The following is a 57,671-nucleotide window of genomic DNA, read 5'->3' as shown; positions in this document are numbered from 1 at the left end:
GAATCAAAGCAGTTTCGGTTGGGTCACCCAAAAGGTTACCACCGTTTTCAATTTGAGTATCGTTAGCTAAAACCATAGACAAAAGCGCAGGATTAGTTTCGCTAATCTCGTCGCTGTCGTCGTGAACTGCGCCGTCATGGAAAACCTTTTCAACGGTCATTCTGTTTTGAGTCAAAGTACCAGTCTTATCTGAACAAATAATGTCGGTAGCACCCAAAGTTTCAACGGCAGGCAACTTTCTAACGATTGCCTTATGTTTAGCCATCGTTTGGGTTCCTAATGCCAAAATAATCGTAACAATAGCTGGAAGTCCTTCTGGAATTGCAGCTACGGCAAGTGATACGGCAACTAAGAACATGTTAATCATCAAAGTAGAATTACGGTCGGCTGGATTTGCTTTTAACACACCAACGGCAAAGACAATCACACAGATTGCCAGAATCATAATGGTTAAAGTCTTACCAAGCTGATTCAAGTTCTGCTTCAAAGGAGTATCAGTTTCATCGGCGTTGTTAAGCATTGTAGCGATCTTACCAACTTCGGTGTGCATACCCGTGCTAACTACAATACCTTCACCACGTCCGTAAGTAACGTTAGTGTTGGAATATGCCATGTTCACACGGTCACCCAAAGCAATGTCATCACCAGATAAAGTCTCAACCTTCTTTTCAACTGGAACAGATTCACCAGTCAAAGCTGATTCTTCAATCTTCAAACTACTTGCCAAACTTAAACGCAAGTCAGCTGGAACAACGTCACCGGCTTCAAGCAAAACGATGTCGCCTGGTACCAATTCGGTACTTGGAATCGTAATGATTGCGTCGTTACGCCGGACATGCGCTTCCGGCGTGGCCATATCCTTTAGGGCTTCAATCGCAGCTTCACTTCTTGCCTCTTGAAAGACACCTAAAATGGCGTTCAAGATAACAACGATCATGATGATTGCTGCATCGGTCCACTCTTGAGCAACTACACCGGATAAAATGGCAGCGATGATCAAAACAATGATCATGAAATCCTTGAATTGATCGATGAAGCGCATAAACATGCTCTCCTTCTTTTTAGCAGCTAAAGCATTGGGGCCATACTTTTCAAGTCTGGCTTTGGCTTCGCTATCGCTTAATCCGGCATCGAGGGATGTTTTTAGCTCTTTTTCCACATCGGGTACTGACTCGGTGTAATATTTCTTAGCCAATTATTTTCCTCCTTTATATAAACAAAAAAAGACTTATATGCTTGTAGCACATAAGTCTCACAAATTAAGATAAACCCAGAAGTATTAATTCGCTTCGGCTGTTGTATTTATCGCAAGCAAATTGCCGTTACTCCCTTATGACAATTTCATTATAAGAAAATTTTTAAACTTTCACAAGTTTTAGCGAATAATTTTATTTCTTATAAAAGTCATCAAAAACAGTTACTGGCAAATGACGCTTGTGTTTACTCTTGTTCCATAACTTTTCAATTTGGTCGGCAGCCTTGTCAGAAACTTCCTTACCTTCAAGGTAATCGTCGATTTCCTTATAAGTTACACCAAGTGCAACTTCATCTGGTAAATCTGGCTTTTCTTCTTCAAGGTCAGCAGTAGGTGCCTTTTCGTAAAGGTGTTCTGGACAGCCCAATTCCTTTAAAAGCATCTTGCCTTGACGCTTGTCCAAACGGAACAATGGAGTCAAATCGGCAGCACCATCACCGTACTTAGTGTAGAAACCACTGAAGTTTTCGGCAGCGTGGTCAGTACCTACAACGGCACCCTTGTTAGCACCAGCAATAGCGTATTGAACGACCATTCTTTCACGGGCCTTAATGTTACCCTTGTTAAAGTCAGTAATCTTTTGGCCGGTTGCTTCAACTACCTTAACCATTGCGTCAACTGGTTCCTTAATATTAACGATCAAATCTTGATCTGGGTGTTGGAACTTAACAGCATCAGCCGCATCATCTGCGTCAGCTTGAACGCCGTATGGCAAACGAACAGCGATAAATTGATATGAATCATCGCCAGTTTCCTTACGCATTTCTTCCATTGCCATTTGACATAACTTACCAGTCAAAGTTGAGTCTTGACCACCAGAAATACCTAAAACGTATGACTTAAGAAATGGGTTAGCCTTCAAGTAATCCTTTAAGAAATCGATTGAACGTCTGATTTCCTTCTTAGGATCAATTTCAGGTTGAACATGTTCATAAGCAATAATTTCTTTTTGTAATTCTCTCATCGACCAATGCTTCTTTCTCTAATCTTACGACGAATGTCTTGAATAAGATTCATTCTACTTTCGTACAAGTTTTGTGACAAGTCTACTGGATATTCTTGTGGGTTCAAGCTACGCTTGTATTCATCCCATAAGCCATCAAGGTTTTCGGCACAGAACTTCTTAATTTCATCAAGGCTAGGTTGCTTGTAAACGAGCTTACCTTCCTTAAAGATGTCGTGTAAAAGCGGAATAGCAGTGTAATCAGTAACCACCTTGTTGATGTAAGTATATTGAGGGTGGAACATGAACAATGCGTCAAACTTACGTGGGTCTTCGTCATAGCGAGATACCCAGTCACCTTCATTTTTCTTAGCAGTGTTGGCACTGATACGCCATACTTGCTTCTTGCTTGGAGTAGATACCTTGATTGCATTTGAAGAAATCTTCAAGGTGTCACGCATTGCGTGCATTTCGTCTTCCATGGCAACTAACTTGTAAACTGCACCAAGGGCTGGTTGGTCATAAGCGGTAATGAACTTAGTACCGATACCCCAAACATCGATCTTGGCACCTTGCATCTTCAAGTTAGTGATGGTGTTTTCGTCCAAATCGTTTGAGGCAAAAATCTTAGCATTAGGATAACCGGCATCGTCCAATTCCTTACGAACTTGCTTAGAAATGTAGGCCATGTCGCCGGAGTCGATACGAACACCTAAGAAATTGATTTTGTCGCCCATTTCGTTAGCAACCTTGATTGCGTTAGGCACACCACTTCTAACAGTGTCGTAAGTATCTACCAAGAAGACACAATCCTTGTGAGTTTCAGCGTATGCCTTGAAGCTTCGTATTCACTGCCGAATGCTTCAACTAAAGCGTGAGCATGAGTACCGGTGATTGGAATACCGAATAATTTACCGGCACGAACGTTACTGGTTGAGTCAAAACCACCGATGTAAGCGGCACGTGCACCCCAGATAGCTGCGTCAGTTTCTTGGGCACGACGTGAACCGAATTCCATCAAACTATCATCTTTAACTGCCAATCTAATTCTTGCAGCCTTGGTAGCAAGCAAAGTTTGGAAGTTGATGATGTTCAAAATAGCAGTTTCAACTAATTGACATTGAGCAAGAGGACCTTCAACTTGAAGAATTGGTTCGTTCGCAAATACCAATTCCCCTTCCTTCATTGAACGGATGGTGAGCTTGAGCTTTAAATTGCGCAAGTAGTCGATAAAGTCATCATCGTAACCTTCTTGTTCTTTCAAATATTGAAGGTCGCTTTCTTTGAATTTCAAATTCTTCAAATAATCGATGACGTGTTCAAGACCCGCGTAAACGGCATAACCATTGCCGAATGGCTCTTTACGATAGAAGACTTCAAAAACAGCGTTGCGGTCTGCGATGCCCTTTTTGAAGTAGGTGTCCATCATATTAATTTCATACAAATCAGTGTGTAAAGCCAAAGAATCGTCTTTGTCTAATTCTGGGTAAAACATTGTTTCCCTTTCTGTTAATTAAAAAATTATGATTTTCGTTTTTTATTATACAACCATTAAGAACGTATGACTATTCTCTGACTTACATTACAAAGTCTGATATACAGCTAAAATTGAATCCAATTGATTTTTAATTGAAAAATGCTCTTCGGCATAGCGCTTTTCGGCATGAGCCATTTGGCGCAATTCTTTATTTGATTTATTTACTGCCAAATTAATTTGCTTGGCAATGGAATCAATGTCGCCGACTTTAGTGATAAAACCATATTCAGGTCCAGGAATCATCTTATGAATATCGCCAACATCTGTGGATAAAATGGGAATTAAATTATCAGTTGCCTCTAAAAGCACAAGTGGAAAACTTTCGGAATATGAGGTCAAAACGGCAAGGTCGATTCTCTTGTACAAGCCGCTTAATTGGTGATGAGTCATAAAACCATGGAAAGTCACTTGTGGGGCCATGTTTAATTGTCTAGTTAAAGCCTTGAGCGGTTCAAGCTGACTACCGTCACCTGCAATGTGCAAACGAATATGTTGGTCATTAAGCTTTTTAACTGCCTTAAGCAATAATTCTTGGCCCTTTACCTTTTCGGTACGTGCAACGTTAATAATATTGAAGTATGTGTGTTCATATTTAGCAGGGATTTCGCTGTCGTTGTGGAAAACAATGCCGTTATAGATGACGTGCACCTTGTTTTTATCCACCTGTGCTTTATTAATGAGCAATCTGGCAAAACGCTCAGTCACCGCAAAAACGCAGTCAGCCTTTCTTAAGGCACGGATATTCAAACTGGTGAAAATCTTGCCTAAAAGGCCGCGACCAGCAAAGTCCAAATAAGGATCAGAGTGCACCGTAATACACCAAGTTGCCTTAATCTTCTTATGAATCAGTGAGAGAAATAGGTTGGCCCTAGCTCCGTGAGTATGCACGATGTCGTAGTCACCATCATTGATAAAGCGGGTTAATTTCTTCAAACTGGCTAAATCATAACGGCTATTTGCGCCCAAAACATGAGTCTCAATCCCGTGTTCACGTGCTGCCTGCGCAACAGGACCTTCTGATAAAGTTAATAATTCGAAGTCCTTGCCTTCCTGTTTGGCCTCAGTTAATAAATTTACAATATGCGATAGGCCGCCTCCATTTTCAAGACCAGCATTTACATGCAAAACCTTCATTCTGTGATTATTTTCCTCTCTTCGATTGCTCCACTCGTGCTACGAACTGCGGCAAAACCAGCATTCGCTTGAAACGAGTTGGATTAGTAATTAAACGATAAAACCATTCTAAGTGCGTCTTTTGGAACGCTTCTGGCGCTCTTTTAACCATACCGGAAAAGACGTCAAAACTTCCGCCAACTCCCATCATTAGAGCAGGAAGTTCATTTCTGCGCAAAATTGCGAGTAGCTTTTCTTGCTTAGGGAAACCTAAAGCTGCAAAGACCATGTCTGGTTGCGTCTTGGCGATTCTGCGGGCTACGAGCTCTAAATCGTCGGTGAAGTAACCATCTTCTGCACCAACCAGATTGATATTAGGATATTCCTTAGCCACCTTAGCTTGGACTGCGTGGATTACTTGAGGCTTAGCACCGATTAAGTAAACACGGCTGCCGCGGTCATTTGCCACGCTCATTAGCCAAGTAAAAAGATCATAGCCAGTTACTCGCTCAGGCAAAGGCTGCTTAAGCATCTTAGCTGCTTTAACAATGCCGATCCCATCAGCAGTAATGTAATCCGTGTCGTTTTTTAAGATTTTCATAAACTCGGGATTTTCATTAGCTGCCATCACGATTTCGGGATTGGCCGTTACTACAAAAGTAGATAAGTGATTATTCAATCGCTCAATAAATTCATTTTGAAATTGATTAAAAGTCTTATTATCAAAATCAACGCCTAAAACATTAACTTTGTCCATTTTTGTACACCTCGCGCGTATTCTCATCTATTTTCTATTTTACCATTTGATCAGACAGTAAGTGAATGAAGTCCAAGTTTCATATTTTCTTTAAACATGATAAGATTGTTTTAATCAAAGGAGACAATATGAAAAGAGTAATTACTTATGGCACATTCGACCTGCTTCATTATGGTCATGTGCGCCTGCTTAAACGTGCAAAAGAATTAGGCGATTATCTAATCGTGGGGCTTTCAACTGATGAATTCAACGAATTCAAGAAGCACAAGGAAGCCTACAACACTTACCCAGAAAGAAAATACATCTTGGAAGCTATCCGCTACGTTGATAAGGTCATCCCTGAAAAAGACTGGGATCAGAAGATCGACGACGTGAAGAAATACAATATCGACACCTTCGTGATGGGTGACGACTGGAAAGGTAAATTCGACTTTTTGAAGCCATACTGCGACGTCGTTTACTTGCCAAGAACGCCAGGTATTTCAACTACCAAGATTAAAGAAGATTTGAAATAAAGAAAAAAGCTCCAATCCCACTCAAATTTTGAATGAGATTGGAGCTTTATTTTATCTATTCTAAACCAGCTACAAGTTTCTTAATTTCATCACGCACCTGACGAAAGACCACCATCTTTTGTTCAGGCGTTCCTTGTGCTTGCGCCGGATCAATCAAAGGCCAATGAAGACTTTTCGTTTGAGGCGGCAAAGCCGGGCAGCGATCCCGTGCATCCCCGCATAAGGTAACCACAAGATCAGCTGACTTCAAATAATCTGGATCGATTATCTTAGACATTTGCTTACTAATATCTACGCCATCTTCAGCCATAACTTTAACCGCATATGGATTCATGCCATGCTTTTCAATCCCTGCACTTCTAACTTCGTATTTATCCTTTAACAGGATCTTGCCATAGCCTTCTGCCATCTGGCTTCTACAAGAATTACCAGTGCATAAAAAGTATATTTTCTTCATTATCTGCTACTTAGAAAAAGTAAATTCAAATCTTTCAGCGACATAACGCGCACGCGTATATTCAAATGGTTGACCCGATGCAAGTTCAGTAACCTGACGTCTAGTAATCAAGGCCTCACCCTTCTTAGCCTTGAGCAAACGAGCATCTTGTTCATTGGCAACTGAGGCAGAAATATGTTCAGTTACTCGACCCACTTCAAAACCGCCGCGCTTTTCAAGCGTTTCATACAAGTGGCTGGAAATATCTTCCTTCGAGAAGTCCTTAACCAAATAGTAAGGCACAGTAACGACTTCGTGACAAATTGGAGTATCGTCGGCATAACGAATTCTTTCCATGCGCAAAACCTTCTCGTCTTTCTTAAGAGACAGACGCTCTTTTTCTGATAAAGAAGGCTTGCCCACTTGGTAAGAAATCAACTTGCTGGAAGGAACCTGGCCATTTGCCTTAGTAATTTCGGTAAATGACATGATCCCTGACATCTTTTCTTGCACCTTTTGACTAGCTACATAAGTACCGCTGCCCAAGCGTCTTTCAAGGATTCCTTCTTCTTCTAGCGTCTTAATAGCTTGACGCAAAGTCATTCTTGAAACGCCAAACTTCACTGATAATTGACGTTCAGCCGGAATTCTGTCTCCCACTTTGTACACATGATTTTCAATATCGCGCTTGATCTGATTATGGATCTTGATATACATAGGTTCTTCCATAATGTCGCCTCCAAAGTCTAAATACTACCTGTTATTATAAAGCAAATTGGTCTAGATTGCATTTAATACGGTAGATTAATTTTACCATGCTATTTTTTCTTAGCGGTCCATTGGATACCTAAAATATAAACATTGGGGCGTTTGTTGCATTCCACGCTTAACTTTTCATCCTTGTCAGCGATGACGTTGGTGTGCAATTTTGCTTCGTCTTGAATAGCCAAATCAGCGCCATTGGGATGCAAAAGCAAATCATGTCCACGCAAGTGAGCGTTGCCACTTAATGCCAAAAAGTATTCGTAATTCATGTTCCCCATGAAGCTGACGCGCGTAGCTTCACAAGTTGCTTCATCTTGAAAATCACTGTGAGCAGTTACCATAGAATTGCTCATTGTGACTTTAGCTTCATTGATAACAACCATCCGGTTAATAGTACAGTTTTGAATAATTGTCCGCGTCTTTTTATCGATGTAAACACCACCATTAAACTTACTGTTCATGATATTGCTCCAGCAGTCATCACTGAGGTATAAACAAGAATCGTCCTTAGCGCGCACCGTACTGTTAAGCATGTTCATCCAAGTTTGACCGTGCAGTAAAATATAATCGGCTTCGGAATTGTTGATATCAAGTTCCGCATTAGTTTTGGCAAAAGTATTGATACTGCCGTGAATGTTGGAGTTATTAATAATTGCAGTACCCTGCCCTTCTATGGCCAAAGCACAGTATTTATCAGACTTGTAGTCGATCAACGAATCATTCATTTCCAAACGGAAACTGGCATTGGCGTACATAGAAACTGAGCCATTGATGACCTTGGTTGAATAAAGTTCAACAGTGATTTTTCCGTTAACGGCAATAGCAGCAGTGTCGGTGCCGTTACCCTTGACAAAGCAATTACGCAAAGTCAAATAACCGTCGGCTTCTGCCGGAACAAAAAGGCTATTGTTGTCGGTAGTGGTATTAATACATAAATTTTCTAAAGTAACATAACGACTATCTTCTGAAACGCTGATGTAGCCTTCGATAGTCGTGTCTTCTGGGATAGAACCCGTCCCTTTAATTGTGATATCTGTTAGTGTTAAGCCTTGTGGCAAATAGTAAAAGCCAGGCCCCAGCATTAAAACGTCATCAGCACGCAAATCTTTTAATGCCTTGTGCCAACTGGTTTCGCTACTTGAGCCTCCAACTCTGATTATTCTAGCCATTCAAATTTCCCCTTACTAAAAAAGACAGCTCTTATATTGTACTTGTTTTCCACTAATAATGGTTAATTTTTGCCTATTAAAAATAGAACCTGATCGAAATGATCAAGTTCTATCTACGCAAATATTGATGATATTTAATTTTAGGTAAAAAGAGAAACGTCATAAGACGTTTCTTTGATTAGGGTTGGGTGTTCTTTTAGAACTATTGGGTTAGCTGGATTCGAACCAGCGCATGATGGTACCAAAAACCATTGCCTTACCACTTGGCTATAACCCAATACCAGCTGAGCTTTTTACTTGTTGCTCAACAATGGAGGAGGGTGGATTCGAACCGCCGAACTCAGAGAGAGCGGTTTTACAGACCGCCGCGTTTAGCCACTTCGCTACTCCTCCGTTAGCTGACTTAATTATAATAACGAATATCTAGGAAAAATGCAAGGGAAAATTGAAAAAAGTTTTCATTTTTTCTCCATTACGAAATTGATCAATTCTATTCCATCCCTTACACCTTTTTGTTTCCTAACTACAATGTATCCCCTAGCCTTAAAAAATGGTCTAGCAGTAATAGATGCATGTGTCACAATTTTACCATCTTTTATACTACTTTCCAGTTCATCACAAATAGCACTTGCAATACCTTGTCCTTGATAATCTTTATGAACAAAAAGTCTATCTAAATATCCTGATTTATCAATATCACCAAAACCTACAATTTTTTATCAATTGCAACAATCGTCTTGTGCGCTCTAAAAGATGCATCCAATTTTGGTAAATCAATCTCTTTATGTGCCCACGCATCCACTTGATCTGGAGAGTAATCTAAAATGTTGATAGTATGTACAGTTTCATAAAACAATTGGGCTAGTTGTGCACAGTCAGCAGATTTATATTCACGTAAAATCATTTATATTTACTCGTTTGAAAAACAAAAGCCATTACTCTTATTGTGGTTTCTAGAGTAATGACTTCTGTGCCTTTGCATTGAATCAAAATGCAATTATGGCAAATTGTCCTTCGCTTTTAATATATCAAAATTTATGATAATTAACAACGCCACTCAACAGCGCCCATCTTAACGTTCTTGTTAGCCTTGATTAATGCAGCACCATTACCGATTTCTACACCGCCGTCAAGAATTCCTTCATCAGAACGAAGATTCAAACTACCGGCATCATAGTCCATCACCATGTTTGGCCCCATCATTGTCATATCGTATTTTGAAGTGTAAATCTTCAAGCCTTGATCGTTCTCAAGCTCTACAGGATAATCGGGATCAACTTGATCAACCCAGATAATTGAAAAGTGGGAACCAATGCTGCAGCCGCCACCCTTGATAGAATACTTGCCACCACCATCATCGGTGATCAAAATCAAAGTCTTGTCTGCGATTTCTCTTCTCTTTAAGTAATCAAGTGCTTTATCAGTAAATGTAATTTTCAACATAAGTCCACTCTCCTTTTCGCTTTGTTAATTAAATTATAGCGAAAATTATTACCAAAGAAATAGATCTACATCAAGAAATACCAAATTATTGTAAAAGAAAAAGTCATTACTCTTTAGGAGACCGTGGGTAGTGACTTTTTTCCAAAACATAATGTGTATTTAAAAGTGTATTGTAATTATGAAGAAGACCTACAATACACTTTTAATATAACACCTTTCATAAATCTTAGCTTATAAAACGACTTAGAATTTTGTATACCCCCTAAAATCTCAACTAAATATTGATAATGCAAACATATTTTCGTATAATAACATTATCAAGCAAGTGAACGTATATTCGTTTAACATAGTAAGGTGGGGATGCACATGTATGACTATAGATATGAACCGCATCGGCTAATCTTCATGATCGATAACAAGAGCTTCTTTGCAAGTTGCGAATCAATCAGATTGGGCTTGAATCCAATGAAGTCGGTGCTGGCCGTAATCTCTCGTCAGCCCGATTCCAGCTGGGGTTCTGGGCTAATTATGGCTGCATCTCCTTTAGCTAAGAAAAAATACGGCTTGCACAACGTTATGCGCGCAAGGAATTTGCCATCTAAAAAAGACGCACCCGACTTAATGCTGGTGGACCCACATATGAATCTTTACATCAAGCGTAGCATGCAGGTGCTAGATATTTTCCATAAATATGCGGCGGACGAGGACATTCACATGTACTCCATCGATGAAGGGATGATCGACATGACCGATTCGTGGAAGCTCTTCGGCGATGACCCCTATTATGTCGCAAGGAAAATTCAAAAAGACATCCACGATACGCTGGGCCTGTACACGACCTGCGGCATTGGTGAAAATCCCTTGCTAGCCAAACTTGCTATGGATATTTCGGCTAAGCATCGCGAATCAATGATCGACTTCTGGCATTATATCGACGTCCCTGATACGATCTGGCGCATCCCTAAGCTCGAAGACGTCTGGGGCATCAACACTAGAACGGCCAACCACTTGCGCCGTCTAGGCATCAACAACATGTACGACCTCGCCCACTCTAATCCAGAAATCATGAAAAGAGAATTCGGTGTGATTGGCGAACAGCTCTATGCAATGAGCTGGGGCGTCGACCGCAGTGTCATCAGGAATAAATACATCCCTAAAGCTAAAAGCTATAGCAATTCGCAGGTATTGAATCGCGACTACTATGATCAAAGACAAATTGAGATCGTCATTCGTGAGATTGGTGAACAAGTAGCAGCGAGAATCAGGGCGCATGACCTACAAACTGGTAAGATCGGCCTGTTCATTGGCTACTCTTTTGATTCGATTGATCCGGACCATCCGCGTGGTGGCTTTAACGTGCAAAAGAAAATCACCCCGACCAATGATAATCATGATTTAACTACGCAGCTGATTGCTCTATTTAGAAGCAAATGGCAAGGCGAAGGCGTGCGCAATATCGGCGTCGATTATGGTGACTTGTCGCCGGACACCAGTCAGCAATTCGACTTATTTGTTAAACCTGATCTGCAGATAAAGCGGAAGGCCTTGGATAAGACAGTCGATGATTTGCGCAAAAAATACGGCTTCTCTAGTGTGGTGAAGGCCTCTAGCCTGCTGCCAGGGGCGACAGCGATCAGACGTAGCAAACTCGTAGGCGGCCACAATGGAGGCAACGCTTATGAGTAGCGAGTTTGATAAAAGAGTTGAGGAATTCTTTAGGACCTATCAGGATCGAGGGATGAAAAAATGGGCTGGGTTCTACTTGAGTGACCACACAGCAAAGATTAATCAGGAGCAGCGCAGAAGAGATACGGTCTACGTCAAAAAGAAGACGATGAGTCAAACAGATATCAGGGCTATGCTGATGCGGTCTTTTGGTGAACATAGAAAAGTGTCGGTGCAGTTGAAGGAACTTTCTGTTGATAACAACTTGCAGGCTGATATTGTTGGCTTTGTCGAGGGCTATCGGAAGATACGGCGATCATTTCGCGGAATCTGGTTCTGATTGAGGATATTAATCATATTGAATTTATTGAATAAAAAAAGCCATTACTCTTCTATTGGAATTAGAGTAATGCCTTTTTTGTTTTACAAAAAACCACGCTGATTGGAGCGTGGTTTCTATTGTTATTAAAATTTTATTCAGTTTTTATATCAAACCGGACTTCTTTTTAATAGAAGTTTACAGCCTTGATGTAACGCTTGTTGTTGTTTCTGCAGCCTTCAATTCTGTAGTACTTCTTACCGTTCTTAAATCTCATTTGTGGACCGTAAGTAGTTACAGTTTGGCCTTTGTACATCTTACCAGTACCTGGGGTACGACGGTATGATGACCAGTAAATGTAAGCGTTGTGACGTAAAGTACGCTTGTTACCAGTAATGTTGGTTACACGAACGTATTCGTCCTTGTTAGCAACCTTGTAGTAAGTCTTGCCGTTAATAGTTACAACAGTTGGAACGATTTCAATGTTGTCATATGCGTAGTACATGTGGCCTAAGTAGTTACCGTTCTTGTCGTAAGCACGTGAGTCAACCATTACTGGGTGAGTTTCAGTGTTAGTGTCAGTACCAGTTGATGGTGAGTTAGTAGTCAAAGCTGAGGTTGGAATCCAAAGGTTACCTGAGTTAGCATCAGCCTTTGAGGTAGTTGAAACCTTTGAGTATGAAACCTTGTTGATTTCACGAGTTTCGTTACCAACGTAAACAGTTTGACCAGCCTTAAATGAGGTTGAAGCCTTTTCTACGTTATTACCGTAAATGTGGTATGCAGGAGTATCTGCCTTAATGGTTTGTGAACCATTACCTACAATAACTACGTAGTAACTAAGAGTTGAGGTCTTACCATTCATACCAGTTGCAGTCAAAGTTACAGTGTAGAAACGACCTGATTCTGAAGTACTTACTGGGTTAGAAGTTGCAGTTACAGTTGCAACAGTTGGGTTGTTACTGCTTTGTTGTGCAGTAAATTGGTGACGAACACCGTTACTGTCAACGAAATTCAATGGATCAAAAGCAGCACCTTGAGCTACTTGGTAGTATTGACCATTAGTAGTGTTAGCACTGTTAACCTTAATTACAGGTGCACCGGCAGTAGAAGTTGATGCACCAGTACCTTTCATTGGAACAGTTACAGTAGTGGTCTTACCATTAGTATTATTTCTACCAGTCAAAGTAACGTTAAAGCTTCCTGATGGAAGAGTTACATTATCACCTTTTACCGTGATATTTTGTGCCTTTAATTGAGTTGCAATATCGGAAGTAGTGGTAATAATTGAACCAGAACCACCATTTGAGTCAGGATAGAAGTTGACTGCACCTTCAGCTGCTTTTAAAATATCGCTTAATGTAGGATTCTTAGGATCCTTAGGGTTTACAGCGATACCATTTGCGCTAGGAACGATACTAATTGGGTTATTGTTTTTGTCAGTAAAGTATGGATTACCTGCAGCATTTTGATCAAATACAGTTAATTTGAATGAGACATTTACACTACCGGCAGTACCGTTAGGACCAGCTTGGAATGTTTTATCACCCATCTTATAGTATTTATAACCAGTTAATCCAGCTAAAGCAACATTTGCAGTTACTGTGTAACTCTTGCCGCCTTCTAAAGTAGATGGCTTATCTTGGATTGTAACATCACTAGCACCACTTACTCTACCTTCATTTAATTTAAGGTTACTTTCTACCCATGCAGGATTTACATCTGTTGGCTTTAAAGTATTGTTTACATAAACATCTTCAGTGCTGAGTGAGATAGGATCTGATGATTTATCACCAGCGGCTGCTTGAACAACATTAGCACCAACAGTTGGAACAACAGAAGTTGCAACCGGAGCGACTGCCAACAATGCGGCAGCTGCAACACTAACTAATCTTAAATTCTTCTTCATTATGTGGTCTCCTTTTCAGAAAAATTCACTACGCAAGCGATCGATAAGAGATATTCTCGTTATCTTTATCTCTTACTCGCTTGTGAATCTATTATACCATTTTTCCTATTATTGTATAAAAACAACGCTTAGATCAGGTACGCGATTCTCAGGGCTACCCTCCCCTCGGACCGCTACAGATATGCTACAACTAAAACGTTAAACTGTAATTACCACACTATTACAATTTTAATTCATAAATTTACAGTTTTGTGAATTCCGTCTCAAACTATTGACTTTTAACCCACCAATGAGTTATTTTTATTCATTTTTAACTAAAAGATCTTCTTCCTTAACGAAAGCCAACTTTTGAATAAAAATGTAACGCATGAGGTAGCCAAGCAGCAGTGGCATCCCCGCAAAAATCACTACCAAGAACACAATCGTAATTGGACCACTCGCCATATTTTGGTAAGCCGCAAGCGAACCAATCAATTCTGCTGAACCTAAACCAGCAGAGTTAGCCGTACCTGTGATGTTGAAGATCGCACCAACCAAGCCGGCAATCCCAGCGGACACAACCACTGGCATGAACAACTTAGGATTTCTCAAAATATTAGCCATCTGAATCTTAGGCGTACCCAAGAAGTGCGCAATCGTTGTCCCGAAGACGTTCACTCTACTACTAATAATAGCCAAAGTAAACGCGCCGGCAGTGATTCCCAAGTTGGCACTACCTGACGCAATACCTTCGATTCCGATCGCCATCGCAATCCCCACAGAGGAAATCGGAGAAACGATCAATGCCGCAAAGATCGCACCCATAAACATACCCATCACAAGTGGTCGGAAGTCAGTCAAAACAGAAACGACGCTACCGATCATGCCTGTGATCATCTTGGTGTAAGGCAGTGCAAATTGGCCAAGCCCTCCAGCAAACACAGCCACTGACAATGGCAAGAAGAGCACCGTGTAGCTGCCCAATTTTGGCGTTAAGTACTTCACTAGCGTTGCTGCAATAAAGATCGTGAGCGCAATGTTGATGACATCCCCCGATCCGCTCAACATAATGTGGCCGTTTTTCATTTCAAACGCACCACTGGCAATCATCGCAGCTGCCGCAACCGAACCCGACTGAATCAAGTTGAACTTGAGCAGGTATGACACACACAGACAGGCAAACACAGCCAGCAAGTTTTGCATCAATGTCGTCATCATCAATATTTCTTGCGCACCTGGCCAGAAGCTGGACATCTCTTTCATCAGCTCATTAATCAGCGCACCCGGCACCAGCGCGATCACAACGCCGGAACTAACGCCGTTTAATATGTTCAAAAGTTTTTCCTTAAAATCTCTTCGCATATTTCTCCTTATTTCATTCAAAAATAAAAAGCCCCAGAACATTTTCTGAAACTTTCTTCATAGCTATATTTAATTAATCCATATTTTCCTTAACGTACTTCTCCAGCCGCTTCAAACCTTCCTTGATATTGTCCATCGAAGTTGCGTAAGACAAACGAATGTAGCCTTCGCCGCCCTTGGCAAAGAACGAACCAGCCACCACAGCCACGCGTCCTTTTTCAGCCAAATCATAAATGAACTTAGTATCATCCTGTTCAAGTCCAGCCGGAATCTTCGCAAAAATGTAGAAGGCACCCTTCGGCTTAACGCATTCAAAGCCCAACTTGGTCAAGCCATCATACAACACGTCGCGGCGCTTCTGGAATTCTTTCTTCATTGGCAAAGCATCGTCCTTGCCGTTAGTAAAGGCTTCTTCAGCCGCATCTTGCATCGGCGTTGGCTCCGTCGTGGTAATCGCCTGGTGAACTTTGGCAAGTTGATCCAAAATCGGCTTAGGTGCAGCAACCACACCGATCCGGTAACCCGTCATCGCCCATGCTTTGGACACGCCATTCATGAGCACGACCTGATCATGCAAAGTCTTTTCCATCGAAGCATGTGGCTGGTCATAATTCAATTCGCTGTAAATTTCATCGGCAAGAACAAAGATTGGTTTGTCGCGCACCACATCAGCTAGCGCATCGAGCTCAGCCTGCGAGTACATAACGCCTGTTGGGTTAGTCGGATAGTTCATCACCAATACCTTAACTCGATCGCCATATTTATCCAAAGCTGCTTGCAACTTAGCCGGCGTTAACTTGAAGCCATCATCAGACGTGTCGATTTGTTCAACCGTTGCGCCCATTGATAGTGCATTCCCGATATAAAGCGGAAAAATCGGTGTCGGCACCAAAACAGCGTCGCCCGGATTAAGCACCGCGGTCAAAAAGTCGTAGATTGATTCCGTTACCCCATTGGTGATCAGAATTTCGCTTGGATCATACTTTTGCCCATATTTTTCAGCTAAAAAGTCGGCTGCTGCCTTACGCAAACCTGGAGTCCCGTTAGATGGCGCATAGTGTGAATGGTTATTAGCAATGCTGGCTTCAGCCGCTTTTTTAATATGCTCTGGCGTGTTAAAGTCAGGCTCACCAATCGTGAATTTGACGATGTCCGAAATCTTGTTGGTGTAAGCTGCAAAGGCCAAAATCTGCCCTGGCTTTTGTTCAGCCAAGCCTTTTTTCATATGTTTTGTTAAGTCGACCATGATTTTTCCTCCTTATATCTGAACTAAATTAATTCAAATATAGGAGTCTTTTTAATCTTTGTCAAAGAAAATATTAATTTTGATATCTAAAGTGCACATTAAATCCAATAATTAACAAAGCATAAATATTATAAATAACCGTAACAGTCGGATACATTGCCTGATGCTTAATCAGCAAAAGAATAATTAAAACTATTCCAAAACAATCGTTAATATTCTAAAATGTTGAAAATATGACAAAATCGGTAAAGCCACTGTCAAAGCTATATCAGCTATTAAGATAGTAAAAGCCACCGGATATGATTTGATATAAAAAAACCGAAATATTGGCAATGCTTCTAACAGTAAGAAGATATAACTAATAATCCCACATATTAAAAGCAACTGATTAAGTATCTTTTTATAGTCTTTCATTAAATCAAGAACTTCTCTTTCTTCATGTACCAGTGCTTTACCACCGTAGTCAATGCAATGTACAAAGTCAAAAGTACAAGAACTACCAGAACATAATTTTCTGGGATCGGACCGAATTTCATTACCTTAGCCAAGCTTGGAATATAAGGCATCGCGGTGCCGATCAAACCTGCACCGATCGTAGCGAGCATTACTACGCCTGAAGAGTGCTGTCGCAAGAATGGAATTGCTGGATCACGCAATGCTTGGATAACCATTTCCTGTGTCCAGAGTGATTCGATGAACCAGCCACTCCAGAAGATGGCCATAAAGACAGCCTTTTGCCCTGGAGTAGCAGCCACATAACTTGTGCCCACAGTACTTGGACAAATCCAGAAGTAAAGCAAGGCAAACGTAATGACATCAAAGATTGAAGATGTCGGACCAAAGAAGAACATGAACTTAGGCAACTTCTTTGTCTTCCACTTACGTGGTACTTCCAAGTATTTTTCACCAACTCTATCAAATGGAAGTGACAAACAAGATGTCCCGTAGATCAAGTCTAGAATCAACAATTGCATTGGAAGCATTGGCAAAAATGGTAGGAATGATGAAGCAACCAAGATCGATAAAATATTACCAAAGTTAGATGACAACGTAATCTTGATGTATTTCATCGTGTTGGCAAAGATCTGACGGCCGATTATGACACCGTGCTCCAAGATGAGCAGACTCTTGTGCAGCAAGATAATGTCCGCACTCTTTTTTGCAATATCAACAGCCGTATCAACTGAGATTGCTACATCGGCCTTCTTCATGGCTGGCGTATCGTTGATACCGTCTCCCATGTAAGCAACCGTGTGACCATTTTCCTTCAAAATCTGAATAATTCTAGCCTTTGACTCTGGTGAAAGCTTTACAAAGAGGCTACATTCTTCAACCATCTTTTTAACTTCATCGTCGCTCTTACCAGCAAAGTCTTTTTCACTATAAATGTACTTAGTGTTCAAGCCCACTCTTGAAGCAACGCTCTTAGTTACAGCAGCGTTATCACCAGTCAAAATCTTAACGGTAATACCGTCTTGCTTTAACTTCTTAAGCACGTCCTTAACGTCATCCTTAGGTGGATCAAGGAAGGCCAAGAATCCGGTTAGGATCAAATCTTTTTCATCGCTAACATTGAATTCACCGGCTTGAGCAGGATTGTTCTTGTAAGCTAACAAAACAACTCTCAAACCATCTTTGTTCAAATCTTCAATGTGCTTTAAAACTTTTTCTTTGTAATCATCAGTTAAATCGTTGATGTGACTGCCAACTTGCACACGATTGCAGCAAGCAAGCATTTCTTCGGCAGCACCCTTAGTTACCAAGATACGACCATCGCCGTGGCGCTTGACCACGACACTCATGCGACGGCGCTTGAAGTCGAATGGAATTTCATCAACCTTAGTGTAGTCGTGTTTAATTTCACTAACATCTAGCTCATCGCTAGCGGCATCGATGATGGCTTGGTCCATCAAATCGTGCATCCCCGTTTGGAAGTACGAGTTCAAGTAAGCCAAGCGCAAAACCTGTGGATTTTCCTTCATATCCAAGTTGTAGTGCCGTTCCAATACAACCTTGTTTTGGGTCAAAGTACCGGTTTTATCAGTACAAAGCACGTCGGCGGCACCGAAGTTTTGGATGGAGTTCATCTTTTTAACGATGGTGCCGTGCTTGGACATTTCTAGCGAACCCTTAACCAAATTACTAGTAACAATAACTGGCAACATTTCTGGAGTAAGTCCAACGGCTGTGGCAATCGCAAACAGCAAAGCGTTGAGCCAGTTACCTTTAGTTAAACCGTTGATGACCAAAACTAAAGGTGCAATGATCGCGGTCATTGTTAACAATAATTTAGAAATATTCTTGATACCAACATCGAAGTTAGTTTCCTTAACGTCGTTGTTTGAAATATCCTTAGCCAAACGACCAAAGACAGTTTGTTCACCAGTGGCCAAAACAACGCCAACACCTGAACCTGACATAATAGTTGTTCCTTGATAGATTACATCAGGATAGTCCAAATATTGATCCATGTCTTTTTGATCAGGCTTCTTAGTCGCAATCTTTTCCACAGGCGTTGATTCACCGTTCAAAGAACTTGATGAACAGAACAAGTCTTTAGTTTTGAGCAATCTAATATCTGCTGGCACCATGTCCCCAGCGTGGATATTAATAATATCGCCGACAACTACTTGCTTGGTAGAAATTTCTTCGTCCTTTTGATTGCGACGAATATTGGTAGTTACAGACACCATGTTTAAGAGGTCTTCAACTGCGTCATTAGTTTTCACATTCTGGATAAAGGATGTTAATCCAGAAATGATGATCATCGTAATCATAATGATCACAGTACTCAGGTCCTTTTGATCTGCCGGCACGAAGACGTAGTCGGTAAACAGCGACACCGTTGCTAGCAGCAACAGGACCATTGTGAAAGGAGTGAAGAATGATTCAATGAAGAAATGCAATTTCGTGTTGTGCTTCTTGGTCGCAACTTCGTTAAGACCATTCTTCTCCAAACGCTCTTTAGCTTCCGCCGAAGACAGACCGTCTAGCGAACTATGTAGCGTCTTTAACGCTTCTTCGGGAGTTTGCCTAGCGATCTGCTTAACAAACTCTGTATCGGCTGTCTTCTTATTAATCAGCAACTTGTTTTTTGCCATGTTAATCACACTTTCTGATTAAACACGCAAACAAACTAAAAAGGAGCCAATACCAATTAGTATTAACTCCTTATCTAAGCGATGTTTCCTCGTCGTTCAGTTTTGACACTACGTGACGTAAGCACAGGCTAGCTATCTGGATCTCGCCTTATCTCGACAAGAACTATTTTACTCGTTGGCATCTCTGGATGTTTCCGGGCGATAGCTTGTGTTCACGTAGGAGCCTCACCTAACAGTTTATTTGCTTTTTCAATTTTCATGTTTATTATATGCATATTATTTGACAATGCAATTATCTTTACTAAATCGTTAGAATTTGTAAAAGAATTTAAGAAAGATAAAAAACTCGCGTTTGCAATGAACACGTGTTTTTTATAATTTAATTTTGATATACTATTTTATAGACATGGATATGTTGCAACTATTTGTGTTTAGTAGTTTTAGCATAACTAACCACCCCTCACACATTTTGAAATTACGGAGGTGAGAGTTATGCATAAACGGATAGTTTGGAGGTTTAGTGCTCCGTGGTAACTTAGGCTATTGCAATCAGCATCGTTCTAGGTGCTTTAGGCAAATTAGCTATCAATTTGGCTATAGCCTATGCGATAACAAAAAAGCTAATCACAAGGATTAGCTAAACCAACAGTTATCTAAAACTACGATCGAAGTCAACGGATTGCGGCCGTTGGCTTCTTTTCATATAAAGATTATAACATGAAATATCCGAAACGAATAAAAAAGATCAGGCTCACTGCCTGACCTCACCTATTGGGTTAGCTGGATTCGAACCAGCGCATGATGGTACCAAAAACCATTGCCTTACCACTTGGCTATAACCCAATCTTCAAACCTTTTACTTGAATTGGTTCTATTTGAACGATCCCTCAATCGCTCAACAGTTAATAGTATAGGGGAATGACAAATAAAATGCAAGTAAAAATTTAAATTTTTTTGAATTAATTTTATTCGCCTAGTTTTCGACTATAAATAATCGTAATTAGTCTAATCATAATTAGTATAATCGTAATTATTTATCAACCTTCTCTTTTCACCTTATTCATCAACTCAAAATTATTAGTAAAAATCCCAGCTACACCCAACTTGAAATATCGTTTTGCCAATCTTGGATTATCTACCGTCCAAATCCGCTGCGTTACCTTGCTTGGCAAATAGAAATGCGGGTGAATTGCCGCAAAGTGATTCTTCTTTACAAAATGTTCTGGCAAAGCCACTGGCACCTTCGTTAAAAAGCAGTACTGCTGGTGCAGATCAATTCGCTGACAATTTTTCAAAGTCTGGTAATTGAATGAAGAAAAAATGATGGGATGGACAAAATGATATTTTTTCACCAATGCTAAAACGATTCCTTCAATCCCAACATCATGAACCTTGTTAGTCTTGAATTCCAAGTTAATATAGACATCTTTATTCTGCAAAATCTCAAACAATTCGCTGAGCATTGGTACCGGCTCACCATTAGCCAAATGAAACTTCCTAATCTCACTTATCGTGTAATCCTTAATATAGCCTGTTCCATCAGTCGTGCGATCGATTTCTTCATCGTGCATGACCACTGGCACCTTGTCCTTAGTCAAATGCACATCAAACTCCACACCTTCTACACCATGTGTTACTGCATAGCGAAAACCTTCAAGCGAATTCTCCGCAAATTTCACCGGCAAGCCGCGGTGAGCAAAAATAATCGTATTAGTCATGATTTTTAACCTCAAAAAAATACCGCCTTGCGGCGGCATCTTTTCTTTATTTTATTAATCCAAAACAATAGCACCTTGAGTTGCTAAGGCATCTCTTACAAGATTCTTAACGTCTCTTCTTTCAACCATGCCGTCAGTTTCTTCAATGTATTCCTTGTAATGTGGTGTTTGAACGTGAGTGTCGTATGCTTGATCATTTGCATAAACTTCAAAGAAGTACCATTCATTAGGGTTGGCCTTGTTGGTACCGGACATCATGATTTCCATGCCTGGTTCAGAAGCAATACTAGTAGTCATTTCCTTCTTGACTGAATGAGCATATGCTTCTTCGTTACCCTTCTTAACTTCAACCTTGATCAAACGCATTACAAAGTTATCTGCGTAACTGTTCAAAGCCTTTTGTGCATGAGTGGTAATTACTTCCGGCTTCAAATCAATAACTTCCTTGCTGGTAGCAATCTTGTTAATTACTTCAGCGAAGTCATCGGCATGAGATTCTGCGATGTGCAAATCTTCCGCACCCTTGTTACGGAACAATTCAACTTCGTAGTTGTCTTCACCTTGTGCGTCATCGTGGCCGCTACCAATAAGCAAAGTACCTTCTTCTGCAGGAATTGAATCGTGCATGTTATTTTCTGCTTCACGAATATATTCACTACGATCTTTTTCTGCAATATTTAACTTAGTAATTTTAAAAATTGGTGTTTCATCCATTTTTCTTCTAGCCTCGTATCATAATTTTTACACACTTATTATAAGCTAATGTACCAAATTCGAACGATTAATTACCAGTTATTTGATCGATTCGCACATCTTTTGCAGGCCAAACATTTTCTTCATATTCAACTTCGTTGCCATCGCTTTGGAGCAAGGCAAATTCCGCATTATGAAAGCCAGGGAATTTATTACCACCGGCACGCTCACGGATGTAGTGTCCCATGCTGTCGCCATGACCCACGACCAGAATATTTTCACCATCCTGAGCATCCCTCAAGATCAAATTCATGCCGCGCTCCATCCGCTCCGTCACTTCACGGTCGTCCTCGATCGTACTACTCCCCACTAAACGTCTAAATGGCCAAAGCAGAATATTTCTACCCTCATAAATACCATAATCTTTTTCTTTTAGTTCCTTCAAACGGTCATATTTCATCTCAGGACCAGCGATAATCTCAAGCGTATCGCTAGCACGCTCCTGCGTAGAACAATACGCCCGATCGAAGGCAATGCCATTTTGCGCAAAATAATCGCGAGTTGCTTCAATTTGTTTAACGCCTAATGGAGTTAAAGCAGAATCACAGCTGCCTTGCATCCGATGTTCTTTATTGAATAAAGTCTGTCCATGTCTAACTAAATACAAATTTATTGTCATTTAAAGTTATCCCAAATCTTCTGCGGGCCACACATACTCATCAAAATGAACTTTATCGCCATCAACTGTCAACTTAACAATTGAGGCATTGGCAAAGCAGGAAAGTTAGGATTATCAGTTGCATCCCTAACATATCTAGCCAAAATATCGCCGTGGCCGCAAACAAGTGCGGCTTCACCATCGTCAATGCCATCCATAATTTCCACAACGGCGCGGCGCATGCGAGCTACCACGTCTTCATTTTTTTCCATAGTTGGATCAACATTAGAATTACCGTAGTTCCATGGCAACAAGAATTCATCGCGGCCTTCAAAGATACCGTAGCACTTTTCCCGCAAGTCTTTCAAACGCGTATATGGCATCTTGTGGTCCGTAATAATTTCAAGCGTATCACATGCTCTTTCTTGAGTTGAAGAAAATGCTTTATCAAAGTGAATGTGCTTGTTTTGGAAGTAATCGCGCGCCATTTCTACTTGGCGGATACCCTTCTCGTTAAGTGGTGAATCACAACGCCCTTGCACCTTATGGTAGTAATTAAAATAAGTCTGTCCATGACGAACTAGATATAAAGTTTTTGTCACAAAAATTTCCCCCGTATTTTCACGTTTTCTATATCTTATCAAAAAAGCACGCTTAATGCGTGCTCTTTGGCTATTTTAATTCTAAGGTCTGAAGCTGTTGTTGAATTCTTTACTATCCACAATAAATGATGGCACACTGATGAAGTGCATTGAATATATATTACCGGTTCTTGAAATACTGAAGCCATAGTAATTGTAGTCGCCATCATGACGAGAACCTTGGGTGTTGAAGATGTCACCAGCGTGTTCCCATTCACGGTAAAGATTTCTGTCGTCGCGTTGAGCTTCACCAGCACCGGCAAAGCCGAAGATCATTTGCTTCAAACCGAAGTAAACGTCACGCTTCATTTCACCCATTGGCATTGTCTTTTTATTAATGGTGAAACCAGCCATGTCTTCAACGTAGTTATCGTCTAAGTTAAGACCGTTCTTCTTGCAGGCTCTAACAATTCCGGCAACATAGTGACCGTTGTCTCTAATACTGTGGCCAGTTCTTTGATATTCGCTAGCAATATCATCAGCCAACTTTTGTGTACCTTCACTGTAAACCCATGGACGCAAACCAAGTTGTTCACGTGCACTATTAATCATACGCAAAGAAAATTCAGCTAACTCTTGTTGATCACTGGCTGAAAGATGGTCAGGATCTATTATCTTTTCGTCTTCCTTGCTTTCACCGGCTACGATACGAGAGAAGTTGTTGATCTCCATGCCTTCCATCGAAGCCTTAACGAATTCAGGACTTGGACTTCCCTTATATGCTTCAAGCAATGCACTAAGAGTGTAGCCACTTGGCATTTTGATTGCCGCTTGAGCATAAAGGTTAGTTGATGGAGTTGTATCCTTTACAGTTTTGACATTTTTAGCCAAAATCCAGTAAGAATTAGCGCTAAGTTTATATGCGGAATATTTTTTCTTACCAATCTTTATATAACCTTTTTTAGAGTAAGAATATTTTCTACCTGCATAGGCGTAGTAATTGGTCTTTTTGCCCTTCGAAGTATAAAGTCGGACTTTCTTATTGCCTTTTACTTGAACTTTACCTTTGGTAGCAGCTTGCACAGTTTGTGGTGTAACATTTTCCGTGACTGCGGCAGCGGAAGTCAGCAAGCAAACACTGGCAAGTAAAGTCATCATTACCTTTCTGGACATATGGTTTACCTCCGTTGTTCCCTGTACACTAATAGTATTCCTTATACTTATATAGATATTATAGCAAAAAAGGCACACAACTTTAATGTAAGCGTGTACCTTTTAGGTGTTATTAAATTGTCATTTTCGAGGTTGCTTATTAGTACCAGCCGTTTGCTTGCCAAAATGACTTAGCAGCTGACCATGAACCGTAACGACTCTTTACGTAATTGTCAGCAACTCTTTCTTGGTTGGCAGCTGAGTAGTCACCGTTCAAGTATGAAGCTGAAAGTTGGTATTTACCTACGTATTGACCGTTAGAAGCACTGTATGAGCCACCTGATTCACGGCTAGCAATCCAAGCCTTAGCACTAGCTTCTGAACCAGTTGCACTTGAAGTGTATGATGAAGCGCTAGTGTTTGAAGTGGTTTGAGTTTGCGTTTGTTGTGATTGTACTGAAGTTTGAGCAGCAGTGTTAGTAGTAGTTTGTGCTTGAGTTTGAGCAGCAGCTGCGTGGTAACCAATAGTTACGTACTTAGCACGAACCCATTGGTTCTTACCTAAGTCGTACCACTTGTGGCCCTTTGAGTCGTAAGCAGTCTTGATTACTTTCCATGAAGTGTTGCTTGCTAAAGTTTGACCAGTTGCTACTGGGTTTTCGTAATTGTTGTATACGTTGATTGCGTTATTTGATACGTAGTTTACAGTTACTACGCTTGCATCGTTTTGTACGATAGCAGCTTGAGCAGTGTTTGAAGTTACATTGTTTGCTGCTACTAAACCTGTAACTGACATAGCAGCTACTGCAATTGACTTAACTAAGATAGATTTGATTTTCAAAAAAATTCTCTCCTTAAAGTTTAAAAAATAAATAATAAGTAACGAATTTTCACTTATTCGTCTGTCTCATTCAATTGACAAGTTATATACTACAGTGCTTTCGTTGCAGAACCATAACAGGAATATCACTCGCTTATTAAGAAAGTATTACTGAATGTGTCGCTTTTGTAACACTTGTAATATTTATGTAACTTATTTTTGATCATGCAAAATGCTGTTATATCAAAGTTTAGGGTTATTTTTTACCTTTTATTTGCTATGTGCAAAAGCATGTTCGCTCTTAACACTCTGAAACATTTCTGCAAAAACTATTACAAAGAAAAAGGTCCAATATTATTCATTGAACCTTTTTCTACCTATTAATAATGTAATTACTACCTATTTATAGAACGTGCCATTCTAGAAATAGTGTGATTCAAGCCGCGGATCGTCTTACTTAATTCAAAGATAGTCTCTGTTGGTGGCAAAACACCCCAAGCGGCATCCCCAATATGTTGGATATCAACACCGCAAGTTTTGTTTTTAAGTGCAATCTCACGAATCACGTCTCTACCTGAACTCTCTTGGCTAGTACCAATCGTGCTCATTACCAAGCCGTCATGTTGATGAACGATCTTAACAATCTTAATCAACTCATCACTGGTAAAGCCTGGCACAGTGCCCACTGCAGGTACCAAAATCACATCAGCTCCTGCATCAATCATGGCCTTAACCGACTCTTCGTCAGCAACCGGCTCATCAACACCTGCACCATGCATCTTACCCGCAATAATCATGCCGGAGAAGTTCTCCTTGGCAGTCTTTACAGCTTGCACAATCATTTTATTTGTAACGCCGCTACCTGGATTACCAGTAAAGCAGACGAAGTTGAAGCCTAATTCTTCTGCGCGACGCATTGATTCAGCGGTCGCAATTCTACCTTTAGGCAGTTCAAACTTAGTCGACTCCATCTTGGCATCTGGGTCAACCGGCTCTAAGTTAACGCCGATTGGTCGGCCAGTAAGTTCTTTTAATCTTTTGACAGTGTCTTGGGCGTACTTTACATCCAGGCCGCTAACTTTTGGCTCAAACACATCAAATAAGTTAAGCAAAATCAGGTCTGCACCAAAGGCAGCCGCAATTTCAGACATCGTCAAGCCATCAATGGCAGGTTGAATTACAACATTTTCACTTAAAACGGTCCGGCCTTCACTCGCTTAATGCTTTGCTTCAGCTCGTCGCCGTTCATTTTTAACAATTCACTAGAATTTGCACTAATTAATCTTGTTACCATTATTTAGCCTTATTTTCTTCCATTAATTGACGTTTGTTCAATGCTGACATGAATGGTAAGTAAATCAATACATCCAATACAATGTTAATCAGCTGCAAAATTGATCCTGCGATACTACCAGTTGCCAAGAATCCTGAAATAAGTGGTGGCATAGTCCAAGTAATAACAGTACCGTTACATAATGGAACCAAGCCCAAGTTCATGGCAATGTAAGTAGTGATTGCGTTAACCATTGGTGCAAGAATAAATGGAATGATTAACATCAAGTTCATAACAACTGGCAAACCAAACATTGTTGGTTCGTTAATGTTGAATAAACCAGGAACGATAGTCAATGGTGCTAAAACTTCACTTTGCTTACTTGCACGCTTACGCCATACTAAGTAACCGATGCAAAGTACCAAACCGATAGTGGCACCACCACCACCCATGTAAACGAAGTTGTCGATGAATGGTTGAGTAATAATGTGACCGCCGTGTGCTAAGTCCAAGTGACCTGCTTGGTTCAAGACACGGTTTGCGTCAGTTTGCATAAGCCAGATTGGTGACATAGCAGTGTTAACAACGTTACCACCGTGGATACCAACGAACCAGAACAAACTTACCAATAAGATAGAAACTAAAGTACCGATTAAGGTATCACCTAAAGCACCTAATGGCTTAGCAAGGATGTTCATAATTACGTCGTGGATGTTGCCCCAACCAGCCCAAGTGAAGAGCCAGTAAACACAACCTGCGATTGCAATTACTACAGCACCTGGAATCAATGCTGAGAAACTCTTGGCAACTGCAGGTGGAACAGTTTCAGGCATCTTAATTTGGATGTTGTGGTTAATGAACCATTGGAAAATCCATCCAGTAATAAGTCCAAAGATAATTGCAACGAACAAGCCTTTACTACCTAAGTAGGTGTAAGGGAAACCTTCTACAGGAACCTTGTCGCCGCTCATAATACTTGGAGTCAAGATGAAGAAGACTGATGTGGAAATAATACCAGCTGAAACACCATCAGTCTTATGTTGGTTGGCATAGCTCCATGCAATACCAAAGGCTGCAACTAAACCCATGATACCGAAGGAACCGTTGGTGATTTTAGCTAAAACTTGTGACAAGCTTACGCCATGTACAGCTGTCTTAGCTAGCCAATCGGACCATCCTGGCACTGGGAATGAATTGATGATCATGAATAATGATCCTGTGATGATTAACGGCATTGCCATTGCGATACCGTCACGAATAGCGATTAACGGTTTAAAGCCACCTATTTTGGCAGCTACAGGCATAATGTGTTCATTAACGAACGCTGTTAAGCCCCCAGATTTTTTATCAGCCATAATAAATCCTCTTCCATATACTACAAAAAACAGAGCTCTTACATTCTCTTTTGGTATATACCTTTATGGCACTATAATACAATGAAAACGCTTAATTTGCCAGTATTTTTAGAAAATATTTTTGAGAATATTTTCATCTTTGCAGTAATTGGCTTAAGTGCTATAGTTAAAGTGTATTTTCAAATAAAAGCGAGGAATAAAAATTATGAGTAAATATGTTGTTACATTGAGCGAAGAAGATTTACAAATGATCAAGGATTGCCACTCAAAGAATCCTTCAATCATGAAAGCTATGAACGAAGCTAAGAAAGTCGAAGACTAATTATATTTTTTTAGATCTCTAAATCAAAAAAGACCGAAATTCTAATGGAATTTCGGTCTTTTTATTTTTTCTACTATTATTTATTCTTCTACTTCTGTTCCTTGCGGATTGTTGTAGTTATAAACTTTAACGATATCGCCTTTACCATTTAAAACGACGACATTACCATCGTTATGCGGATAAATTAAAGGATCAGAGTGCGAGCCACCATCCGTAAAGATTCTAGCGGGTTCACCAGGATATTGCATCTTTCTCACAATACAATGATCTGGTGACAAGCAATTCATCAAGCGACCATCGTCAAACACGCCTTCTAGTCCACAAGTTGGCGTATGACCCACGACGATTGTCTTCTTGGTCTTATTATGAGCGATCTTTTTATTTAACGTGTCGGAATACCAAAACTTTTCCCTAACCCAAATACGATAAAAGTCATAATCGATCTTAAAGCCATGATCAACACTATTATATGTAGCTGGATCATCATACTTTTCATCTGGTCTAACGCCGCCATGAACAAAAATGATATTAGGCGTGTCATACATAATTGGGCATCCCATCAAGAAACGGTAATATTTACTCATTCTCAATTCTTCAGGTGTAGCCACTCCGCCAAACAATTGCCTTAACGTATCGCGACCACTATTAAAGAACCAAATGCCATCTGGGTGTTCACGTTCATTGGCGTAATTAAGCATCATTTGTTCATGATTTCCGAGTAAAACAACGGCGCCTTCACTTTTTTGTTCAATTAAATAATCCAAGACTTCCTTTACGCTGCCACGGCCATCGATGTAGTCACCACCGGTAACGAGTTGAGCGTATGGGTAGTCTTTTTTAGCTTGTTCAATCAAGTCAAGTGTCTCATGATTGCCATGAATATCAGAAATAAAAATATAATTTTCCTTCACTCGATCGTCTGCCAACGTGTTGTTAAAAATCTTTTTGGTCATTTTGCCCGCTCTTCTTTATTTCTTCTCTTTAATAATATAAATTGGTCTTCGCTTAACTTGCAAATAGATTCGGCCAATGTAGCGACCAACCAGTCCTATGCATAATAATTGTAAACCACCGATCAAAAGGATGATACAAACAAGCGATGACCAACCATTAATAGCATATTGTGGGAATATCCAATGCCTTACTACGATAAAGATGATTGCGATAAATGAAACAAAAAATGAAATAAAGCCCAGCCAAAGGGTGATGTTCAATGGTGCTTGAGAGAAGTCAGAGATTCCATCCATGGCATATCTGAATAGTTGCCAAATGGTCCAGTCGCTCTTGCCGGCAACACGTTGTACGTTGCCGTAGCTGAGGTACTTCGTGTTAAAGCCAACCCAGCTAAAAATTCCTTTAGAAAAGCGGCTGTATTCTGACATTGATAAGACTGCATCAACGACTTGGCGCGTCATCATGCGGTAGTCACGTACGCCTGGCACTAGTTTTGTCTCCGAAATCTTATTGGCAATCTTGTAAAACATGTCGCTTAGCCATGACTTCAGTCTATTTTCACCATTGCGATCAACTCGGCGGCAGCAACCATATCCCAGTTTCCAGTCATGATCAAATAGTACATTTCGATCAATAATTCCGGCGGATCCTGCAAATCGGCATCCATTACCACAACTAAATCACCTGTTGCAGCCTGTAATCCTGCATAAAGGGCTGCTTCTTTACCAAAATTCCTTGAAAAAGAAATGTAGTGGACGCGCTCTTTATCTTGCTTTTGGAACTTTTTCAGTTCATCTAAGGTATCATCGCTTGAGCCATCGTTAACAAAAATATATTCCGGCTCAACCGGTATTTTTTTGACGATCTTTTTGACCGCTGGATAAAACAGCGGCAATGATTCCTGTTCGTTATAGCAAGGAACAATAATTGATAATTTCTTCATTAATTAACGTTTTTCTCCCTTATATATTTTTATTGCATCCCGCCTTCATTCCATGCGTCTTGCAAAATCTCAGTGAAATGCTTTACTTCGTTTTCGTCAAAAATAATCAGTAGACCATTTCTGACGATATCCATCTTTTCATCCCCATTGATGCTAAGTTCCAAACTAGAAACAAACAATCCTTCCTCGTCTGGTGCCTTCATTAAGACATACTTAGCTTCGTAGGGCTGAGCTTGACTATCATCCACATATTTTAAAGCAATTCGATCAAGCATTTGTTGCGAAAAGTTAAAGGTTTGGATGTTATTTTCTCTTTCCTTTTCACTGGCCCAATTTTGATACTTACCTGGGGTCACCTCATCGGGCATTTTGATCAGCATGAATTTGTTTTGTTCCTTATTAATAAATAATTGACAAAGTGGCATAATATCGCTTTCCTTTTTTATTACTATTTTCAATACATAATTACATTATAAGGCATAGTTTGAGCAAAGCTTCACAAAACTGACTATAATAAATGTGTGAAAAGAAGTGACTATGATGTTTATCATCGATATTAAAAAAGCGTCTGAACTTTTTGTTTAAACGCTTTTTATGTATGCTGTATTAATTACGTAGTTTTACTTTGGTTACTTAAATCTTACTTTAATATCTTCTTTTAAGTCAGGTTCATAGCCGCCATTAGCAAGCATTACTGACTTACGTGGACGATCACCTTCTGTTCCTGGTTTATCAACTCCGACAGAATCTCGAACATCTTTATCTGGATCCTTAACTAAGCTAATCACGTAGGCAGCCACACTCTTACGTGAAACTTAGGTCCCCTTAAATGGATCATTGCGGTGAGCGGTTTCGTAGTCTACCTCATCTAAATTGGTCAACCAAGCAGGGCGAATAATAGTGTATCCAGATCACTCTTTTCAACTACATCTGCAGCCAAACGGTATCTGTGGCAGTAGCCGCCTAATACTTGTTGGTTCCAGCGACCGAACTCGCCTGGGATTTCATTGTAAATACCTAATGATGATGTCCAGATAAGACGCTTCTTGCCTGCATCATCCATTGCCTTAACGATGGTCTTAGCCTCTTCTTGTACGTCGCCTGCTAAACTTGCATAGACTATATCTTGACCATCACGTGCAGCATAGACGTCATCATAATTAGTGGCATCCCCTACAATTACCTTCAGATTCTTGAACTTATCAGCCGGCTTCTCGGGATGTCTCAAAAAGAGTGTCATCTCAACATCTGAATCATCTAACAACATATTCTCTGCTTGGATAGCAATTTGACTTGTAGCACCAATAATTAATAACTTAGTCATAATTATTCACTCACCTTGTCTTTTAACTAATCATTTTAAAGCAAACTCAACTTGGAGTATTTTAATTGTTAACCTTATCCAAAACGTTCTCTGCAAGATCTTTCAAAGTATCTTCGTATGGTCTGTTCGTTGGCTTCAAGTTAATAGTTACGTGGGACAAACCTAATTCTTTTCGCTGACGATAATATTCCGCGATTGATCTAGAACCACCACGAAGATAGATGTTGTTGTAAAGCTCAGCTGGGGCATCCGGATTGTCAAGCAATTCTACGAAGTTGGCATAACCGAAGGGATGCCAAGTATTGTCCTTGTTCAACTCTTCGATTACCTTAACAATCTTTTCAGTAAGGTTGGGATTTACGCCATGCCAGATCCATGCATCGGCTTCATTAGCCAGCCAATCAAATTCTTGACGTGCTCGGCCGATAGCAACCATTGGTAATTTAACGCCCTTATCCATCTTAGGTACAAAATCAATATCACCTGATAGATCGCCATATTGCTTGCCTTTATAAACTGGGAATGGCTTGTCTGGGTCCGCAAGTTCACGAATCATTTTCCATGATTCGCGGAACGTTTCAGCACGATTTTCAAAGTTTTTCTTAAATGCAGGATGTTCTACAGGTCTGTCACCGGATGACATACTTAAAATGAAACGATTATTTGTTAAAACATTTGCGGAAACAGCAGCCTTAGCAAGATGAATTGGTTCTCTAAGAGGAGCAATCATACCAGCAGTTCCAATTACGATCTTTTTAGTCTTAGCTGCTAAATATCCCATGGTTACCATTGGATCGAGGCCTTGTCCTACATCACCAAAATTAGGATCATAAAATGGCACGTCTCTAATCCATAAAGCTGAAAAGCCTAAATCTTCAGCAAGCTTGGCAACATCGCCTAAATCAGAAATATCTGAGATTGGTGTATCAGGATAGCCCAAATTTTGACTGACGATAATAAAACAATTCAAGTCGATAAGCGACTAGCTGAAATGAATTTTGGGGACTGGTAAGGTCAAGAAACGCAACCGTTACGTGATAAATATCCTGATACCTTTGACTTTAGAGGTACTTTCAGTCCCAACTTCGTTAAATATGACAAGGGTGCTGAAAGTTACGGTGATTTGATTGATCGCTGCAATAGTTTTATGCATGACCTGAAAGAAAATGATGCTGGTAAAACGGTTTTAGTAGTATGTCACAGCTTCACCATTCGCGGTATTCTGGCCGGCTTATTCCACATTGATATCACTGGTATTGCGGCCGTTAATAATGTATCGTTTACGGAAATTAGTTTAGACGAAGATCGCTTTTTCGCACCTTGTTTACTTAGTTTTAATAGATAAAAGTCCACATATTTCGCGGTTAAGCAGTTTTCTTTCATACATAAAAAAGACCTGCATGGATACTCAATCTTTACGATTGGGCTCCATTACAGGCCTTTTTTGTTAGTACTCTGAGTGCTGAATGCCAGAGTCGAACTGGCGACCTTCTCTTTACGAGGGAGATGCTCTACCAACTGAGCTAATTCAGCGAACCAACCACATAACACTAGAATTATACCAAAACTAGCGCCAGTTGGCAAAAAATGCTAGGAGATGAACTCACGAATTTTAATCAACAAAAACTATATAGGTTATGGAGACTCCATTCTATTCATAATAGTGTGTTAGTTTTTCAGTTAATTTATTAGTTTATTTAAATTTAGTTTGCTTTACGATAACCGAAGTAGAATTGCAAAATGGCAATGACCACGTTGACCCAGTTAACAACTAAGAACCAAGTTGCTAATGTACCAGCTGGGTGACTTACACCATAGAATACCCAGAAGCCGACAATTACGGCAACTACATTAATCCATGCGAAAGTCTTTTGCAACTTTTGGTCATCAAGTTTGAACCACAGCCAAATACCATTGATTAACAGCCAAATAAGCAAAATCCAAAAATAGCATTAAACATAAACCTATATCTCCTTTCAATGTACGCATATATTATATTTTTCAACTAGGCTTATAAGCAATAGCCAATAAATATACAAACGTCAACTATTTGACGAAAAGAGATAAAGTGTCAATTATTTTGCTACTTCCAGTCTAAACAGAGACCTTGTTTGTGAAGTTCTTTTGGTAATTGATCACGATCAGTTTCGTGATTATTAAGCTTGTCACCAGTGATTTGCTTGGTAAAAGAATCGATTCTGCGGTTGGCATCCCGCAAATCGTAATAAGTAGTGACCACTTGGTCGTAGTCCTTAAGCTCCTTAACATTGAAATCTTTATTGTATTTGCCTTCAAAGCAAGTGAACTTGTATGGCAAACGTGGCTTCAATTGTGGCTTTTGATCAGGCACACCTACTTGCATCCCCAACACTGGAAAAGTCAACTCAGGCAAATCAAGCGTCTTAAGCAAATCCAACGGATGATCGTTAATCGTACCAAGTGGCACATAGCCTAAGCCCATACTTTCTACCGCATTAGCGACATTTTGAAAAGCAAGCAGCGTATCTTCCATCGCTTAGAAAAAGATATCAGTCGTGTGAACACGGCCGTCGTCTTTGTCAAGTTGCTTTCTAATTTGTTGGTTACGATACAAGTCAACGATAAAAATAAACAAATCGCCTTCTGCACCAACATATTTTTGGTTACATAATTTTTGAATTCTCTTCTTTTCTTCATGATCGGTAACGTGCAGTAAGCTAGCATTTTGCATAAACATGCTGGTTGGAGTTTGACCAAAGACAGAATACAAAGTTTCCAGTTGTTCTTTAGTCAAAGTTTGATCCTTAAATTTTCTAATAGAACGGTGATTTAATTGCGTGTCGATTGTTTCGTTATGTATCATTTTCATCCTTCTTACTAATAATCAGTAAGTTCATTATAACAAATAATATGGCTACTTTTCTTCAAATTCAATTCCGTAATCTGCTTGCTCTCCGTGCTCAGCTAAATCAAGCCCCATTAATTCATCTTCTTTTGATACTCTAATTGGAATAATCTTTTTAAGTAATAAAACGATTATCGTCGTCATGATCCCTACAAATATGATAGTAAATAAAGTTCCTAAAATCTGAGCTGTAATCAAATGCAACCCGCCACCATAAAGCAAGCCATTTTCAATTTGCGGGTTAACAATCTTAGTCGCAAATAATCCTGTCAAAATCGAACCTACAATTCCTGAAACGCCGTGACAGCCAAATACATCAAGTGGATCATCTAGCTTCAATTTTGGCTTAATCACATGAATGAAGCCGTAACTGGCTAGTGTACAAATAAAACCAATGGCAAAGGCTCCTGCCACAGTAACATAGCCAGCTGCTGGCGTAATACCGACTAATCCACACAAGGCACCCGTACAGAGGCCAATCATAGTAGTCTTTTCTTTAATAAACATATCCAAAAACATCCAAACCACAAATGACGTACCAGTTGCAACAGTTGTAGTTAAAAACGCTTGTGTAGCTACATCGCTTACAGTTAAGGCAGAACCAACGTTGAAGCCATACCAACCGATCCATAATATACTGGTTCCCATTAAAACCCATGGTAAGTTATAATGCTTAACCTCACCATTTGGATCAAAATCAATTCTTGGACCAACAAAAATTGATAAAAACAAGGCGGTAATACCGGCGGTAATATGAACTACAGTCCCACCTGCAAAATCAAGCATCCCCGTTTTGGCTAGAATTCCATCTGGTGTCCAAACCATATGAACCATTGGGTAATAAATCAAGATCGACCAAATTGCGACAAATGCAAGTAAAAATTTAAATTTCATTCTTCCGACCACCGCACCAACAAACAACGCCGGCGTAATAATCGAGAACATCATCTGAAACATTAAATAGGTCAAAATTGTGATGCCTGAATCCTTGGAATAAAGCGTCTTTAAATCAAAGCCGTTTAAAAAGACACTTTTACTCAAACCAAATATTCCACCAACATCCTTACCAAAAGCCAAGTTATAACCAAAAACAATAAACAAAACGATTGCGACACCTGTAATCATGAATACTGAAATCATCGTGTTCACAGCATTCTTCTTTGAAACCATGCCACCATAGAAAAAAGCAAGTCCAGGTGTCATAAAGAAAACTAAAACACTAGCGACAAAAACAAATAGAGTGTTCGTTTGATTAATCATCTTTTTCCTCCTCAAAGTGAAATGATTAGTCCTAATATTTAAAATTGGTATATACACTGTTTCATTGATGTTGCAGCATATATGCTTAATTAAAAAATATTGGTTTGATAAAATTTAATTCTCATTATACACTCATTTTTCTTCTTGTCATTAATTTTCTATAAAAAATAAAGGTGCATAGACGTATGTCCTCTATGCACCTTTGCATATATTTGCTTTTAATTATTTGTTTTCGTTTTCAAGATTGTTGATTGCAGTTTCAACCAATGCATATGCTTGTTGAGTTTGGTTCTTAGCTTGAACATATTCGTTCAAGTTGTCATCACCATTAGTAAGCACACGTGCAAATGAAATTTGTTCAGCCATCAAGAAGTTGAACAATGAATCCCACTTCTTGTCTTCAAACTTGATTTCCTTAGCAGAAATTCTAGGCATCATTTCCCGTGTGGTATTAAATGCCTTTTCCAAAATTTGTTCATCTACATCGGTTAATTCACGCACATTGTATGCTTGGTGGATTTGGTGAACCTTTAAAAGTTCTTTTAATAAAGTTCTTGCTTGTGCATCTTTTGAAACTGATTGATTAATTTTTAAAGCCATTTTTACCTACTCTTTTCTTTTTTATTAACAATTATACCAAATGGTCTTCGACCATTTGCTTAACGCAGCGTTTCATTTCTTTAATATCAAGAATACTGTAGGCAAATTCTTTTCTAAGTAGTTTCTTTGGCAAATATTGATCGTACTTGTCGATTCCTGGTACTTCGTTTGGATAAACCAGATCAAGCGGATCAAAGTCTTTATCAGCTTCTTCGCCTAAAATGCGCCAGAAGTCATGCTCATCAGCATCCATGGCAAAATACATGAAGTATGGTCTAGATGAATTAAAGCCACGGATATTTAACTTTTTACCGCACTTAATTCGAATTAATCGCTCTAGTGCCAAAAATGCATAAGTCCCAGTCCATGGAAAAAGACACCACATATTACCGCCCAGCTTGATCAAATTTTTCTTTGGCAGACCAGCTAAAGCAGCGGTGTCTCTAGCTTGCGTCAAGCGAGCTTTACCATTTTGCATCAAATATGGATACATCGTCTTTTCTGCAAGTACCTTTTTCATTCTCTGTAAAATTTTAGGTTGAATATCTCCAGGTACATCCCCAAAGTAGGCAGGAATTCTACCCTTTACTTCATGGCAATATACTTGATGACGCTTGATATCCACGTCTTCGACAACCCATACACGTCCAGCAATCGCAATCTTGTCTCCTACAGGAGGTGGCTTAACGATCGTACCTAATTCTTCGCTGCCAGCGTGAACACTGAATTCCTCGTTTTCTTGGAAAACTGCGTAAAATTTAAAGTTATTCACAACTCGTTCACCGGCAAGACCAACCATCAGACCACCATTTTCAGTCCACTCAATGTGACCTGTTTTAAGCAAGTGTTTGAGCAAAACGCGATAATCTTCTTGGCTCACGTTGTGAAAATATGACAGAGTTAACACCCGTGAAGCAAGCTCAGCTGGCGTCATTTCACCGCTTGAAGCCAGCGTACTCATCGTCTGATGATAGAGCAAACTATATGGCAAACGGTTAGGTTCAGGTGGCTCCACCCATTTTTCTTCCGCATACAGTTGTACCAAGGCAATCCCTTGAAGTAGCGGCCACGGAATCAGTTCTGGCAACATCGCTCTTGATTCAGGGTGTTCTTCGCGCATGACAAAGTGCATCTCTGGTGGATTACTGCGGCGCCCTGTCCGGCCCATTCTTTGTAAAAAGCCAGACACAGTAAATGGCGCGTCAATCTGAAAAACAGATTCTAGTTTGCCAATATCAATTCCAAGTTCCAGCGTAGCTGTTGCACAAGTCGTCATGTAGACATCATCATCTTTCATTGCGGCTTCTGCAGTTTCACGCAAGGCTGGAGACAAATTACCATGGTGAATAATGAAGCGGTCTGGCTCATGATTATAGGCACAATATGCTCTGAGCTCCTGACAAACAGCTTCACATTCTTCACGACTATTGGTAAAAACAAGACACTTTTTACCACGAGTATGCTCAAAAATATAGCCAATTCCTGGGTCAGCTAATTCTGGTGCCTTATCAGTTTTCGGTTCGATTTGGCTCGGATCAAAGTCCCTGGAACTTGCTTGTGGATCTGTTTTATAAAAATGTTCCATAGATAAATGCCAAATCTGTGGTTCATTTTGTACCCTTGGTGTAACAGTTTTTCTGTTTGAACCAGCACCCAAAAACTTGCTGGCATCTTCTAAATTACCAACAGTAGCCGAAAGGCCTATTCTCCGTGGATTTACATTAGCTAGTTTTGATAAACGCTCAATTAAACAAAATGTTTGTCCACCACGATCACTTCTAAGGAATGAATGAAGTTCATCAACCACAATATATTTTAGACCACCAAAAAGACGCGGAATATCCATGTGCTTATTGATCATAAAGCTTTCAAGCGATTCCGGCGTAATCTGCAAAATACCTGAAGGATGCTTGAGTAGCTTGCGCTTTTGTGTTTGAGCTACATCCCCATGCCAGCGCCAAACTGGAATATCCACATCTGTGCATAAGTCTGTCAGACGATCGTATTGATCGTTGATCAAAGCCTTAAGTGGCGCAATATACAGAACTTTTACTGAATCTTCTGGCTCATTATAAATTTCCGACAAGATCGGGAAAAAGGCTGCTTCAGTTTTGCCTGACGCGGTCGAAGCCGACAATAGCACATTATGATCGGTGTTAAAAATTTCTTCGGCCGCCGCAACCTGAATTGGTCTTACACTTTTCCAGCCATGTTCATAGATATAATCTTGAATAAATGGCGCATAATGTGAAAAAACGTCCATAGTTCATTTCCTTAAATCTTAAATTCGGTATAATCCTTTTCCGCATTATCCGAAACAGCCTCTGACTTGGTATAGCTGAATTGATTCGAGTTAAGCAGATCAGTGATCTTTCTATCAGGATTCTGCCAAACAATGTCGAGCAGCTCAATAAAGTCACGAATAATTTCACGTGGCGTGATATTGGTATCCGCTCCAACACGGGCATATTCAATCTTGATAAATTGAGCCAAATCATCATCAGTAATCGTACGCTCATAACCGTACAAATTGGCATGCATGTCAGCTAGTTTTTCAGTCAAAATCAACATTTCTTCAGCGGTTAATGGTTCAAGCTTAATTACTGGCGCATACATATCACGTGCTCCTTCTTGAGCGAATTTGCCTGAAGCAAGTCGACTGCGTAAAGCTTCGTATGAATAAACTCCGCGACGACGGTCTTCAACTGCTTGTGGCGTACCACACATAATAATGCCTAAGTACTTTGCTTTGCCCTGCAAGGTATCGTTGTACATAGTCAAAATCTTTTCATAGTTGTACTGACGGCTGATGGCATTTGGAACCTTGTAAATATTAACAAGTTCATCGATCATGATCATCAAACCAGCATAACCAGCTTGTCTAAAGAAGGTCGCAAATAGTTTCAAGTATTCGTACCAGTCGCTGTCAGAGATGATAATATCAACGCCTAGTTCTTTCTTAGCTTCGGTCTTGTGACTATATTCACCTCTAAACCACTTGATGACTTTGGCCTTAGTCTCATCATCACCACTCATATAAGCGTGGTAATACATGTTCAAAAGCTTGGCAAAGTCAAAACCATGGACCAATTCATTTAATGATGAAATGACGCCATAAATTTTCTGATCAACTGCTGCTTCAAACTTAGGATCATCACTAGAAATTCCTTCGCTAGCTACTTGAGTTTGAACCGAATTGATCCAGCGATCTAGGATTAACGTTAAAGCGCCGCCTTCTGGTCTAGTCTTTGTAGATAAATTCTGAATTAGTTCACGATATGTAGCAAGCCCCTGACCTTTGGAACCTTGCAGACGTCTTTCTGGAGAAAGGTCGCCATCAACTACAACGAAATTTCTATCCATGACATAGTTACGGATCGTTTGTAACAAAAAACTTTTACCGGAACCATAACGTCCAACGATAAAGCGGAAACTAGCACCGCCTTCTTGAATCACGTCGACATCGTGTAAAAGTGCTTCAATTTCAGCTTTACGTCCAACTGTGATATAAGGCAAACCAATTCGTGGCACTACCCCACCTTTGAGCGAATTCAATACGGTTTGGGCAATTCTCTTAGGTACTCTTCTTTTTTGCGGCATATTTTTATCCCTTCAAAAATATATCTTCTAAATCTTCTTTATAATCTTCAATAATTTGTGGTTGATTATCTTCATCAAATTCGATGACATTATCGCCAATTTCGTCAAACAGCTTTTCGTTGATGCTATCAGCCAGAATCGATACCATCAAATGATTTTTCTTAACGTAATCTTGCCACGGCTGATTTTTAATTAAAGAAATAAGCAAGAACATCTCATTTTTATCGAGACCATATTCATTATCTGTCTTAACTTCTGCTGGTTTCTCAATCTCTTTTTTCTGCTCTACTTGCTTTTGTTCTTCCTGCTCTAATTCTTTTTCTTCATCGGTTAACAGGCTATCGCGTGTTACCGAAGCATTAGCACGAATTTTATCCAAGTCAGAGAAATCAATCTTAATCTGATCAATCTTGGCTTTTTCTTGTTGTTCTTGATAAACAGCAATGCCAGCGTCAATCGCCTTTAACACCGCTTGATCGATAAAACGTGGCTTGATTGGACGCCCCAGCTTTAACTTCTCACGGGCAATGCGGTCCAATTCATGCAAAAAAGTATTTAAATTGGTCTTCTGCTTTTTCACCGGCTCATCAAAATGAATTTGCCAAGTGCCATTCATAAAGACATATTTTCTTGCGGCATCAACCATTTGGGTGGGAATTTTCTTTTCCCGATTATAAAAAACACTGCCTAAAAATACATCTTGCTGCTTAACCTGCGGCTTAGCCACAAAGGCGCTGTAATAAGCAATGCCAAACTTTTTAGCATCTAGCAATTCCCGCCACACGCATTTTAAAAGCTTGGTAAATTTAGCCTGATTCTGCTTAATCACCTTGGAAGTGTTCCAATATGATGATCTATTTGCAAAAACAGCGGCTAATTTCTCAGTCGAATAATCTTCGGGATGAAGCAAAATCAGATAGTCATGGTCTTCTTTAATTTCTTGGACAAAACAATTATCGATCTCGTCTTGTCCTAATTGGTAGTACAAAACATAGTCTTTTAGCCAATCATTCAGATAAGGTTCCATCGCCAAATCATACTTTTCCACATAGTTGTGCTTAAAATCAAGCAGCTTGTCATAGCCTTCTTGTGGATTCACGCCGACATTGTTCAGTAATTCATAAAGATATACAAACGCATACGACATACTCGTCTTCTGATAATCGCCCTTGCGCAATTTACTCCGCCAAGTAAAATAACTGCGCAACTGACCGATATTCATGTCGTGGTAGGTCGGATAAAAGCGTTTAAAGGCAAAATATTCTGCATAATTATCCTCATAGTCCGCCATAAAACGTGCTTGCACATAAAAATTCTTGGCTCTACCTTTTTGCGGCAAAAGACTGTAATCATACAGTTTGAGCATCTGTCTAATTTTATCCGGAATATCTGGATCGGCCTGCTTTTGCAAATTCTTGCGTGGCTTAATTGGCTGGGCTTTGTACTTTTCTTCCACATCATCAGGTGGAATATAAAAATATTGGTCCTGCACGACATTAACCTGCTTGCCGTTCATCGCTAGCTTAAAGGCATAATCGAGTGCCTTTTTGACTAAACTATCGTTGTTTCCTAAAACAGCACCTACCCAAGCTGCGTCTTTGATTCTAACTGAATCAGTAAAACCTGGTAAATCGCGGATGGTGCCTGAAAAGTCACCACATTTTAAGTCAAGGACAGCTCTTATTTCTTCGTTGATCTTGATACGCGAAAGCATGGCAAAATATCCGCTATCTACTGGCGACATGAGCACATAAGTCTCAGTCGAACCTGGAATAATTGGTTCAAACTTAAGGCCATATTTTGCATAGACGTATTTAAACAGCTGATTCGAATCCATTTTGCCTTCCTTTCTTGCGTACGTGTGTTCTAATTATAACATTTTTTAAACACGCAGTCTCCTAGTAAACTCGGGCATAAGTATAAGTTTCTGCTTTTCATAAAATCTATATTTTGACATTTGTGTGGTTATTAACAAACTTTTATGTTATCATAGGTGATGTAAATTAATGAAAGCGTTTTAATAAGCTTCCTAGAGAGGAAAAATCTTAATATGAGTACAAAAGAACGTTATTCTCAAGATGAACTTAGAAAAGCAAATCCTATGTTTAGCCGCACCCGTGCAACAATCGAAAGTGCATTTTATGGCAACAACGTACACGAAGTAACCAGTGTTGCTGAAGCTTACAATTTAGCTAAGAAACAATCAGGTGTTATCGTTACTGACTTACCAATCCTTCACACCAAGGAATTAGGCTTACCTTACGGCGCAACCCAATTGATTTACAACCATGGTAAGATCTTAGGTAGAACTGCTAGTGCACGTCACTTTGTTGACAATCCTAACGAAGATGCAGAAGCCTTAAACGGTAATTTACGTGAAGACATTTACAAAGGTCACGATCAAAAGTACTTAAAGGCTACTGTTTTGGTAGGTCTTGACCCATCATTCACTGTTAAGGCCCACATCATGATGCCAGAAGACCAAGCCTTCAACTTACTTTCATACATTTTGAACTTCCACTTCTTTGACGAAGAAGCTGAAAAGATGTACGCAAAGTCCAAGTTCTACAACGAACCAGACATCTACTTCTACTTCGATCCAAATGTTCAAGATGAAGATTACCCTAAGGGTTTAGGCGTATTTGACGCTCCTCATAACTGTGCCGCTGTATTTCACCTTCGTTACTTCGGTGAACTTAAGAAGGGTACCTTGACTTTAGCTTGGGCTATTGCTCACCGTCACGGCTACACTGCATGTCACGGTGGTGAAAAGTCATTCCACTTCAACGACAAAGACGACAAGACCTTCGCATTCTACGGCTTGTCAGGTTCAGGTAAGTCAACTTTAACTCACGAAATGTACGATGGTAAATACGACATCACTGTATTGCACGACGATGCATTCATCATTTCACGTGAAGATGGTTCATCAGTAGCTCTTGAGCCTTCATACTTCGACAAGACTCACGACTACCCAGCAGGTCACCACGAAACTAAGTACTACACCACTATTATGAACTGTGATGTAACTCTTGACGAAAACGGCAAGAAGGTTATCGTTACTGAAGACTTACGTAACAACAACGGTCGTGTTATCAAGACCCGTTACACTAGTCCTCACCGTGTAGACTTTGAAAAGTCACCAATTACTGCTTTGTTCTGGATCATGAAGGACGGTTCATTACCTCCAATCATCAAGATCGATGACCCAGTATTGGCAACTACTATGGGTTGTACTTTAGCAACCAAGAGAACTTCCGCTGAAAACTTGCCAAAGGGCTTCGATATGAACACTTTGGTTATCGAACCATTCGCAGACCCATTCCGTGCATACCCTGTATCAGGCGACTACACAGACTTCAAGGAATTGTTCACTAAGCGTGGCGCTAGTTGCTACAGCTTGAACACTGACGCATTCATGGGTAAGGATATTCCAAAGGAAGTTACTAAGAAGTTAATCGAAGACTTGGCTAACGGCAACATTAAGGATAGCGACTTCAAGCCATTCGGTAACTTCAAGGGTGTAAGCTACTTACCAATTGACGGTTACGAAGTTCACCTTGAAGACCCAGAATACCAAAAGACCTTGGCCAAGAGAATGCAAGATCGTTTGAACTGGCTCAACAAGTACGATGAAGAACACCCAGAAACTCCAATCCAAGATGAGGCTAAAAAGACTTTGGAAGCTATCATCAAAGAATTGAGCTAATTAGGAAATGTTTCATATAATTAAATAAGATTTCTTAATGACGAAAATACGAGAGCTTAATGCTCTCGTATTTTTTATTGCTTAATGTAATCTCGCGTGGCTCTTAGTACGTCCATCTTGCCATGTTCTGTTAGATACTTTTTAGCTTCTTTAAAAGTAACCCACTTGTCTGCTAAGATCTCTTCTTTTTGCTTAGCTACCTTTTGTCCTGCAACGTACTTGGCCAGATAATATGTAACAGTTTTAGCTTTCTTCTCTGTTAGCATATATTTTTCCTTACGCATAAAGTTGAAATCAAATTCTGCTTTAGGCCTACTTCTTCAAAGACTTCTCGTTTAGCAGCTTCTTTATGCGATTCATTGTCTTCCAGGTGTCCTTTAGGAAAGCCCCAGTTATGATTTACTACGCTTTGTACAATTAAATACTCTAACTTACCATCTTCGCGTTTTCTATAAATAACTGCGCCTGCAGAATGTTCCATCTTCATCTTTGTCACCCAACCTTTATAATTAAAACAATTATTAAATATTTATTAATGAAAGGCAAGAAATTAGGATCAAAAAAATGACCAAACCTAATTGACTTGGTCACCTTATGTGCAACGAAATTATTTAATTAATAGAATCTTTTAGTTACTTCTTCAAGTTCTTTTCGCAGTAATCCTTAACTTCATCATCTCTAGCTTTAAGGATCCATTCAACAGCTTTTTCAGTCTTCATGGTGTCATGGCCATTAGCTTCCATTTCGTGGTCCCAGATAGCGTCACGAATAGGCATGTGGCTGTCCTTTGCCCAATCAAAAACTTGGTCCATTTCACGATCTTTATCGTCCAAACCTTTTCTGGTGTAGTAGTCGCCGAAACAGTTATCAACTAACCACTTGTTAATAGTACCCTTCTTAGAGAATTCCTTCATTTGAGGTCCAAATAAGCGGATTTGAGTCTCTTCACCTTTTTCAAGACGATTTTATCCATGGTAGTGGTTGCTTGACCAGGAAGAGGCATTTCTACGCCACGTGCGGCTAATACGTCGTTAGTTGCTTTAAAGAATGGGAATACTCTGCCTAAACCTAAGTAGTCAACTGCTTGGTACAAAACTTCTTTAGCTTCTACTGGGCTAACACAGTTATCAAGGGCTACAGGAAGCATAACCTTGTATTCATCGATTCCTTGTATCCCCATCAGATATGCCAAAGTAGAAAGCATCTTAGTTCTGTCTGGCAAATCAACATCTGCTTGTACTTCATCAAAAGCAAAGTGATTAATTCTTTCTAAGGCTTCAGGATCTGTTTTTTCTAATAAGTTTGCATGTGCAGTTTGTACATCTTTTTTAATTGATATATTATCTTCCTCTCTAAAAAACGATTATCTTCATCTTCTATTTAAAACCGTTTTTGCATTAAAGAAAAATATTTAATTTTTATTCTTAGGAATAACTTGTACTTATACTAAAGCCGCACACTTGGTAAGACGCATTACATCACGGGCAATCATTAATTCCTCGTTAGTAGGAATTACCATAAATTGAATTGAAGAGTTTGGCTTAGTGATAAACTTTTGGCCATTGGCCTTATTAGCTTCGTAGTCAGGTTTTACGCCCATGTACTTAAAGGCATCCATAATTGCTTGACGCATGCCTACGTCGCCCTCACCAACGCCAGCAGTAAGCACGATACCATCGACACCGCCCATTTCAGCAATATATGCACCAATATAGCGGACAATCCGGTTAAGGAAGATCTTACGAGCAAGGACTGCACGTGGATTCTTGTTGTATTTCAAATCGCGCATATCTGGTGAAATGCCTGAAATGCCAAGTAAACCAGATTTTTTATTCAAAATATTGATCATCTTATCCATTGAAATGCCGGTCTCATGCATCAAATGTTGCAAAAGCGATGGATCGATGTCGCCTGAACGAGTACCCATGGTGATCCCAGAAAGTGGACTGAAGCCCATTGAGGTGTCATATGACTTACCATTCTTAACTGCAGTGATTGATGAGCCAGAACCTAAGTGGCAGGTAATCAATTTAAGTTCTTTCAGATCCTTCTTCATCATCTTAGCGGCTTCTAAAGTTACATAGTGGACAGATGTGCCATGAGCACCATATTTACGTGCACCGTATTCCTTGTAGTAGTCATAAGGAATTGAGTATAAATAATGAACAGGATCCAGCGTTTGATGGAAAGAAGTATCAAACACGGCAACCTGTGGCACCTTAGGCAAAACATGCATAAATGCTTCGATTCCGCGTGCTTCTGCTGGATTATGCAATGGTGCAAAATTAGACAAGTCCTTGATCTTTTGTAAAACCTTTTGATCAACTACAGTAGAGTCTTTAAAGATTTCGCCACCGCTCACTACACGGTGTCCTACGCCAACAATTTCGTTTAAGTCTTCAACAACGTGATATTTCTTTAAAGCTTTAAGCAGTAGACTTACTGCAGCTTCTTGATCAGGGACCTCAACATGTTCAATATGTTCATTGCCATCTTGCAAGGCAATCTTAAAGCTAGCCCCAGGTAAGCCGACACGATCAGACATACCGAATGCCACTACCTTTTCATCAGGCAAAGAGAATAATTTGAATTTAAATGATGAACTGCCTGAATTTATTGCCAGAATTTTCTTCATTAACAAAATCCCCCAATTTATTAGTTATATTCTTCACAAGTGCATTTTCATTTATTAGTATAGCTCTTTCATCCCCCATTTGAAATGCTTTTCCCTAATTTGTAATAAACTAAACTAGTCATAATTACCGATACACCAATATATTTGGATATTTATTACAATTAAAGCAGTCTATTTTTATAATTATTTAGTAAATATAAATTTATTACCTATTTTTTGAAATATTTAAAAATAATCGGCAAAATTGTTCAATTTGTAACAAATGACAATATAAAAAGAAGACAGAACTTAATCTGTCTTCTTTTCAACAATTAAATTATTTAACTATTCAACCGTTACACTCTTAGCTAAGTTACGAGGCTTATCAACATCTAAGCCCTTGTTCTTAGATGCGTAGTATGCAAGAAGTTGTGCTGGAATAATTGTCAACAATGGTGATAAGCAGTAATCAATATCAGGTAAGACTACATCGTCGCCTTCTTGAGCAAATTTCTTACCAGCAAAGACCATTACGTTCGCACCACGAGCTTCAACTTCGCGAATGTTACCACGAGTTAAATCAGCAGTAGCTGGATCATTGATTAAAGCAATAACTGGTGTATCCTTTTCAATTAAAGCAATTGTACCATGCTTCAATTCAGCAGCAGCAAAACCTTCAGTTTGAATGTAAGAAACTTCTTTTAATTTTAATGCACCTTCAAGTGCAACCGCATAATCGATACCACGGCCAATATAGAAAGCGTTACGAGTGTCAGCCAAGTATTTCTTAGCCAAGTCATCAATATGTTCCTTACCATCAACTAATTGTTGCATCCCTTCGGCTGCCAAAGCTAATTGGTGCTTCAAGTTAAAGTCCTTGGCTTCTTGAACGCCCTTCTTTTCACCAACGGCTTTAGCCAAGACAGCTTGAACAGCAATTTGAGCAGTGTAGGCCTTAGTTGAAGCAACTGCAATTTCTGGACCAGCCTCTAAAAGCATGGTGTAGGTTGCTTCTCTTGAAAGAGTTGAGCCTTCAACATTTGTCATGGTCAAACTTGGTAAATGACGTTCATTAACTTGCTTTAAAACTACTCTTGAGTCAGCAGTTTCACCGGATTGACTTAAGAAGATGAAGAATGGCTTCTTAGACAATTTAGGGAAATGGTAACCAAATTCAGATGCAAGACCAACTTCAACTGGAACATCAGAATACTTTTCAAATAATTGTTTACCTACTAAACCAGCATGGTAACTAGTTCCGGCAGCTAAAATATATATTCTGTCACTTTGAGCAACTGCATCAACAATCTTAGGATCAACCTTGGTACCATTATTCTCATCCAAATAATCTTGAGAAATGTGACGCATTACGCCAGGTTGTTCGTCAATTTCTTTTAACATGTAGAATTCATAGGCACCCTTTGAAGCGGCGTTTGGATCGATGTTCAAAACGTGAGGTTCACGGTCTACTTTCTTACCATCAACAGTTTCAATAGTGTATGAATCCTTAGTAATGTCACCAACGTCACCATCTTGTAAGTCAACGAAGGTCTTAGTTTGATCAAGAACTGAAATAGCGTCTGAAGCGATAATATTAAAGCCATCGCCAATACCAAGCATCATTGGTGATTTATTCTTAGCAATAAATACGTGATCTGGTTCAGTATTGTCAATCAATAAGAAGGCATATGAACCCTTAACCAGCTTTAGGGCTTCCTTGAATGCTGAAAAGCCATCTAAGTTCTTGTCACGAGCAATCTTTCCAACTAATTGAACAACAGCTTCAGTATCAGTATCTGAGTGGAATTTAACACCTTGTAAATATTTTTTCTTCAATTCAGCATAGTTTTCAATTACACCGTTATGAACTAAATAGAAGCGCTTGGTTTCGTCAAAGTGAGGGTGAGCATTGTCAACAGTTGGCTTACCGTGGGTTGCCCAACGAGTATGACCAATACCAACTAAACCTTGTTCATCTGGAGTCAACTTTTCTTTTAAGTTTGAAATACGGCCAACGGCCTTAGTTAAGTATTCATGACCATTTTGATCATTTAAGTAAATACCAGCTGAATCGTAGCCACGGTATTCCAAGTTAGTTAATCCATTTAAAATAATATCTCTTGCAGACTTACCTACAACTCCAACAATTCCACACATATTTTTCTCCTTTGGTCTAGTTCAATATTTGATAATGGACTAGTTTGTTTTTATTGCTACAATAGCAATAATAGTCTTTTTAGCTAAAGTGGTCAAGTAATTATTTGTGAAATTGGTATAATACCTCTTAACTAAAAAAAACAGTTATCAGAATTATCTTCTGATAACTGTTCTTTATAGTATTATTTTCTATTTGTTATCAACAATACCCTTGCCTTCATAGCAATCTTTCATTAATTGAACGATCTGGCTAATAAGCGGAGCTGATGGATTGGTTACAGTGTTCTGGTCACCGTATGCTTCAACAGCTAATTCGTCAACTTTCTTGTCGAATTCAGCCTTGTCAACACCGTAGCCCTTGTAAGCCATCTTGATGCCAACTGATTCAGCCAAGTCGATGATCTTTTGAACAAGCTTTTCAACTAATTCGTCATCGCTTGAACCAGTCAAACCGATTGCTCTAGCAATGTCGGCGTAGTCACTTTCAGCACGGTAAACTGAGTAGTGAGGCCACATAGCAAGTTTTTCAGGACGCTTTGAGTTGAAGCGGATAACTTGTGGTAAAGCAATTGCATCACTTACGCCACTTGGAATATCGAAGGTTGATCCAACGGTGTGAGCGATTGAGTGTTCAAGGCCAAGGAAGGCGTTTGAGTATGCCATACCTGCAATAGTTGCGGCATCATGCATCTGCTTTCTTGCGTCAAGGTCGCCATCGTATGACTTCTTCAAGTTAGCGAAGATAGTCTTGATAGCTTCAAGTGACCAACCACGAGTGAAGTCAGTAGCCATAGTTGAAACATAACTTTCAATTGCGTGGCCTAATGATTCAAAACCTGACCAAGCGATCAAACGCTTTGGTAAAGTTTGTACGAATTGGTCATCAACGATTGAAACATCTGGAGTTAAAGCATAGTCACAAAGAGTGTGCTTAATACCAGTCTTAGCATCGCTAATGATAGCAATTGGTGAAACTTCTGAACCAGTACCTGAAGTAGTTGGGATACATACAAGTTGAACGCCGTTAATCTTTGGAAAGCGAACTACTCTTTTTCTGATGTCCAAAAACTTTTGGTAAGCTTCCTCAAAACTCATTTCTGGGTTTTCGTAGAACAAACGCATTGCCTTAGCAGCGTCCATTACTGAACCACCACCGATAGCAATCACAACGTCTGGCTTGAAGATGTTCATTCTGTGAACACCGTCTTTAATTACGTCAGTGTTAGGATCAAGAGTTACAGCCTTGAATACTTCGTATTCCTTTTGGCCACGGCGCTTTGAAATGATGTCAGTAATTTCATCAGCAAAGCTTGATCAGCAACACCTTCATCAGTAACGATGAAGAAACGATTTACGTTTGGCATGTGACGTAAGTAGTTAGCTGCGTTGTGTTCGAAGTAGGTCTTAGAAGGAACCTTTACCCATTGCATGTTGTCGCGACGCATAGCAACTGTTTTGATGTTAAGCAAGTCCTTAGCACCAATGTTGTGTGAGAAGGTGTTGGCACCGTAAGAACCAGTACCTAAAGTAAGTGATGGTAACATGTTGTTGTAAAGGTCACCGATACCACCGAGGGCAGCTGGTGAGTTAACCAAGATACGGCAAGCATCCATCTTCATTGCGAATTCATCAATGATCTTCTTGTCGCTTGAATGAAGACCAGCGGTGTGACCACGACCACCGTAATCAAGAAGTTCAGAACAAATTCTGAAGGCATCATCATGGTTCTTAGCACGGTACAAAGTAAATACTGGTGAAAGCTTTTCAGCTGAAAGTGGGAACTTTCTACCAACACCGTTGTATTCAGCAACGATTACCTTGGTGTTCTTTGGTACATCAACACCACAAAGCTTAGCAATTTCGTAAGCTGATTTACCAGCTACAGGACCTGCAACAGTACCACGTCTTGGATCGATGAAGTGTTCTTCGAACTTCTTAATTTCTTCTTTGTTTAAGAAGTAGCAGTTCCACTTCTTGAATTCATCAACAACCTTGTCGTAAATCTCGTCGTCTACAACAACTGAGTTTTCTGAAGCACAAACCATACCATTGTCGAAGGTCTTTGATAAAACGATGTCATAAACAGCACGGTCGATGTTAGCTGACTTTTCAATGTAAGATGGACCGTTACCAGGGCCAACACCGATAGCAGGTTTACCTGATGAGTAAGCAGCCTTAACCATGCCAGGACCACCAGTTGCCAAAATAGTTTGAACACCTGGGTTGTTCATCAAATCAGTGGTTGCATCCAAACTTGGTTCTTCAATCCATTGAATTGCGTCTTTTGGAGCACCTGCAGCAACAGCAGCAGCTTGAATAATCTTACCAGTTTCTACACAACTCTTTTGAGCTTGTGGGTGGAAACCGAAGATGATAGTGTTTCTTGTCTTTAAAGCAAGCATAGCTTTGAAGATAACAGTTGAAGTTGGGTTAGTTACTGGAGTAACACCAGCGATAACACCCTTAGGCTCAGCAATTTTGGTTAAACCTAATTCTTTATCTTCGTCAATAACACCAACAGTTTTTTCGTGACGTAAACTGTTCCAAATGTTTTCACTAGCGTACATGTTCTTGGTAGTCTTGTCTTCTACCACACCACGCTTGGTTTCTTCAACAGCCATCTTTGCTAATGGGTAAGCATTTTGTTCACCTGCAGTAGCAACTGCTTCACAGATCTTATCAACTTGTTCTTGTGTGAAGTTGGCCATTTCATCTAAAGCGACATGTGATTTCTTTACTAAATTGTCTACCATGTCGTAGATTTGCTTTTTCTTTTGTTCCTCTGTAAGAGTCTCTTTTTGTTGTGTCTTAGCCATATTTTCTTACCTCTAAGATCTACTAATTCTTGTGAACTAATTTACAATTTCAACTATAGCACAATAACTTTAAAAGTAAATGCATGAAATCCGTACATTTTCTAGTGAGCAAGGTATTTAATGGCCCTAGGTTTCAGCTATAACTTAAATGAAAACGCTTGCTATATTGCTTGTTTGTGAATTAGCAAACTTATTAAAAAGCATCAGTTTTTTATATTTTCTAAAAATTGTCTACTTTATCTGGTGCAGTTTCGCTACAATGATAAAATATTAAGTATATATGAAAAAACTGAAAACATGGGGGACTTATATGAATGATAAAAAATCGCAAACCGATTCCGGTTATAAGCGAACCCTAAGCAACGCACACATACAGCTGATTGCTTTAGGCGGGACAATCGGAACCGGACTTTTCCTAGGTGTTGGTGATAGTATTCACCGCGCTGGCCCTAGTGTCATTTTAATCTACATCATTGTTGGTATTTTTCTCTTTTTATTGATGCGGGCGCTAGGCGAGCTGATCATGTCCGACTTGCACAAACACACTTACATTGATTTTATTGAACAATATCTTGGTAAAAACATCGGCTTTATTACTGGGTACTTGTACTGGATCAGTTGGATTACGTTAGGCATGGCGGAAACAACCGCCTTAGGAATCTATTTCAAATATTGGTTTCCAACACTGAAACCCTGGATTCCCGGAATCATCACAATCGCCGTTTTATTAATCATCAATTTAATCTCGGCACGAGTTTTCGGTAACCTTGAATTTAGTTTTGCTATTATCAAAATCGTCACGATCGTGGTTTTCGTTTTATTGATTATTTACTTGCTGGTCACAGGCGGCAAGACCTCATTTGGATCGGTTGCCTTTGTAAACTTAGAAGATCACGGCGGATTCTTTGCAAGAGGCACAAAAGGATTCTGGCAAGGCTTCCAAATGGTTATCTTCAGTTTCATCGGTGTTGAATTGATCGGTTTAACTGCTGCGGAAGCACAAAATCCAGAAACCACTTTAAAGCGTGCGGTCAACCAATTGCCAGTTCGAATTATTTTATTCTATGTCATGGCAATTTTAGGAATTTTGTTAGTAATTCCTTGGTCAAAAGTAGCAACTAACTCCAGTCCATTTGTTCAAGCACTTGGAGCTACGGGAATTAGAAATGCGAGTTTAATCATTAACTTCGTTGTAATTTCTGCGGCGGTTTCATCTACCAATAGTTTTTTATACAGTGCGGGACGACTTTTGTTCTCCGTTACTTTCCACGGCAAAGGCAAGTGGAATCAAACTTTTGGTCACCTATCTAGACGGCAGTTGCCACAAAATGCTTTAATTTTGTCAGCATTATTTATGGCCTGCGCACCACTGATTACCTTGATTATCGGCGATCAAGCCTTTAACTTTATTTCATCTACTTCAACAAGTATGTTCTTAATCATTTGGTGCTTAATGGTTTTAACTCACATTGCTTACAGAAGAAAAACACCTGAAAATGAACTAAGCGATTTTAAGATGCCTGGCTTTCCTTATGTTGATTATTTGATTTTATTATTCTTTGTTTTAATGATCATCTTACTTTTAATCTTGCCAAGCTACCGCATCCCAATGATTTCAGCTATCGTTACCTTCCTCATCTTGTACTTAATCTCTAAACTCTGGAGTGACAAAAAAGAAGCTTAAAAAAAGACGCGACAATGTTGCGTTTTTTTATTCGTCTATTTTTTTGATAATTTTTGCAGGTACGCCAGCAATTACTGTGTTTCTCGGCACATCCTTAGTAACCACTGCTCCAGCAGCTATTACAGCATTTTCACCCACAATTACGCCTGGACAAATAGTAGCTCTAGCACAATCCAGGCATTTTTCTTAATAAGTACTGGCTTTAATTCAAACTCTTTTCTTTGTTTAGGTTTTAAACCGTGGTTAACGGAAAGAAGATATGCACCCGGTCCAATTAAAACATCGTCCTCAATGGTAATTCCGCCTAAGTCAACCATCATCACATTCGAGTTGATAAAGACACACTCACCTATTTTGATGTTGTGGCCGTAATCCGTGTAAAATGGAAATCTAATTTCTGTACTCTTGGGGATTTTTTGTCCTGTGATTTCACTGATTAATTGCCGCGCTTCACATTCATAATGACGCTGCGTGTTCAAGTTCTGTAACAAGCGCTGATTTTGTTCGAAAATTTCTTGAATAAGTTCTTTATCTTGGGTCTTCATAATCTGCTACTCCTTTTCTTGCTCATTTTTAGTTTAAAAGTTAAAGTAAGTAATGTAAAAAACTTATTAAGTATCACGTATAATAACTTTTATTTATGGTGAAAATATGGAATTAAGAGTTTTAAATTATTTCGTTGCCACAGCGCAAGAGTTAAACATGACGAAAGCGGCACAGAAATTATTAGTTTCTCAGCCTGCTTTATCACGCCAGATTGCGGATTTGGAAGACGAATTAGGGGTCAAGTTATTCAACCGCCAACCACGCCATTTAACTCTGACACCTTCAGGACAATATTTATTAGAGCAAGCAAAAGAAATTTTAGCTTTAACTGCCAAAACTAAGAGCAACCTGCAATCATCAGCTGTAATCAGTGGTGATTTAACTATTGCTGCCGGCGAAAGTGTTGGTATGCAAAGACTGATGAATATCGTCAGCAACATTATCCAAGACTACCCGACAGTTAAAATTCATATTTTAAGTGGTGATTATGAATTCGCTGAGAAGAAATTAAACATCGGCACAGTTGATTTTGCGGCTATCATTGGTGACGTTAACCTTTCCAACTATGCTTCCATTCAGCTGCCAGAACGAGACGTATGGGGCGTATTAATGACCAAGGATGATCCTCTAGCTAAAAAGAAGACAATTACTCCAGCTGATCTGGTTGACAGAACCGTCTTAAATTCTCAACAGGCTGACACGATGCACTATTTCGATAATTGGCTTGGCAATTACAAAGACGACGTCAATTTCATCGGAACGGTCAACCTAAGCTTTAACGGAACTTTACTAGTTAAAAACAATGCGGCTGTGATGTTAACACTAGATAAAATTGCTAATACTTCTAGCGAATCGGGTTTAACATTTAGGCCAATATCGCCAGCTTTAAGTGAACCAATCACGGTTATCTGGAAACATGAGACTAACTTATCACCCGTTGCCGAATTATTCTTAAATAGATTGCAAGCTTCTATTGCTGATGACTAAAAAAATCCCAAGGCCATTCGACCTTGGGATTTTTAGTTTGCTTTATTTTTTCTTACGAGTAAAACGTTGCTTAATTTGTTGCCACATACTTAATGCTTTACGCATATGGTCAGCAGGTACGTATTTTCTTATTGCACGCAATACCTTTTTAGGATCACGCGCAGCGAAGATAAATTTACCATTAGATTTAGTTCTAATTTCAAAACGTGGAATATAACGTCCATTAAAATGAACATCCGCAACTACATAAGTTACTTCTTTCCATGGAATTTGAACATAATCTTCAACATTTCGCTCATTATAAAATTCAAAAGCTTTATCGCCGATCATAATTTTTCCATAGGATGCAATACCTCTAAACCAGGTACCATCAACGGTTAGATCGACTCTTGTGTTAATTGATTTAGCCATTTTTTATTAAAGAATGCCCCATACGTGGAATAGAACACCGATAACGAAGATACCGATGATGATCCAGATTGGTGAAACCTTCTTCTTCAATAACCACATACAGAAGAATGTCAAAAGAAGACCAGCTAAACCTGGAATCAATGAGTCCAAGTTGTCTTGCAAAGTAGTAACTTTGGTACTGCTCAAAGACTTACCATTACCCATGTTCCATTGAGTAAGAACTTCTCTAATACCTTTGGCACCTGCTGGAATCTTATCCCATTCAATGTAACCACCCTTTTGGATAGGGGTTTGAGAAACAATTGGAGTAAACTTGATGTTTACCCAACGTTCAATCAAGGCACCCAAGACGAACATACCCATCATTGAAGCACCACGGGTAACTTTTTGAAGCATACCACCTGACATGTCGTTAGTGATAGCTGAACCAGCCTTGTAACCAAATTCTTGTGTGTACCATAAGAAGGCAATTCTGATTACGTTCCAGATAACGAAGAACAAGATAGGTCCCATGATGTTACCTGAAATGGCCATTGATGCACCTAAGGCACCAACAATTGGACGAACAGTGTACCAGAATACAGGGTCACCAACACCGGCCAAAGGTCCCATCATACCAACCTTAACACCTTGGATAGCGTCGTCAGTAACAGGAGCACCGTTAGCTTTATCTTCTTCCAAAGCCAAGGTAACACCAAGAACTGGTGAAGCTAAGTATGGGTGAGTGTTAAAGAATACTAAGTGTCTTTGTAAAGCGGCAGACAAATCTTTCTTGTCTGGGTATAACTTTCTCAATGCTGGAATCATTGAGTATGCGTAACCACCGTTCTGCATTCTTTCGTAGTTCCATGAACCTTGAAGGAATTGTGAGTGCCACATAACGTTAAAACGGTCACGTTTGGTTAATTTAATTTTCTTATCAGCCATTATTTAAATCCTCCTCTATGCGTTCATTTTAATAATCATCAATGATATCGCCGAGTGGATCGCCGGTACCGGCATCGCCAGAGTTGTTTGAACCTGAGCCGTTGCCACCCTTAGCTTCAAGAGCTAAGTACATCAAAGCCATTGAAAGACCGATAGCACCAAGGGCGATCAAAGTTAAGTCCTTGATAGCAGCTAAAGCGAAACCAATTGCGAAGAATGGCCATACTTCTTTACTTGCCATCATGTTGATAACCATAGCGTAACCTACAGCAACAACCATACCACCACCGATGGTCATACCAGCTGATAACCATTGAGCATCATTGCAAGCCAACCTCTAACAGTGCTTGCTGGGATAGCCAAAAGTAATGCAGCTGGGATAGCAATTCTCAAACCTTGCAAACATACAGCAATCCATTGCCATAGGTTGATCATACGCCAGTTACCCTTCTTAGCTTGTGCGTCCATGATGTGAACGATAGCAGTTGAGATAGTACGTACGATCATAGTTAAGAACAAACCAGCAACAGCCAAAGGAATAGCGATACCAGTAGCAGTACCGATACCAGCAGTACCTTGACCACCTTCAACCAAGATAATAGCTGAAGCTACTGAAGCCAAAGCGGCATCTGGTGCAACAGCGGCACCAATGTTTGCCCAACCTAAGGCGATCATTTGTAATTGACCACCCAAAATAACACCTAAGTCCAGGTGACCGGTAACTAAACCGATCAAAGTACATGCAACTAATGGTTGGTGGAATTGCCATTCATCCAAGATACCTTCCATACCTGCAAGAAAGGCAACAACCACTACCAAAATCATTTGTATAGCGTTCATTTATTTACTCCTAATTAATTATTTCTTTTGTTCGTCAAGTAAGTTTTGAGCCTTCTTCAAGATAGCATCCATGTTACCTGGAGCATCTGAAGGAACCTTTCTAACATCAAACTTAACGCCCATCTTTTCAAGTTCACGGAAAGTATCAACGTCTTCTTGGTTCATTGACAATACGTTGTTGGCGTTAACGTCGCCTTCCTTGTATGACATTGAACCAACGTTGATATCCTTAAGATTAATACCGCCCTTGATAGCTCTTAAAACATCTTCTGGATTTTCAAACAAAAGAAGTGCGTGTGTGTTACCAAATCTTGGATCCTTTGCGATTTCTTCCATCTTCTTAAGTGGAACAGTGTGAGCCTTAACACCTGCTGGTGCAGCTTCACGAATCATACTCTTACGCAAATCGTCCTTAGCAACACTGTCTGAAACAACAATTACTCGATCTGGTTTCATTGCTGGAATCCAACCAGTAGCAACCTGACCGTGAAGTAAACGTGAGTCAATTCTTGCCAAAACGTACTTAATATGACCGTCACCGATTACAGTACCTTCTGGGATTGACTTTGCGCCGCTTTTAGCTGAACCCTTGTCAGCAGCTGCTGCAGGAGCAGCGGTCTTTGGCATTAAGTCAGATGGCTTAGTCTTGATACCATCCTTAGCAGGTTCAACAACCTTTGTTGCGATTTGACGTGCAGTAGCATTAGCATCCATCATACGTTCAGTTAATGCTTGAACAACCATTGGTAAATTCATACCAGCTACAATTGCCCACTTGTCATGCTTTTCAACAAGTCCGTTAGCTTGGTTAAATGGAGTACCGCCCCATAGGTCAACCAAGAACAAAACTTCATCTTGGCTATCAAATGAAGCAATTGCTTTTTCCATCTTGCCACGAATGTCATCTGGGCCTTCGTCAGGCTTTAAGATAACATGAGCAAAATTATTTTGTTCGCCGAAAAGCATTTGCGCAGATTGTGCAATACCATCAGCGAAGCCACCATGGCTGGCTAAAACAATTCCTACCATGTAATTTCCTCCTCTAGATCAAAAAATGAATCCGCTTTTATTATACGATAAATTATGTCTTTAACAAAGTATTTTTTGAAAATAATTTCATAAAGTGATGGTTTGTTCCACACATTAGCAAAACCCTTGTGTCCCAAGACTTTTTTAATTAATTGGTCCAAAGAAAAAACACGTACTTAAGTGGCTTTTGAGTACGTGTTTTTTTGTTTTTTCTACATATTAAAATAGGTGTTTGTTTATTATCTAACATATCCAACTAATGAAATTTATACTAAAAAAGTTTAAAGAAAAAGAGTAGAT

General features: G+C 39.7%; 40 protein-coding genes, 4 tRNA genes, 13 pseudogenes and 1 riboswitch (1 of these 58 running past the window's edge). Of the genes and pseudogenes, 7 read left to right on the top strand and 50 right to left on the bottom strand.

Annotation, left to right across the window (positions count from 1 at the left end; genetic code table 11):
* The 5 genes and pseudogenes from JCM1039_RS11325 to JCM1039_RS08215 all read right to left on the bottom strand — a co-directional run.
* Positions 1 to 1,195 (bottom strand): annotated as a pseudogene (locus tag JCM1039_RS11325) (calcium-translocating P-type ATPase, PMCA-type) (it extends 1,474 nt beyond the left edge of the window).
* 193 nt (positions 1,196 to 1,388) lie between these two features.
* Entirely contained in the window at positions 1,389 to 2,219 is an 831-nt protein-coding gene (nadE, locus tag JCM1039_RS08230) for an NAD(+) synthase (protein ID WP_025015383.1), read from the bottom strand.
* A pseudogene (locus tag JCM1039_RS11320) lies at positions 2,216 to 3,693 on the bottom strand (nicotinate phosphoribosyltransferase). The gene nadE and the pseudogene JCM1039_RS11320 overlap by 4 nt, the downstream one beginning before the upstream one ends.
* Positions 3,694 to 3,780: 87 nt before the next feature.
* Positions 3,781 to 4,869 carry a glycosyltransferase family 4 protein gene (locus tag JCM1039_RS08220; RefSeq protein ID WP_025015382.1) on the bottom strand — a complete coding sequence of 363 codons (1,089 nt, stop codon included), beginning with the start codon at positions 4,867 to 4,869 and terminating at the stop codon, positions 3,781 to 3,783.
* 7 nt (positions 4,870 to 4,876) lie between these two features.
* Positions 4,877 to 5,605 (bottom strand): WecB/TagA/CpsF family glycosyltransferase, encoded by a 729-nt coding sequence (locus tag JCM1039_RS08215; RefSeq protein WP_025015381.1) that lies wholly within the window; start codon positions 5,603 to 5,605, stop codon positions 4,877 to 4,879.
* 128 nt (positions 5,606 to 5,733) lie between these two features.
* On the opposite strand from JCM1039_RS08215, the gene tagD reads away from it, so the two are divergent.
* The gene (gene tagD / locus JCM1039_RS08210) at positions 5,734 to 6,120 is read left to right on the top strand and encodes a glycerol-3-phosphate cytidylyltransferase (protein ID WP_013437345.1); all 387 of its coding nucleotides are present in this window, start codon (positions 5,734 to 5,736) and stop codon (positions 6,118 to 6,120) included.
* A gap of 55 nt (positions 6,121 to 6,175) precedes the next feature.
* Here the strand turns inward: tagD and arsC are convergent, their stop codons facing one another.
* The 8 genes from arsC to JCM1039_RS08175 form a co-directional block, all read right to left on the bottom strand.
* On the bottom strand, positions 6,176 to 6,577 hold the full coding sequence (gene arsC / locus JCM1039_RS08205) for an arsenate reductase (thioredoxin) (RefSeq protein ID WP_025015380.1): 402 nt from the start codon (positions 6,575 to 6,577) through the stop codon (positions 6,176 to 6,178).
* Positions 6,578 to 6,583: 6 nt separating this feature from the next.
* A complete protein-coding gene (locus JCM1039_RS08200; RefSeq protein ID WP_025015379.1) occupies positions 6,584 to 7,285 on the bottom strand; it encodes a GntR family transcriptional regulator in 702 nt (233 codons plus the stop codon).
* Between the two features lie 89 nt (positions 7,286 to 7,374).
* The gene (locus JCM1039_RS08195) at positions 7,375 to 8,490 is read right to left on the bottom strand and encodes a hypothetical protein (protein ID WP_025015378.1); all 1,116 of its coding nucleotides are present in this window, start codon (positions 8,488 to 8,490) and stop codon (positions 7,375 to 7,377) included.
* Positions 8,491 to 8,695: 205 nt separating this feature from the next.
* Positions 8,696 to 8,767, bottom strand: a tRNA-Gln gene (locus JCM1039_RS08190).
* Between the two features lie 34 nt (positions 8,768 to 8,801).
* A tRNA-Tyr gene (locus JCM1039_RS08185) sits at positions 8,802 to 8,883 on the bottom strand.
* A gap of 65 nt (positions 8,884 to 8,948) precedes the next feature.
* Positions 8,949 to 9,185 (bottom strand): GNAT family N-acetyltransferase, encoded by a 237-nt coding sequence (locus JCM1039_RS12720; RefSeq protein WP_236692581.1) that lies wholly within the window; start codon positions 9,183 to 9,185, stop codon positions 8,949 to 8,951.
* An 11-nt stretch (positions 9,186 to 9,196) separates the two neighbouring features.
* Positions 9,197 to 9,394, bottom strand: coding sequence for a GNAT family protein (locus JCM1039_RS12715; RefSeq protein WP_236692580.1), 198 nt, complete (start codon positions 9,392 to 9,394; stop codon positions 9,197 to 9,199).
* A 140-nt stretch (positions 9,395 to 9,534) separates the two neighbouring features.
* Positions 9,535 to 9,933: an iron-sulfur cluster biosynthesis family protein gene (locus tag JCM1039_RS08175; RefSeq protein ID WP_013437337.1), complete on the bottom strand. Its 399-nt coding sequence runs from the start codon at positions 9,931 to 9,933 to the stop codon at positions 9,535 to 9,537.
* A 366-nt stretch (positions 9,934 to 10,299) separates the two neighbouring features.
* On the opposite strand from JCM1039_RS08175, the gene JCM1039_RS08170 reads away from it, so the two are divergent.
* Positions 10,300 to 11,619, top strand: coding sequence for a Y-family DNA polymerase (locus JCM1039_RS08170; protein ID WP_025015377.1), 1,320 nt, complete (start codon positions 10,300 to 10,302; stop codon positions 11,617 to 11,619).
* 76 nt (positions 11,620 to 11,695) lie between these two features.
* Positions 11,696 to 11,938 carry a hypothetical protein gene (locus tag JCM1039_RS11310; RefSeq protein WP_244438047.1) on the top strand — a complete coding sequence of 81 codons (243 nt, stop codon included), beginning with the start codon at positions 11,696 to 11,698 and terminating at the stop codon, positions 11,936 to 11,938.
* Between the two features lie 166 nt (positions 11,939 to 12,104).
* On the opposite strand, the gene JCM1039_RS08160 is transcribed toward JCM1039_RS11310, so the two are convergent.
* The 18 genes and pseudogenes from JCM1039_RS08160 to JCM1039_RS08065 form a co-directional block, all read right to left on the bottom strand.
* On the bottom strand, positions 12,105 to 13,826 hold the full coding sequence (locus tag JCM1039_RS08160) for an SLAP domain-containing protein (protein WP_025015376.1): 1,722 nt from the start codon (positions 13,824 to 13,826) through the stop codon (positions 12,105 to 12,107).
* A 300-nt stretch (positions 13,827 to 14,126) separates the two neighbouring features.
* Positions 14,127 to 15,167, bottom strand: coding sequence for a PTS sugar transporter subunit IIC (locus JCM1039_RS08155; protein ID WP_025015375.1), 1,041 nt, complete (start codon positions 15,165 to 15,167; stop codon positions 14,127 to 14,129).
* Between the two features lie 73 nt (positions 15,168 to 15,240).
* Positions 15,241 to 16,413: an aminotransferase class I/II-fold pyridoxal phosphate-dependent enzyme gene (locus tag JCM1039_RS08150; protein WP_025015374.1), complete on the bottom strand. Its 1,173-nt coding sequence runs from the start codon at positions 16,411 to 16,413 to the stop codon at positions 15,241 to 15,243.
* A 413-nt stretch (positions 16,414 to 16,826) separates the two neighbouring features.
* The gene (gene mgtA, locus JCM1039_RS08140) at positions 16,827 to 19,514 is read right to left on the bottom strand and encodes a magnesium-translocating P-type ATPase (RefSeq protein ID WP_025015373.1); all 2,688 of its coding nucleotides are present in this window, start codon (positions 19,512 to 19,514) and stop codon (positions 16,827 to 16,829) included.
* Between the two features lie 80 nt (positions 19,515 to 19,594).
* Positions 19,595 to 19,758: riboswitch (M-box (ykoK) riboswitch) on the bottom strand.
* 527 nt (positions 19,759 to 20,285) lie between these two features.
* Positions 20,286 to 20,357, bottom strand: a tRNA-Gln gene (locus tag JCM1039_RS08135).
* A gap of 194 nt (positions 20,358 to 20,551) precedes the next feature.
* A complete protein-coding gene (locus JCM1039_RS08130; protein WP_025015372.1) occupies positions 20,552 to 21,232 on the bottom strand; it encodes a glycerophosphodiester phosphodiesterase family protein in 681 nt (226 codons plus the stop codon).
* A 54-nt stretch (positions 21,233 to 21,286) separates the two neighbouring features.
* Entirely contained in the window at positions 21,287 to 21,946 is a 660-nt protein-coding gene (locus JCM1039_RS08125) for a putative quinol monooxygenase (RefSeq protein WP_025015371.1), read from the bottom strand.
* A gap of 67 nt (positions 21,947 to 22,013) precedes the next feature.
* Complete coding sequence (locus JCM1039_RS08120; protein ID WP_025015370.1) at positions 22,014 to 22,604, bottom strand: histidine phosphatase family protein; 591 nt, start codon at positions 22,602 to 22,604, stop codon at positions 22,014 to 22,016.
* 6 nt (positions 22,605 to 22,610) lie between these two features.
* Positions 22,611 to 23,185, bottom strand: a pseudogene (locus tag JCM1039_RS11300) (histidine phosphatase family protein).
* A gap of 81 nt (positions 23,186 to 23,266) precedes the next feature.
* A complete protein-coding gene (locus JCM1039_RS08110; RefSeq protein WP_025015369.1) occupies positions 23,267 to 24,337 on the bottom strand; it encodes an SEC10/PgrA surface exclusion domain-containing protein in 1,071 nt (356 codons plus the stop codon).
* Positions 24,338 to 24,476: 139 nt separating this feature from the next.
* Positions 24,477 to 25,157 (bottom strand): aggregation-promoting factor, encoded by a 681-nt coding sequence (gene apf / locus JCM1039_RS08105; protein WP_025015368.1) that lies wholly within the window; start codon positions 25,155 to 25,157, stop codon positions 24,477 to 24,479.
* Positions 25,158 to 25,531: 374 nt separating this feature from the next.
* A pseudogene (locus JCM1039_RS11295) lies at positions 25,532 to 26,430 on the bottom strand (DUF7916 family protein).
* Positions 26,430 to 27,764, bottom strand: coding sequence for a PTS sugar transporter subunit IIC (locus JCM1039_RS08095; protein ID WP_025015367.1), 1,335 nt, complete (start codon positions 27,762 to 27,764; stop codon positions 26,430 to 26,432). The pseudogene JCM1039_RS11295 and the gene JCM1039_RS08095 overlap by 1 nt, the downstream one beginning before the upstream one ends.
* A gap of 402 nt (positions 27,765 to 28,166) precedes the next feature.
* The gene (locus JCM1039_RS08085) at positions 28,167 to 29,039 is read right to left on the bottom strand and encodes a metallophosphoesterase family protein (RefSeq protein WP_025015366.1); all 873 of its coding nucleotides are present in this window, start codon (positions 29,037 to 29,039) and stop codon (positions 28,167 to 28,169) included.
* 15 nt (positions 29,040 to 29,054) lie between these two features.
* A pseudogene (locus JCM1039_RS11290) lies at positions 29,055 to 29,983 on the bottom strand (glycosyltransferase family 2 protein).
* A gap of 29 nt (positions 29,984 to 30,012) precedes the next feature.
* The gene (locus tag JCM1039_RS08075) at positions 30,013 to 30,408 is read right to left on the bottom strand and encodes a hypothetical protein (RefSeq protein ID WP_025015365.1); all 396 of its coding nucleotides are present in this window, start codon (positions 30,406 to 30,408) and stop codon (positions 30,013 to 30,015) included.
* A 279-nt stretch (positions 30,409 to 30,687) separates the two neighbouring features.
* Positions 30,688 to 31,307: pseudogene (locus JCM1039_RS11285) on the bottom strand (NAD(P)H-binding protein); the annotation flags it as partial.
* 61 nt (positions 31,308 to 31,368) lie between these two features.
* On the bottom strand, positions 31,369 to 32,277 hold the full coding sequence (locus tag JCM1039_RS08065) for an LLM class flavin-dependent oxidoreductase (protein ID WP_025015364.1): 909 nt from the start codon (positions 32,275 to 32,277) through the stop codon (positions 31,369 to 31,371).
* Positions 32,278 to 32,331: 54 nt separating this feature from the next.
* Between JCM1039_RS08065 and JCM1039_RS12335 the strand changes: the two are divergent.
* A pseudogene (locus tag JCM1039_RS12335) lies at positions 32,332 to 32,652 on the top strand (histidine phosphatase family protein); the annotation flags it as partial.
* Positions 32,653 to 32,767: 115 nt separating this feature from the next.
* On the opposite strand, the gene JCM1039_RS08055 reads toward JCM1039_RS12335, so the two are convergent.
* From JCM1039_RS08055 to JCM1039_RS08020, 8 genes and pseudogenes are all read right to left on the bottom strand, one after another.
* A tRNA-Thr gene (locus tag JCM1039_RS08055) sits at positions 32,768 to 32,840 on the bottom strand.
* Between the two features lie 170 nt (positions 32,841 to 33,010).
* Entirely contained in the window at positions 33,011 to 33,247 is a 237-nt protein-coding gene (locus JCM1039_RS08050; RefSeq protein ID WP_034533166.1) for a hypothetical protein, read from the bottom strand.
* Between the two features lie 143 nt (positions 33,248 to 33,390).
* Positions 33,391 to 34,149: pseudogene (locus JCM1039_RS11280) on the bottom strand (NADPH-dependent oxidoreductase).
* 51 nt (positions 34,150 to 34,200) lie between these two features.
* A complete protein-coding gene (locus JCM1039_RS08040) occupies positions 34,201 to 35,451 on the bottom strand; it encodes an ammonium transporter (RefSeq protein ID WP_025015361.1) in 1,251 nt (416 codons plus the stop codon).
* A 222-nt stretch (positions 35,452 to 35,673) separates the two neighbouring features.
* Positions 35,674 to 36,051: a hypothetical protein gene (locus JCM1039_RS08035; protein ID WP_025015360.1), complete on the bottom strand. Its 378-nt coding sequence runs from the start codon at positions 36,049 to 36,051 to the stop codon at positions 35,674 to 35,676.
* 31 nt (positions 36,052 to 36,082) lie between these two features.
* Entirely contained in the window at positions 36,083 to 38,314 is a 2,232-nt protein-coding gene (locus JCM1039_RS08030) for a DEAD/DEAH box helicase (protein ID WP_025015359.1), read from the bottom strand.
* Between the two features lie 11 nt (positions 38,315 to 38,325).
* Positions 38,326 to 39,651, bottom strand: coding sequence for an ATP-binding protein (locus tag JCM1039_RS08025; RefSeq protein WP_025015358.1), 1,326 nt, complete (start codon positions 39,649 to 39,651; stop codon positions 38,326 to 38,328).
* A 4-nt stretch (positions 39,652 to 39,655) separates the two neighbouring features.
* A complete protein-coding gene (locus JCM1039_RS08020; protein ID WP_025015357.1) occupies positions 39,656 to 41,488 on the bottom strand; it encodes a TerB N- and C- terminal domain-containing protein in 1,833 nt (610 codons plus the stop codon).
* Between the two features lie 213 nt (positions 41,489 to 41,701).
* Here JCM1039_RS08020 and JCM1039_RS08015 point away from each other — a divergent pair, with 213 nt between their 5' ends.
* On the top strand, positions 41,702 to 43,360 hold the full coding sequence (locus tag JCM1039_RS08015; RefSeq protein WP_025015356.1) for a phosphoenolpyruvate carboxykinase (ATP): 1,659 nt from the start codon (positions 41,702 to 41,704) through the stop codon (positions 43,358 to 43,360).
* Positions 43,361 to 43,434: 74 nt separating this feature from the next.
* Here JCM1039_RS08015 and JCM1039_RS11275 read toward each other — a convergent pair.
* The 6 genes and pseudogenes from JCM1039_RS11275 to adhE all read right to left on the bottom strand — a co-directional run bounded on the left by JCM1039_RS11275 (position 43,435) and on the right by adhE (position 50,947).
* Positions 43,435 to 43,847: pseudogene (locus tag JCM1039_RS11275) on the bottom strand (bis(5'-nucleosyl)-tetraphosphatase).
* A 145-nt stretch (positions 43,848 to 43,992) separates the two neighbouring features.
* Complete coding sequence (locus JCM1039_RS12330; protein WP_034533171.1) at positions 43,993 to 44,193, bottom strand: P8 family protein; 201 nt, start codon at positions 44,191 to 44,193, stop codon at positions 43,993 to 43,995.
* Positions 44,170 to 44,699, bottom strand: a pseudogene (locus JCM1039_RS12450) (carboxymuconolactone decarboxylase family protein); the annotation flags it as partial. The gene JCM1039_RS12330 and the pseudogene JCM1039_RS12450, both read right to left, overlap by 24 nt.
* Positions 44,700 to 44,801: 102 nt before the next feature.
* Positions 44,802 to 45,995 (bottom strand): acetate/propionate family kinase, encoded by a 1,194-nt coding sequence (locus JCM1039_RS07995; protein ID WP_025015354.1) that lies wholly within the window; start codon positions 45,993 to 45,995, stop codon positions 44,802 to 44,804.
* Positions 45,996 to 46,319: 324 nt separating this feature from the next.
* Positions 46,320 to 48,131 carry a glutamine--fructose-6-phosphate transaminase (isomerizing) gene (glmS, locus tag JCM1039_RS07990; protein ID WP_025015353.1) on the bottom strand — a complete coding sequence of 604 codons (1,812 nt, stop codon included), beginning with the start codon at positions 48,129 to 48,131 and terminating at the stop codon, positions 46,320 to 46,322.
* A gap of 189 nt (positions 48,132 to 48,320) precedes the next feature.
* Positions 48,321 to 50,947: pseudogene (adhE, locus tag JCM1039_RS11260) on the bottom strand (bifunctional acetaldehyde-CoA/alcohol dehydrogenase).
* 310 nt (positions 50,948 to 51,257) lie between these two features.
* Here adhE and JCM1039_RS07980 point away from each other — a divergent pair.
* Positions 51,258 to 52,631, top strand: coding sequence for an amino acid permease (locus tag JCM1039_RS07980; protein ID WP_025015352.1), 1,374 nt, complete (start codon positions 51,258 to 51,260; stop codon positions 52,629 to 52,631).
* A 27-nt stretch (positions 52,632 to 52,658) separates the two neighbouring features.
* Here the strand turns inward: JCM1039_RS07980 and JCM1039_RS11255 are convergent.
* Positions 52,659 to 53,176: pseudogene (locus tag JCM1039_RS11255) on the bottom strand (DapH/DapD/GlmU-related protein).
* Positions 53,177 to 53,282: 106 nt separating this feature from the next.
* Between JCM1039_RS11255 and JCM1039_RS07970 the strand changes: the two are divergent.
* Entirely contained in the window at positions 53,283 to 54,164 is an 882-nt protein-coding gene (locus JCM1039_RS07970) for a LysR family transcriptional regulator (RefSeq protein ID WP_025015351.1), read from the top strand.
* Between the two features lie 42 nt (positions 54,165 to 54,206).
* Here the strand turns inward: JCM1039_RS07970 and JCM1039_RS07965 are convergent, their stop codons facing one another.
* The 4 genes and pseudogenes from JCM1039_RS07965 to JCM1039_RS07950 form a co-directional block, all read right to left on the bottom strand.
* Complete coding sequence (locus JCM1039_RS07965) at positions 54,207 to 54,575, bottom strand: DUF956 family protein (RefSeq protein ID WP_025006440.1); 369 nt, start codon at positions 54,573 to 54,575, stop codon at positions 54,207 to 54,209.
* 6 nt (positions 54,576 to 54,581) lie between these two features.
* The gene (locus JCM1039_RS07960; RefSeq protein WP_025015350.1) at positions 54,582 to 55,502 is read right to left on the bottom strand and encodes a PTS system mannose/fructose/sorbose family transporter subunit IID; all 921 of its coding nucleotides are present in this window, start codon (positions 55,500 to 55,502) and stop codon (positions 54,582 to 54,584) included.
* Positions 55,503 to 55,530: 28 nt separating this feature from the next.
* Positions 55,531 to 56,342: pseudogene (locus tag JCM1039_RS11250) on the bottom strand (PTS mannose/fructose/sorbose transporter subunit IIC).
* Between the two features lie 18 nt (positions 56,343 to 56,360).
* The gene (locus JCM1039_RS07950) at positions 56,361 to 57,371 is read right to left on the bottom strand and encodes a mannose/fructose/sorbose PTS transporter subunit IIA (protein ID WP_025015349.1); all 1,011 of its coding nucleotides are present in this window, start codon (positions 57,369 to 57,371) and stop codon (positions 56,361 to 56,363) included.
* Positions 57,372 to 57,671: the final 300 nt, after the last annotated feature.

The organism is Lactobacillus kitasatonis DSM 16761 = JCM 1039, assembly GCF_000615285.1.
GTDB classification, from domain to species: domain Bacteria; phylum Bacillota; class Bacilli; order Lactobacillales; family Lactobacillaceae; genus Lactobacillus; species Lactobacillus kitasatonis.
This window is presented reverse-complemented; position numbering and strand designations above follow the sequence as displayed.

Bases quoted from the DNA above. Each gene is read 5' to 3' on its own strand.
- tagD (WP_013437345.1), top strand. From the start codon at position 5,734: ATGAAAAGAGTAATTACTTATGGCACATTCGACCTGCTTCATTATGGT.
- JCM1039_RS08030 (WP_025015359.1), bottom strand. From the start codon at position 38,314: ATGGACGTTTTTTCACATTATGCGCCATTTATTCAAGATTATATCTAT.
- JCM1039_RS08200 (WP_025015379.1), bottom strand. From the start codon at position 7,285: ATGGAAGAACCTATGTATATCAAGATCCATAATCAGATCAAGCGCGAT.
- JCM1039_RS08215 (WP_025015381.1), bottom strand. From the start codon at position 5,605: ATGGACAAAGTTAATGTTTTAGGCGTTGATTTTGATAATAAGACTTTT.
- JCM1039_RS07960 (WP_025015350.1), bottom strand. From the start codon at position 55,502: ATGGCTGATAAGAAAATTAAATTAACCAAACGTGACCGTTTTAACGTT.
- JCM1039_RS08120 (WP_025015370.1), bottom strand. From the start codon at position 22,604: ATGACAATAAATTTGTATTTAGTTAGACATGGACAGACTTTATTCAAT.
- JCM1039_RS12715 (WP_236692580.1), bottom strand. From the start codon at position 9,394: ATGATTTTACGTGAATATAAATCTGCTGACTGTGCACAACTAGCCCAA.
- JCM1039_RS08095 (WP_025015367.1), bottom strand. From the start codon at position 27,764: ATGGCTGATAAAAAATCTGGGGGCTTAACAGCGTTCGTTAATGAACAC.
- JCM1039_RS08035 (WP_025015360.1), bottom strand. From the start codon at position 36,051: ATGGCTTTAAAAATTAATCAATCAGTTTCAAAAGATGCACAAGCAAGA.
- JCM1039_RS08150 (WP_025015374.1), bottom strand. From the start codon at position 16,413: ATGGTCGACTTAACAAAACATATGAAAAAAGGCTTGGCTGAACAAAAG.
- JCM1039_RS08040 (WP_025015361.1), bottom strand. From the start codon at position 35,451: ATGATTAATCAAACGAACACTCTATTTGTTTTTGTCGCTAGTGTTTTA.
- JCM1039_RS08025 (WP_025015358.1), bottom strand. From the start codon at position 39,651: ATGCCGCAAAAAAGAAGAGTACCTAAGAGAATTGCCCAAACCGTATTG.
- nadE (WP_025015383.1), bottom strand. From the start codon at position 2,219: ATGAGAGAATTACAAAAAGAAATTATTGCTTATGAACATGTTCAACCT.
- JCM1039_RS07965 (WP_025006440.1), bottom strand. From the start codon at position 54,575: ATGGCTAAATCAATTAACACAAGAGTCGATCTAACCGTTGATGGTACC.
- JCM1039_RS08110 (WP_025015369.1), bottom strand. From the start codon at position 24,337: ATGTCCAGAAAGGTAATGATGACTTTACTTGCCAGTGTTTGCTTGCTG.
- JCM1039_RS08170 (WP_025015377.1), top strand. From the start codon at position 10,300: ATGTATGACTATAGATATGAACCGCATCGGCTAATCTTCATGATCGAT.
- JCM1039_RS07980 (WP_025015352.1), top strand. From the start codon at position 51,258: ATGAATGATAAAAAATCGCAAACCGATTCCGGTTATAAGCGAACCCTA.
- JCM1039_RS08155 (WP_025015375.1), bottom strand. From the start codon at position 15,167: ATGCGAAGAGATTTTAAGGAAAAACTTTTGAACATATTAAACGGCGTT.
- JCM1039_RS08195 (WP_025015378.1), bottom strand. From the start codon at position 8,490: ATGGCTAGAATAATCAGAGTTGGAGGCTCAAGTAGCGAAACCAGTTGG.
- JCM1039_RS08020 (WP_025015357.1), bottom strand. From the start codon at position 41,488: ATGGATTCGAATCAGCTGTTTAAATACGTCTATGCAAAATATGGCCTT.
- JCM1039_RS07995 (WP_025015354.1), bottom strand. From the start codon at position 45,995: ATGAAGAAAATTCTGGCAATAAATTCAGGCAGTTCATCATTTAAATTC.
- JCM1039_RS08125 (WP_025015371.1), bottom strand. From the start codon at position 21,946: ATGGATGAAACACCAATTTTTAAAATTACTAAGTTAAATATTGCAGAA.
- JCM1039_RS07970 (WP_025015351.1), top strand. From the start codon at position 53,283: ATGGAATTAAGAGTTTTAAATTATTTCGTTGCCACAGCGCAAGAGTTA.
- glmS (WP_025015353.1), bottom strand. From the start codon at position 48,131: ATGTGTGGAATTGTTGGAGTTGTAGGTAAGTCTGCAAGAGATATTATT.
- JCM1039_RS08075 (WP_025015365.1), bottom strand. From the start codon at position 30,408: ATGCCACTTTGTCAATTATTTATTAATAAGGAACAAAACAAATTCATG.
- JCM1039_RS08175 (WP_013437337.1), bottom strand. From the start codon at position 9,933: ATGTTGAAAATTACATTTACTGATAAAGCACTTGATTACTTAAAGAGA.
- JCM1039_RS07950 (WP_025015349.1), bottom strand. From the start codon at position 57,371: ATGGTAGGAATTGTTTTAGCCAGCCATGGTGGCTTCGCTGATGGTATT.
- arsC (WP_025015380.1), bottom strand. From the start codon at position 6,577: ATGAAGAAAATATACTTTTTATGCACTGGTAATTCTTGTAGAAGCCAG.
- JCM1039_RS08085 (WP_025015366.1), bottom strand. From the start codon at position 29,039: ATGACCAAAAAGATTTTTAACAACACGTTGGCAGACGATCGAGTGAAG.
- mgtA (WP_025015373.1), bottom strand. From the start codon at position 19,514: ATGGCAAAAAACAAGTTGCTGATTAATAAGAAGACAGCCGATACAGAG.
- JCM1039_RS08220 (WP_025015382.1), bottom strand. From the start codon at position 4,869: ATGAAGGTTTTGCATGTAAATGCTGGTCTTGAAAATGGAGGCGGCCTA.
- JCM1039_RS08160 (WP_025015376.1), bottom strand. From the start codon at position 13,826: ATGAAGAAGAATTTAAGATTAGTTAGTGTTGCAGCTGCCGCATTGTTG.
- JCM1039_RS08130 (WP_025015372.1), bottom strand. From the start codon at position 21,232: ATGACTAATACGATTATTTTTGCTCACCGCGGCTTGCCGGTGAAATTT.
- JCM1039_RS08015 (WP_025015356.1), top strand. From the start codon at position 41,702: ATGAGTACAAAAGAACGTTATTCTCAAGATGAACTTAGAAAAGCAAAT.